This window comes from Cellulosimicrobium sp. Marseille-Q4280, assembly GCF_943181405.1.
GTDB lineage: Bacteria > Actinomycetota > Actinomycetes > Actinomycetales > Cellulomonadaceae > Cellulosimicrobium.
In genome coordinates this window covers 337,959-394,158 of sequence record NZ_CALPBY010000006.1, presented here as the reverse complement: position 1 = coordinate 394,158, position 56,200 = coordinate 337,959, and the positions used below count along the sequence as shown (strand labels likewise).

Genomic DNA, 56,200 nt, shown 5'->3' with positions numbered 1-56,200 from the left:
CGCCGACGGCCTCTCGACCGTGATCGGCGGCGCGTTCAACACGTTCCCGTACACGGCGTTCGCGCAGAACGTCGGCCTCGTGAGCCTGACGAACGTCAAGTCGCGCTACGTCGCGACGATGGCGGGCGGCATCCTCGTCGTGCTCGGTCTCGTCCCGAAGGTCGGCGCGGTCGTCGAGGGCGTGCCGAGCGCGGTGCTCGGCGGCGCGGGCGTCGCGCTGTTCGGCATGGTCGCGGCGTCGGGCATCCGGTCCCTGACCAAGGTGACGTTCACGAACAAGAACATCCTCGTCGTGGCCGTCTCGCTCGGCGTCGCGCTCCTGCCGACCGTGAAGCCCGAGATCTACGCGGAGTTCCCGCAGTGGTTCCGGCTGATCTTCGACTCGGGCATCAGCTCGGGCGCGATCTGCGCGATCCTGCTCAACCTGCTGCTCAACGGCGACCAGCTCCGTGCCTCCCGGGACGGGTCGCGGCAGGACGAGCAGGAGCTCGCGCCGCACGACGCGTTGCGCGGCCCGGCCCCCGCGGTCACGACGTACGAGGAGGCGACCTCCGCGCCGTCGGGCGAGCCGCAGCCGGGTACGCCCGACCGCTGACGTCGTGGGGGAGATGGGCCCGGTTCCGACCGCGGGACCGGGCCCATCTCCCGCCCACAGCGTGTCCCCGGTCAGCGGAGCGCGGCGCGCACGTGCTCGACGATGCCGTCCGCGGCCGCCTCGACCTCCGCAAGGCAGTCCTCGAAGTCCTGCGCCCCGCCGTACCAGGGGTCGGCGATGTCGAGGACCGACTCCGTCCCACCCGGTTCGACGTGCGGCGCGGCCGGGTCGAACGACCGGTACATCCGCAGGCGGTCGGCGAGGTCCTGGATGCCGGGGCGCTGCCCGGGGCCGCGCCGACCCTCGACGAGGCGGCGGAGCGCCCGCGCGTGCTGCGCCGTCATCGCGAGGACGAGGTCGCGCGACGCGAGGTCGTCGGGCCGGACCTGACGTGCGCGGTGCGTGCCGTCGACGGCATACCCGTGCTCGAGGAGGACGGTCCGCGCCCGGCGGTCGATCGGGTTCCCGCGCTCCTCGTCGCTCACCCCCGTCGAGTCCACCACGACCCGGTCGCCGAGCCCAGCCGCCTCGAGGCGGTCGCGGAGCACGATCTCGGCCATCGGTGAGCGGCAGATGTTGCCGGTGCAGACGGTCATGACACGGTATGGCTCGGGCATGCCATCATTCTGCCCGCCGCAGCCGCGTCCGCTGCCGGGAGCGCCCGGTGGCGCCAGCGCGCCGGAGGAAGCAGGTTGGACCTGCGGGGCGAACCCGTCGAGCACCGAGGAGACCTGCATGACCGTCGTGAACCCCCCGAACGACCTGCGCGAGTACATCGAGTTCCTGCGGGACCGCGGCTACACGGTCCGCGACGGGCACTCGCCCGACCCGGACCTCGTCGACCCCGAGGGGAACCCGGTCTACACGTGGCAGGAGGGGTACCCGTACGAGTCGCTCATGGACCGGGACGAGTACGAGCTCGAGAAGTACCGGCTCCAGGTCGAGCTGCTCAAGTTCCAGTACTGGCTCGAGGACAACGACCGGCGCGCGATCATCCTCTTCGAGGGCCGTGACGCGGCGGGCAAGGGCGGGACGATCAAGCGGTTCACGGAGCACCTCAACCCGCGCACCGCGCGCGTGGTCGCCCTCTCCAAGCCGAGCGACCGCGAACGCGGCCAGTGGTACTTCCAGCGCTACGTCCAGCACCTGCCGACGGCGGGCGAGATCGTGATGTTCGACCGCTCCTGGTACAACCGCGCGGGCGTCGAGCGCGTGATGGGCTTCTGCACCGACGAGGAGTACCGGACCTTCATGACGCAGGCGCCCGCGTTCGAGCGGATGCTCGTCGACTCCGGCATCCACGTGACCAAGCTGTGGTTCTCCGTGTCCCGCACCGAGCAGCGCACGCGGTTCGCGATCCGCCAGCTGGACCCCGTGCGGCGGTGGAAGCTGTCCCCGATGGACCTGGCCTCGCTGGACCGCTGGGAGGACTACACGGCGGCCAAGGAGGAGATGTTCCGGAGCACCGACAAGCGGTACGCGCCGTGGACGATCATCCGGTCCAACGACAAGAAGCGGGCGCGGATCAACGCGATGCGCCACTTCCTCACCCGGTTCGACTACGACGGCAAGGACCACGCCGTCGTCGGGACACCCGACCCGCTCCTCGTCATCCGGAGGAAGAACGAGCCGGCCGACGAGTAGCGTCCGGCTCGTCGCGCACCGGCGCGGGGTCGCACCTACCGTGGACGCATGACCATCAGGGCGGGATCCGGGCGCATCGCGGTGACCGGTGCGAGCGGCCTGCTCGGCTCGAAGCTCGCGTTCCGGCTCGCGGCCGAGGGTGCGCCGCAGCGGCTCGTCGTACGAGACCCCGCGCGCGCGCCGAACCTCGGCGACGACCCGCTGCCCGAGTCCGACGTCGCGGTCGTCGAGGACTACACCGACACGCCTGCGATGGTCCGGGCGTTCACGGGCTGCGACACGGTGTTCCTCGTGTCCGCGCGCGAGGACGCGGACCGGGTCGCCACGCACCGGGCCGCCGTCGACGCGGCGATCGTCGCGGGCGTCGGGCGGCTCGTCTACGTCTCGTTCGTCGGTGCCGCCCCGGACGCCGTGTTCACGTTCGCGCGCGACCACTGGCACACCGAGGAGTACGTCCGGGGGACCGGGCTGCGCCACACGTTCCTGCGCGACAACCTGTACCACCGCGGCCTCGCGCTCATGGTCGGGGACGACGGCGTCATCCGCGGTCCGGCGGGGGACGGCCGCGTGGCCTCGGTGTCGCACGACGACATCGCCGACGTGGCGACCGCCGTGCTCCTCGACGAGCGCCCGCACCGGCACGACGACGCCGTCTACGACCTCACCGGCCCCGAGGCCCTGACGCTCACCGAGGTCGCGGCGCTGCTCTCGGCCGCCTCGGGACGGGAGATCACGTACCACCCCGAGACGGTCGAGGAGGCCTACGCGTCGCGTGCGGGGTACGGCGCGCCGCCGTTCGAGGTCGACGGGTGGGTGTCGTCGTACACCGCCATCGCCGCGGGCGACCTCGCGCGGGTCAGCGACACCGTGCGGCGCTTCACCGAGCGCCCGGCACGCTCGTTCGCCGGCTGGCTCGACGACTACCCCGACGAGTGGGCGCACCTGCGCCGCTGAGGACGTGGTCACGGGGGTTCTTCTCCGTGCGCGAAAACCTCTGGCGCGGTCCGCGCGGTCGGACGTACCGTCGTCGTACACGCGAAAGGAGGTGATCCGAGAAGTGAAGACTCTTCGGACTCGTGAGGTGGTTGCGCGCTAGTCGTCGCGCAACCGATTCGACTGACGGACCGGATGCGGTGAGCCCGTGAACCGGGCGGGACCTCCCGAAGGGAGGTTCCCGACGGCGAGCGAGTACCACGCGACCACCGGGGCCCGCGGGCGTCGTGCCCTCGTCCAGCACGACAGGGGAGGTCATCTCTCCGGCCCGCGGGCCTTTCCGTGCCCGCTGTCAGTACGCGCGGCGCGCGACGACGAGGAAGCGCGGCGCCTCGTCGACGAACTCGTGACCCGCCGCGAAGTGCAGGTGCAGGGCGCGCAGCGGCGCCTCGAACCGGGCGACCGCCGCGGGCGACAGGCTCGCGAGGTCGGGGACCTGCCACGCGACGACGCGCAGGTACCGGAGCAGCGACCCGAGGTCCCGGAAACGGCGCAGCCCGCCGTGCTCGCGTGCGACGTCGACCACGAGACCCGCGTCGCGCAGCACCTCGACCGCGCCGTCGAGCGTCACCGAGTCGGGGTCCCACGCGGGCTCGACGCCGAGCGCCGTGCACAGGCGGATCCCGTCGCGCGTGTCGACCTGCTGCGTGAGGAACACGCCGCCGGGCTCCAGGACCCGGCGCACCTCGTCCGGGTCGAACTCCTCGTGGCGGTCCAGCACGACGGCGAACTGGCCGTCGAAGAACGGCAGCACCTGGTCCTCGCCCCCCTCGACGGCGCGGACCTCCACGCCCAGCGGCGCGAGCCGACGTCGCGCCAGCGGCAGGTTCGGCGCCCAGCCCTCGGTCGCGGCCGACCCGGCGGGGAACGGTGCGAGCGACGCGAGCACCTCGCCGCCCCCGGTGCCCAGGTCGAGGACGGGCCCGCGGTCGCTCGCCACGAGCTCGCGCGCGAGCGCGGCGTAGTCCCACGGGAGCGGGTCCTCGACGACCCGTCCGTCCACCGCGGACAGGTCGGACCCGACTACCGGCACGGAACGGGCCCACGCGACGTGGGCCTCGAAGGACGCGTCGCGGGCGGGTGGGGCAGGGCGCTCGGGGACCGCGTCGGACATGCAGCGATTGTGCCCCGCGCGCCTGGGAGGCGCCCGGAGGCGGCGCGAGGCGTGCACCACGCGACTGCCGGTGCGGGCGGGGATGGGGACCTCTCCCCGTCGCCACGGCCCGACGCAGCGCGATAGCCTCCCGGAGCGCGTGCCGTCCCGGCACGGCGGGCGAGAGAGGACGGACGACGTGAGCGGTTTCTGGGGAGCCGACGTCAACCAGCTGCGCAGCCTCGCGCAGTCGCTGCAGTCCGCGTCGGAGCAGCTGAGCTCGACGACGGCCCAGGTGTCGTCGCTGGTCGAGTCCTCCACGCGCTGGCAGGGGGACGACGCGTCGCAGTTCCGCAGCGACTGGTCCGGGACGTCGATGGCGCTCCTGCGCGGGGTGAGCCAGACGCTCGCGGACGCGTCGCAGGCCGTGCTCCGCAACGCGCAGCAGCAGCACGACACGAGCACCGAGGGTGGCTCGATCCCGTCGCCGGGCGTCCCCTCGCCGGGCATCCCGACCGGCCCCGGCGGCGGCCCCCTCGGGGGCGGCGCGCCGGGCCTGCAGGGCTCGATCTGGGACGTCGGGCAGGTCGCGTGGGGTGGCGTGTCGCTCGTGCTCGCCGGCATGAAGGGCTGGAAGGTCGGCACCGCCCTCAACGGGTTCCTCCAGGCGAGCCGCCTCGCGGACGTGTCCGACGCCGCGGCGAGCGCCTCGGTCTTCGCGCGCGGCATGGTGCTCGACGACGCGATGGGCATGCTCGGCGGGCTCGGTACCGCGGGCCGGCTCCTGGGCGGCGTCGGCGGCGCGTTCGGCGTGATCGGCGGCTTCCAGCAGATGTTCGCGTCCGAGTACGACGGCGTGCGCGGCGGCGTGGACCGCGTGATGGGTGGCGTGTCCGTCATCGGTGGCGCGGGGACCATGCTCATGATGGCCGGCCTGCTCACCAACCCCGTGGGCATCGGGATCGTGGTCGGGGCCGGCGTCGTCGCGGGCGCATGGGCCCTCGGCAACCTCGTCGTCGACAACTGGGATGCGATCTCCGGCTTCGCCACCAACCCGGGTCCGTACCTCGCGGACGGGTGGGAGAACGTTCAGGACTTCGCGGGCGACGCGGTCGATACCATCGGGGACGTCGCGTCCGACGTCGGGGACGCGGTCGGCGACGGGCTCTCCGCCGCCGGTGACTTCGTCGGAGGGCTCTTCTCGTGACCGAGCAGACCGAGCAGCACATGCGGTGGTCCGTCAGCGACATCGCCGCGGCCGAGCAGACGCTCGCACGCTCCACCGCGGGCGAGGTGACGCACCTCGTCACGCTCACCGACGAAGAGGTGACGATCCTCGACGGCCTCCACCACGAGCAGCTCGTCGCCCTCCCGTGGCTCGACGCCCAGGAGGGCGCGGACCGCGCGCTCGTCGGGCGGGTCGCGCTGCGCTCGCTCCTCGCGCGCGGTCTCGTCGTCCCGTCGGACGGCGCCGCCGACCCCGGCCCCGACGGCGACCCGCAGGTCGGCATAGAGGCCGCGCCCGAGGTCACGGGGCCGCTCGTGCTCCGGCGCACCGCGAACGCGATCCTCTCCGCGGAGCGCACGACGGCGCTCGGCAAGCACTGGGTGTACGTGTACCTCCACGAGGACGACCGTGTGCTCGAGGAGGAGGTCGCGCCGAGCGGGCACCACGCGTTCAGCGTCTACCCGCTCGCGGACCTCGCCGGGCGTCTCGCGGTCTTCCTCGACCCCGCGACGAAGGCCGTCCTCGACGGACGGTCGCAGACCTTCACCGTGGAGGAGTTCACGGCGCAGGCCCCGACCCTGCCGGAGATCTCCGACGCGGTCGCCGTGACGACGCTCGCGGGCGTCCGGGCCGGATCGGACGTGCTCGTCCAGGTCAGCGTCTACGCGACACCGGACGGTGTGTACGTCGTGCGCGGCGAGGAGCACGGAGCCGACGGCGCACCCGTGACGCTCACGCTGTCCGAGGTGGGTGCCGCGACGGTCCGCCGTCTCCCGCTCGAGCTGCTGGGCCGATGACGGCCGTCCCCGGCGCGCGCCCAGGTGCTCCCCGGCCGACCGGCGACCGCGCGACAGCCAAGGTCCGTCACCTCGCCGCGGCGTCGGGTCTCGGCGAGGTGCGCCACGTGTCCGCCGCGACGCTCAACGGGCCTGCGTGGACGGTCCTCGTGCTGATCGTGCTCGTGTTCTCGGCAGGGCCGTCGCTCGTGGGCAACGCCGCGCCGTCGTCCGTCGCGGTGCTGCTGCCGGCGTTCGCGGCCCTCGCGGCCCTGGCCCTGTGGTTCCTCGCGTCGGAGAAGCTCGTGGTGCTCGACCACGGGATCCTCGTCGGCTCGTTCGCGCCGCTCCTGCGCCCTGCCGTCCTGCCGTTCACGGCGATCGACCCGCGCACGGTGCGGGCGGTCGTCGGCAACCAGCGCACGACGGGGCTGCTGCTCGCCGACCGGGGCGTGTCGGGCGCCTCGCGCACGGTGCTGTGGTCGCGCCGGTGCGTGACGTTCGTCGGGGTCAGCCCCGTCCTGGCACGCCGTGCCGCCGCCCGTCGCGAGCCCGTGTCGCTCGCGACGGCGCAGAGCGCCGACCTGTGGATGTTCTCCGCGCGCGACCCGCGCCGGCAGGAGGCGCTCGTCCGCGCGCTCGGCGAGACCATGCGGGCGGCCGGAGTGCCCGGCGCGCAGGACGTCGAGGCGCTCGCCCTGCCGCCGCGTCCGGTCGAGGTGTCGCCCGACGGCGCGGACCGCCTCGCGATCCCCGAGTGGATGCGCGGCCCGCGCGCGCGGCGCTCGCAGCCAGCCCGGTAGCCGCGGACCGTCGCCCGGCGGTGGCGGCGGTGCGTCGCTCCGCGGTCCCGTCAGGCCGTCGGTGACCCGAGCGCGGCGGCGAGCTGCGCCGTCGGGCCGTCGCCCGTGCCGGCAGCGGTGCGCAGCGCCGCGACCTGCAGGACCATCCACGGGCTGAACGCCCAGGGCGTGGCGTCCACGGCGCGCACGACGTCGCCCGGTTCGGCCCACGCGAGCTCCATGACCTCGTCGGGGTTCGGGTCGACGCCGCCCTGGGCGCGCGCCGTGTAGACGGGGCAGATCTCGTTCTCGACCACGCCGGACGCGTCGACCGCGCGGTACCGGAAGCCGGGGACGGCGACCTCGAGGTCGGTGACCTGCAGCCCGAGCTCGTGCTGCGCGTGGCGGGTGATCGACTCCTCGGTCGTCTCCGTCCAGCGCGGGTGGCCGCAGAACGAGTTGGTCCATACGCCGGGCCACGTGCGCTTCGCGAGCGCACGGCGTGTGAGCAGGAGGCGACCGGCGTCGTCGAGCACGTAGCAGGAGAAGGCCAGGTGGAGGGGCGTCTCCGTCGTGTGGACGGCGGAGCGCTCGAAGGTTCCGGTGCGGCGGCCCTCGTCGTCCACGGTGACGACGTGGTCGGCGGCGACGGGGACGTGACGGGTCATGCCGTCACTCTCGCACACCCGGGCGGGGCGACCCGAGACCGCGGGCCCGCCGTCAGGCGGTTTGCCGAGAGCACTGGTCGGTGAAATAAGGTGAGGCTGACCTTCGCCCTGAGGGTGCGACCGGGCGGGCCAGCCGGCCCGGTTCCGCCGAGCAGATCCTGAGAGCCGCATGTCCCCGTCCGCCGACACCCGTGCGCCGCGCGTCCCCACGCCGCGCGACGCGTCCGGCACGGTCGGCCCGCCCCCTCACGTGACGTCGTACGCACCCGACGACCGCCCCGCGCCGGGCCTCGCCCGCAGCAACGCCGCCCGCGGACTCGGCCTCCTCGTCGCGGTCGTCGTGCTCGTCGGCGCGGTCGTGCTCAGCCTGGTCGTCGGGTCGAAGGCCGTCCCGACCTCGACGGTCTGGGACGCGCTCACCGCGTACGACGGGTCCGCGGACCACGTGATCGTGCGCGACCTGCGCCTGCCGCGCACGGTCGTCGGGCTCCTCGTGGGCGCGGCGCTCGGCGTCGCGGGGGCGCTCATCCAGGCGATGACCCGCAACCCCCTGGCGGACCCCGGGATCCTGGGCGTCAATGCGGGCGCCGCGTTCGTGGTCGTGCTCGCGGTCGCGCTCCTCGGGATCACCGACATGTCGTCGTTCGTCTGGTTCGCGTTCCTCGGCGCGATCCTCGCGACGGTCGCGGTCTACGCGATCGGCTCGCAGGGGCGTGGGGGAGCGACCCCGGTGCGGCTCACGCTCGCCGGCGTCGCGCTCGCCGCCGTGCTCGGCGGGATCTCGCAGGGGATCATGCTCCTCGACCCCACCGTGTTCGACCGCATGCGGTTCTGGACCGCGGGCTCGCTCGCGGGTCGGACCATGGAGATGGCGGGGACGATCGCGCCGTTCGTCGTCGTCGGCCTGGTGCTCGCGCTCCTCGTCGCGCGACCGCTCAACGCCGTCGCCCTCGGCGACGACCTCGCGAGCTCGCTCGGAGCGCACGTCGGGCGCACGCGCGTGCTGGTCGGCATCTCCGTGACGCTCCTGTGCGGCGCGGCGACGGCCGTGGCGGGTCCGATCGCGTTCGTCGGGCTCATGGTGCCGCACGTCGCGCGCTGGACGGTCGGTCCCGACCAGCGGTGGATCATCCCGTACTCCGCGGTGCTCGCACCCGTCCTCCTCCTCGTCTCCGACGTCATCGGCCGTGTCGTCGCGACCCCCGGCGAGGTCCAGGTCGGCGTCGTCACCGCGTTCGTCGGCGCCCCCGTGCTCATCGCGCTCGTGCGCCGCGCGAAGGCGAGCGGGCTGTGAGCGCCCCGGCACCGGTACGAGGTACGCCGTCGGTCCCGCCCGACGACGGCGCCCGCGTCGACTTCGGACGCCCGACCCGCGTCGTGCGCGGGTTCGGCGGCCGCCTGAGCCAGCGGCTCGACCTGCGCACGATCGCCGTGTGCCTGGGCCTGCTGGTCGTCGCGCTCGCCATCGGGGTGGTCGCGCTCATGACGGGCGACTACCCGCTGACCGTCGCTCAGGTGCTCGGTGCGCTCGTCGGCGGCTCGGACGGCCCCGTCCAGATGGTCGTCGTCGAGTGGCGGCTCCCGCGAGCCCTCCTGGCGCTCGTGCTCGGGGCGTGCCTCGGGGCGAGCGGCGCGATCTTCCAGTCGCTCACGCGCAACCCCCTGGGCAGCCCCGACATCATCGGCTTCAACACGGGCGCGTACACGGGCGCGCTCGTCGTCATGACCGTGCTCGGGAGCGGGTACACGTCCGTCGCGGGCGGCGCGCTGCTCGGCGGGATCGCCACCGCCGCGGTGGTCTACGTGCTCGCGTACCGGCGCGGGGTCCAAGGCTTCCGGCTCATCATCGTCGGCATCGCGGTGTCGGCGATGCTCGCGTCGCTCAACACGTGGCTCATCCTCAAGGCGGACCTCGAGACCGCGATGGCCGCCGCCGTCTGGGGCGCGGGGTCGCTCAACGGGACCACCTGGGCGCAGGCGGCGCCCGCGTGCGTGCTCGCCGTGGTCATCGCCCTCCCGCTCGTGTGGCTCGCGCCGCGCATGGCGATGCTCGAGCTCGGCGACGACGCCGCCACGGCGCTCGGCCTGCGCGGCGAACGGGTGCGCCTCGCCCTGGTCCTGCTGGGCGTCGCCCTCACCGCGCTCGCCACCGCGGCCGCCGGGCCCATCGCGTTCGTCGCGCTCGCCGCGCCGCAGCTCGCGCGCCGACTCACGGGCAGCGCGGGCGTCCGCATCCTGCCCGCCGCGGCGATGGGCGCCGTCCTGCTCGCCGCGAGCGACCTCGTCGCACAGCGCGCGTTCGCGCCGACCCAGCTCCCCGTCGGCGTGGTCACCGTGAGCGTCGGCGGCGCGTACCTCGTGTGGCTCCTCGTGCGAGAGGCCCGCCGATGAGCCGCCGACCGCTCGACCGCCAGCTCTCCCGACAGATCCCCCGACGTGGAAGGACACCCGTGAGCGCCACGACCTCCGCCGACCTGGTCGACGGCGACGCCGACCTCGGGACCCGGGACGCGCCGTCGGGCACGACCGCGGACGTCCCGCCGGCCGACCGCCTGCACGCCGACGGCGTGACGCTCGGCTACGACGACCGCGTCATCTCCACGGACCTCGACGTGACGATCCCCGACGGGTCGTTCACGGTGATCGTCGGACCGAACGCGTGCGGCAAGTCGACGCTCCTGCGCGCGCTGTCGCGCCTGCTCAAGCCGTCGCAGGGCCAGGTGGTGCTCGACGGCCGGACCATCTCGTCGATCCCGGCGAAGGAGGTCGCGCGCCGCCTCGGCCTGCTGCCGCAGACGTCGATCGCGCCCGAGGGCATCACCGTCGCGGACCTCGTCGCGCGCGGCCGGTACCCGCACCAGAAGCTCCTGCGGCAGTGGTCGCGCGAGGACGAGGCCGCGGTCGTCGAGGCGATGGCTGCCACGGGCGTCACCGAGCTGTCGGGCCGGCTCGTCGACGAGCTCTCGGGCGGGCAGCGCCAGCGCGTCTGGGTCGCGATGGTCCTCGCGCAGGAGACCCCGATCCTGCTGCTCGACGAGCCGACGACGTTCCTCGACATCGCGCACCAGGTCGAGCTGCTCGAGCTGTGCACCGACCTCAACCGCGACCGCGGCAACACGCTCGTGGCGGTGCTCCACGACCTCAACCACGCGTGCCGGTACGCGACGCACCTCATCGCGATGAAGGACGGTGCGGTCGTCGCCGAGGGCGCGCCGGGAGACGTCGTGACGGCCGCCCTGGTCGAGGAGGTCTTCGGGCTGCCCTGCCGCATCATCGACGACCCGGTCACCGGGACGCCGCTCGTCGTCCCGGAGGCGCGGCCGCGCCGGGCCTGACGACGCCCGCCGTCGGGACCGGCACGCGCTGGCCTGGGGTGGCGTGCCGAACCCCGGGTCATGCGTCGATCGCAGGCTCGATCGGCGCGCAAACCGGGGTTCGGCAGGTGAAGGTCCCCCGCTCAGACGAAGCCGAACACCGGCGGGACCACGATCACGACGGCGGCCGCCCACACCGCGTAGACCGGCAGGAACCGGGTCTGCCAGCGCACGAGCGCGTCGAACGGCCGGTGCCTCAGGAACCGGACCATGAGGACGGCCGACCCGACGAGGTGGACGAGCAGCAGCAGGTTGAGCCCGAGCGCGACGGCCTTGTTGGGGCTGACGCCGAACTCGGCGATGCGCGTGAGCATGGCCGTCAGCGCGATGGCGTCGACCGCGAGCGCCCCGACGACGAGCGCGAGCTGCAGTCCGTCGAAGAGCGTCGGCGGCGCGAGCGGGTCGCGGGCCGAGACCGAGTACAGCAGCAGGCACACGACGAGCACGAGGATCGCGTCCATGAGGATGAGCAGGTCGCGGTCGACGTCGGCGAGGTTCCCCGACGTGGCGAGCACGGCGAACAGCGCGACGAGCATGACGACGGTCAGCGGCGTGAACACGCGCGTGAGAACGGGTGCGATGTTCTCGACGACGTTCTGCTTGGCCTCCACGAGCCATGCCGCGACGACGAGCGCGCCAGGGACGCAGAACGGCAGGATCCAGTCCTCGAGGTACGGCTCGAGATCGACGTCGGCGAGCGAGAACACGCCGGCCGTGAGCCCGACGAGCACTCCCCCGCCGAGCGCGAGGAGCGTGAAGTACACCGCGAGCTCGCCGGTGAACCGCGCGAAGTCCATGCGCCGCGCGTCGGACCGCCATCGTCCGCCGACGTACGCGACGCCGACGAGCGCCCACAGCACGACCGGCGTGTGGATCGCCGCGATGATCTCGGTGGACCCGCCCGGGACGAACGGGTACGCGTTGAGCACGACGGCCAGCACGACGAACGGCACGAGCAGCGTCAGCCCCACCTGCCACGTGAGCCGCCGCTTCCAGGCGAAGTAGCCGGCGAGGAACGGGAAGACCAGCAGGGCGACGTTGCGCAGGAGCACCCACTCGTCCCCGACCAGCGACGTCGCCGTCCTGACCGCGACCCCCGCACCCACGGCCAGCGCGAGGACGACCGCGAGCTCGCGCCACGACCGCGTGCCGTCCGCCGGCTCCTCGCGCACGAGGACGAGCTGCTTCCACAGCCGGTCGGAGTGCTCGCGAGCGAACTCGCGCGAGACGGCGTCGAGGTCGCCCATGCGCTTCACGGCGACGAGGAACGCCTCCTCGTCGTCGAGCCCGGTGGCACGCAGGTCCTCGACGCGCTCGCGCAGGTGGTCCTCCATCTCGTCGACGTCCGCCGACGAGATGGCCTCACGACGGCGCACGTAGCCGCGCCACTGGTCGATCTGCGCCTCCAGCTCGGCGTGCGGCCCGGCCGTCGTGGGTGCCATCAGGCCCACCCGTCCGCGAGGCGCGGCGGTCGTGCGGGGTCCGGCTGCGCCGCCTGCCACACGCGCTGGAGCGCGTCGGCGACGACGACCCACTGGTCCTGCCGCTCCGCGAGCGCCTCGCGGCCCGAGGCCGTGATCGCGTAGTGCTTGCGGCGGCGACCGACGTCGGACACGCCCCACGACGCCTCCACGTGGCCGAGGCGCTCGAGCCGGTGCAGCAGCGGGTAGAGCATGCCGTCGGTCCACTGCATCCGGCCGTCGGACAGCTCGTCGACGCGCTTGAGGATCGCGTACCCGTAGGACTCGCCCTCCGCGAGGATGCCGAGCACGAGCGGGGTGGCCGACGCCGCGACCAGGTCCTTGTCGATGCGCACGGGGCGCCTCCTTCATACCTAGGACTGCTAGGGCTCAATAGCCTAGCAGGTCTAGGGGTAGGAGATCGAGGTGTGACGTCGCCCGCGTGGGCCGCTCTCAGCGACCGTCCCACCACCGGAGGACGAGTGTCGCGTAGAGCGTCAGCCACCTCGACGGCTCGCCGGGCGGGACGTCGATCTCGAACCAGACCTGCCCCGGGTGCCGGTGCTCCTGGAGCCACGTGCCGTCGGGCCGGCGTCGCTCGCGCACGACCTCGACGGCCTCGGCCAGGCGGGGGTCGGGCGGCGTCCCGTCGACGGTCGAGGCGCGGCGGAAGTAGTCGGTCGCGTGGAGCACGCTGTAGTACCAGCGGAACGGGTAGGCGAACCGCGTCGCCCAGTCACCGACGGGCTCGCCCGTGGAGAGGCGGTGGAGCAGGTGCCGCCGCAGCAGGTAGTCCTCGCCCGTGGCGCGCGCGGCGCGGACCTCGTCGTCGCTCCCCGTGAGCTCCTCGTACGCGAGCAGCCCCCGCAGCGTGTTGAGCGTCGAGTGGAACGAGGAGACCGTGGCGCCCGCGACCCACTCGCAGTTCCAGCCGCCGTCGTCCAGGCGCCCGTCGATGATCCGACGCCGCAGGCCCGAGACGTCGACGCCGAGCCACGCGCCGTTCGCGAGCGTGTACCCGTTGATGCACCAGTCGACCTCGCCGTCCCAGTACGGCAGGTCGTCGTACTCCCAGCGGCAGCTCTCGGCCAGGAGCTCTGGAGTACGGCGGGCCTGCAGGACCGCGGGGTCGAGCCCCCACTCCCGCAGCGCGTTGAGCGACCACGTCGTCGCGGTCCACGGCTGGCCCTCCTCGGCCCGGCCCTCCGCGTCGGTCGCGGCCGAGCTCCCCGGGAAGTACGCGCCGCCCGCCCACCGGCCGTCGGGGTCCTGGTGCGCGAGCAGCCGCGCGCCGAGACCCTCGGTCGCCACGCGGGATCTCGTCGCCTCCCACACGTCCGACGGCGCGCGGACCAGGTCGCGCTCGACCTGCCACCGCAGCGCCGGGTCGGCGTCGAGCAGCCAGGAGGTGAGATCGTCGTCACCCATCCTGCGAGCCTACGACCGTCCCGTCGTCAGGCAACGCCCCCGGAGTCGGTCCGAGCGGCTGCCAGGTCCCGTACGGGGGGACGGCGTAGTCCGTCGGCAGCTCCCGGCACCACGTCGGGTCCGTGGGCGGCGCGACGACGCCGTCGGGCCAGGCGGTGGTCTCGTCGAAGTGCGGCGTGCGCGCGTCGTCCTCCTCGGCCCAGCAGGTGTCGGTGAGGTCCGCGCCGTCGAGCCTCGCACCGGTCAGGTCCGATCCGCGGAGATCTGTGCCCCGCAGGTCCGCACCGCGCAGGTCTGCGTCCTGCAAGCTGACGTCGTGCAGGTCGAACGTCTCCGGCGGCGGCGCCTCCGGCGGGGGATCGCTCTCGCCCTCCTCGGGGAGGAACGTCGCCCGGAGGTTCGCGTCCCGCAGGTCCGCGCCCTCGAGCGTCGCACCGGAGAGATCGACGAACATCAGCCGTGCCTCGCGGAGGTCGGCGCCGAACGCGATGGCGTTGGTGAGGTCTGCCCCGGTCAGGTCCGCGCCGCGCAGCACCGCACCGGAGAGGAAGCCTTCCGGAGCATGGACGTCACGCAGCCCCGCGTCGACGAGCGAGGCCCGAGCGAGGCCGACGCCGGCGAGGTCGGAGCCCGAGAGGTTCGCCCCGTCCAGATCGGCGTCCGAGAAGACGGCGCGCGCGAGGTCGAGCTCGACCAGGTCGGCGCCGGAGAGGTCGAGGGTCGCGAACGGCATCGCGCCGTCGGTCGCCGACACGGACTGCTCGCGCACGAAGCGAAGGTTCTCGAGGCGCGTCGCCTGGGTCGCCCGCTCGGTCTCGAGCTGCTCGGCCCGCTCCGCCCGCGCGTCGTCGAGCGCCTGCTCGTGCGTCGACCGACGGTCGTCGAGGAACGCCGCCACGAGGATCGCCAGCACGGCGAGCAGGAGGGCCATGAGGACTTCGCGGACCACCCACGGCGGTTCCCTGTCGTACCAGGGCCGGCGCGCTCGCGCGCCCGCCCCCACCTGCACCGTGTCGACGTCCATGACGACCCTCGATCCGGACGATGTGTCCTCGTCAGGAAGGGAGTCGCGGGGGAGGTCCGCGTGACACGAGCGCCAGGAGCGGTTGCGTGCGGCGCGGCGGCGGTGAGAGTGGACGCGGGCGACACCGCCCGGCGACGACAGGAGCAACGATGAGCGTGCCGACGAGCAACCCCGGGCCGATCGCGGACGTCTACCCCGGGCTGCGGGTGGTGGACAGCGCCGGCGAGGACGTCGGCACCGTGGAGGACGTCCGCACGGGCGACGCCGGCCTCGACGACAACGGCCCGGAGGACCGGGGCGGTCTCGACGACCTCCTCGGCGCGGTGATGGACGCCGTGACGACGGGCGAGGGCATCGCCGACACGGACCGGGAGCGCCTGCAGCGCCTGGGCTACGTGCGGATCGACGGCGCCGGGTTCCTCAGCGGCAACCGGTATGCGGCGGCCGAGGACATCGCCGCCGTCGAGGACGGCGTCGTGCGTCTCTCCGTCCCCGGCTCGCACCTCGTCGGCTGAGCGGTCCGGCGCGCTGCCGCGTACCGTGAGGACCGCGAGACAGCAGCCCTCGACGGCTGCACGCACTCCTGGACGGGGCGCCGATGCCGCACACCTACCTCTTCGCCCTGACCGACGGCGGCGGGACGGTACCGCCCGAGCTGGGGGCCGCGCGTCGGCTCGTGGAGCGCGGGCACCACGTGCGCGTGCTGGGCGAGGACTCGATGGCGCCCGAGGTGCGCGCGACGGGCGCGACGCTCGTCCCGTGGCGCCGCGCGCCGAACCGCCCCGACCGCGACCCGGCGAACGACCCGCTCAAGGACTGGGAGGCGCGCGGTCTCCTCGCGCAGGCCCGGGACATGGGCGAGCTCGTCATCGCCGGGCCCGCGCCCGCCGTCGCCCACGACGTCCTCGAGGAGATCGACCGCGAGCGACCGGACCTCGTCGTCACGTCCGTCTTCACGTTCGGCGCGATGGTCGCGGCGGAGTCGCGCGGCATCCCGTTCGACGTGCTGATCCCCAACGTCTACGCCCTGCCCACGCCGGGGCGCACGCCCTTCGGGGCAGGACTGCGGCCCGCGCGCGGACCTCTCGGGCGCGCCCGCGACCGCGCCGTGACGAGCCTGTCGTCGCGCGTGTTCGACCGGTACACGCTCGACGGGCTGAACGGGCTGCGCGCCCGCCTCGGGCTCGGCCCGCTGACGCACTCGTGGGAGCAGATGAGCGCCGCGCGCCGCCACCTCGTCCTGACGAGCCCCGCGTTCGACCTGCCCGGCCCGCTCCCGGCGAACGCGCGGTACGTCGGGCCCGTGCTCGACGACCCGTCGTGGGCCGACGACGCCCCGTGGGCCCCTCCGCCCGGCGACGACCCGCTCGTCAACGTCGCGCTGTCGTCGACGTTCCAGGACCAGGCCGCGCTGCTCGGTCGCATCGTCGACGCGCTCGCGATGCTGCCCGTTCGCGGCATCGTCACGACCGGGCAGAGCCTGGCGCCCGGGGCGGTGCCGGGTGCGGCGAACGTCGCCGTCGTCGCGTCCGCGCCGCACCACGCGGTGCTGCCCGGCGCCGCGCTCGTCGTCACGCACGGCGGGCACGGCACGCTGGTCAAGGCCCTCGCAGCGGGGCGCCCCGTCGTGGTGCTCCCGCACGGCCGCGACCAGGCCGACAACGCGGTGCGCGTCACGCTGCGCGGCGCGGGCGTCGCGATCTCGCGACGGTCGTCCGCCGACCGCATCGCGCGGTCGGTGCGACGCGTGCTCGATGACCCCGCCTACGCCCGCGCGGCGTCCGTGCTCGGTGCCGCGATCCGCCACGACGCCGAGCACAGCAGGCTCGTCACGGAGCTCGAGGAGCTCGAGGAGCTCGACGCCCCGCAGTGAGGGCCCGTCATCGTCCGGCTCCATCCGGCGAGCGGCCCCCTCCGGCGAGCGGCCTCGTCTGGCAGACCGACGCGACATACCGCACGGTATGCTCGCTGCCGACCTCTCAGCCGCCGGACGAAGGAGTCCCATGACCGACACCCGCGAGACCGCGCTGCTGGCCACCGTGCCCGACGCCCTGTTCGTCGGAGGGCGCTGGCGCCCGGCCGCCGACGGAACGACCCTGGCGGTCCACGACCCCGCGACTGGCGAGCGGATCAAGGACGTCGCGGACGCGACCGTGGCCGACGGCGTCGCGGCGCTCGACGCCGCGTGCGACGCGTTCCCGACGTGGTCGGCGACGCCCCCGCGGCAGCGTGCCGAGATCCTGCGGCGCGCGTTCGACCTGGTCCAGGAGCGTGCGGAGGACCTCGCGCTCCTCATGACGCTGGAGATGGGCAAGCCGCTGGCCGAGGCGCGTGGCGAGGTCGCCTACGGGGCTGAGTTCCTGCGCTGGTTCAGCGAGGAGGCGCCGCGGGTCCAGGGCCGCTACGGTCCGAACCCCGAGGGGACGGGGCGCATGGTCGTCTCTCAGCATCCCGTCGGGCCGTGCTTCCTGATCACGCCGTGGAACTTCCCGCTCGCCATGGCCACGCGCAAGATCGCGCCGGCGCTCGCGGCCGGGTGCACCGTCGTCGTCAAGCCCGCAGGCCTCACGCCTCTGACGACCCTCTTCCTCGCACGGATCCTCGAGGACGCGGGGCTGCCGGCCGGCGTCGTCAACGTCGTCACGACGTCGCGCACCGGCCCGGTCTCGGAGGCGATCCTCCGCGACCCGCGCCTGCGCAAGCTGTCCTTCACTGGCTCCACGCCCGTCGGTCGGAAGCTCCTCGAGCAGGCCGCGGGCGGGGTCCTGCGCACCTCGATGGAGCTCGGCGGGAACGCACCGTTCGTCGTGTTCGACGACGCCGACCTCGACAAGGCCGTCGACGGCGCGATCGCGGCGAAGTTCCGCAACATCGGGCAGGCGTGCACGGCGGCCAACCGGTTCGTCGTGCACCGGTCGGTCGCGGAGGAGTTCGCGCGCCGCGTCACCGAGCGCGTGCAGGCGTTCCGCACCGGGCGGGGCACCGAGGACGGCGTGACGATCGGCCCGCTCATCGACGACCGCGCCGTCGCGTCGGCGACCGCGCTCGTGCGCGACGCCGTCGAGCGCGGCGCGATGCTGCGCACCGGCGGGACGGCGCTCGACCGGCCGGGGTCGTTCTTCGCGGCGACCGTGCTGAGCGACGTCGCACCCGGCAGCGCGATCCTGCGCGAGGAGATCTTCGGACCGGTCCTCGCGATCGTCCCGTTCGACGACGAGGACGAGGCCGTCCGCCTCGCCAACGACACGGAGTACGGTCTCGTGTCCTACGTCTTCACGCAGGACCTCGCCCGCGGGCAGCGCATGATCGAGCGCCTGCAGACCGGGATGATGGGCCTCAACGTCGGCGTCGTGTCGAACGCCGCCGCACCCTTCGGCGGCTGGAAGCAGTCCGGGCTCGGCCGTGAAGGCGGCGCCGAGGGCATCCACGAGTACCTCCAGACGAAGTACACGCTCACGCCCGACCCGTTCGCGGCGTCGTGAGGACGACCTGCGCAGGACGCCCGCCGCGCGCTTATACCCCGCGTCGACCGTCCACGCACGTCAGACCGGACGAACGTGTAGATGTCCACCCGGATTAGACGTAGTGTCTGCGGCGTGAACATCTACCTCGTGCTGTCGCGGAGCCGCACCGTCCTGTCCCGGACGATCGCCCTGGCGACGCGCGACGAGTTCACGCACGCCTCCCTCGCCCTCGACCCAGGGCTCGACCTCATGTTCAGCTTCGCGCGACGGCGCGCGAACAACCCGTTCGTGGGGTGCTTCAAGCGGGAACGGCTCGACGACGGGCTCTACCGCGGCATGGACGTCGTGCCCGGGCTCGTGCTCGAGATCCCGGTGACCCCGGACCAGCACGCGGTGGTCTGCGCCCGGATCAGCGAGTTCCTCCTGGACTCGCACGCCTACTCGTACAAGAAGACCGGGCTCGTCAGCGTGCTGACCGGGCGCGGCTCGGAGGACGACACGCGCTTCGTGTGCTCCGAGTTCGTCTACCACGTGCTCCACGGTGCGGGCGTGTGCGACCTCGGGGTCGCTCGCTGGCAGGTGCGACCGCAGATGCTGCTGGACCTCCCCGGCGAGGTCGTCTTCCGTGGCGACCTCAAGGAGTATGCGGCGCGGCACCGTCCGGGCGGGGTCCCGACGGCACCCGCGCTGACGTTCGCCCCGACCGGGACGCGCGCGCTCGCCTGACCGTCCCGGGCGCCGTCGGGCACCGGACGCCCGAGTCGCGCGTCCGGCACCGCCTCGGTCGCACCGGGCCGGACGTGCGGAGGGGCGGGGCCGGGGGCCGTGACGGCCCGCGACCCCGCCCCTGCGCGGGACGACCTGGCCGGCTACCCGGCGTAGGTCTCGAGCTCGGCGATGCGCGGCGTGCCCGACGCGCTCGTGATCACGAGGTTGATCTTCTTCGTCGACGTCGCCGGGAACGTGACCGTCCCCGCGCCCGAGCCGGTCTTGAGGACCGCACCCGTGTCGTTGTTCACGAGCCGCCAGGCACCGAGCGTGCCGCCGCCCGAGGCCGTGCGGATGACGACCGACGACACGGTCTTCGCCGTTCCCCACTTGACCGAGATCGTGCCCGTGGAGCCGCTCGGCGACCAGTAGGTGCTGGCGTCACCGTCGATCGCGTTCCCGTAGCTCGTCCCGCTGGCCTTGCTCGAGCCGTCCGCGCCCGCTCCGATGCTCAGGTTCGTGCCCGACGGCGGGTCGGTGGGCTCGGTCGGGTCCGTCGGGTCCGTGGGATCCGTCGGGTCGGTCGGGTTCGTCGGCTCGCCGCCGAACGTGACGCGCAGCGTGCCGTCGGCCGCGAACGACCAGCCGAGCGCGCCGTCGTAGGCACCGCACGCGGAGCCGTTCGACCCGCTGTAGAACGAGTTCCCGCCCGCGTCCGTGCCGACGGTCTTGTCGTTCGACCCGGAGTCGCACGACACGTTCCCGCTGTAGCGGTGGGTGCCCGCGTCGAAGCTGAAGTTCCGCTCCTCGTTGCCGACGGCCACGTTCCCGCTCATGGTGATCGAGCCCGGGTTGGAGTTGTAGGTGAAGCCGTGCTTGCCGTTGTCCACGGCGAACGAGTTCCGCACGACGTGGTTGACCTTGATGTCCTCGCCACCGAGCTTGAAGCCGTTGCGGTCGCCGTTGCCGGCCTGGCCGCCGTTGGACAGCGTGCCGTTCTCGTAGGCGAGGGAGCTCTCGATCGTCACGGCGCCGATGGGCCCGGTGTCGGACTTGGTGTACAGGTCCCAGCCGTCGTCGATGTTGTTGTGGGCGACGGTGTTGCGGAACACGTTGCCCGGGCCGGACGTGAGCTTGGCCGCGAAGCCGTCCGCGTCCTCGCCGTCGGAGTCGACGTTGTCGTGCGACTCGCTCGAGACGATGAGGTTGTTCGACGGCCACTCGCTCGACGGCGCACCCGCGACGAGGCGGGACAGCTGCAGGCCGGTGTCGTGGTTGTGGCGCGTCACGACACGCTCGATGACGTTGTTGTTGCCACCGAGGAGGATCCCGTTGTCACCCGCGTGCTCGACGACGATCCCGTACACGTGCCACCAGTCGCCGCCGATCGCTAGACCGCGGTTCGCGGGGTCCTCGGCCTGGGCCGAGAAGTTCAGCACCGGCCGCTCGCCGGGGTAGGCCGACAGGAGCGTGCGGTTGCCCGACGTGCCGTCGTTGCCCGGCTCGATCGTGACGGTCTGCGACAGGTTGTAGGTCCCGCCCCGCAGGAAGATCTCGCCGCCGGAGGCGACGCGGTCGATCGCGGCGACGAGAGTCGTCGGCGCGGCCAGCGTGCCGGCCGCGCTCGCGCTGCCGTTCGGCGCGACGTAGATCGTCTCGGCGCTCGGCTCCGGCGGGTCGGTCGGGTCCGTGGGCTCCGTCGGGTCGGTGGGGTCCGTGGGCTCCGTCGGGTCCGTCGGGTCCGTCGGGTCCGGGTTCTGCGGCGTGCACGAGCCGTCGGAGACCTTGAGGCCCTTGTTCGCGCCGGCCGTCTGGTTCACGAGGGCCGGGACGCAGCTCGCGCCGTCCATCGTGTACGAGTAGGGGATCGAGACGCTCGTCGTCGACGTCACGTTCGGGCCGGCCGGCTGGATGTCGCCGCCGGGGGTCGACCACGTGATGTTGTCGAAGACGTTGCCCGCGACCTGCCACGTGCCCTTCTGGTCCGTGTAGAACGTGCCGAGGACGTCCTTCGAGTCCTCGAAGTAGTTGTTCTCCACCTTGGCCTTCGCCCCGGCGCGCGAGTTGATGCCCGACTCGTTGAGCTGGACGTAGTGGTTGTTGTAGATGTGGGCGATCCCGCCGCGCAGCAGCGGGGTGCGCGAGTCGAGGTTCTCGTACTTGTTGTGGTGGAACGTCACGAAGCCGTTCGAGGTGTCGCTCTCGCTCGAGCCGATGAGGCCACCACGCCCGGAGTTGCGCAGGATGCTGTAGGACAACGTCACGTACTGCACGCCGGCCTTCATGTCGAAGAGGCCGTCGAAGCCCTCGGACTCGCCGCCCGACGCCTCGAGTGTGACGTGGTCGACCCACACGTTGCGGACGCCGCTCTCCATGCCGATCGCGTCGCCGCCGTTGGAGGTCGGGGAGCCCGACTTCTTGACGTTCTTGACCGTCACGTTCTGGATGATGATGTTGCTGGCCTCACGGATGTGGATGCCGAGCTGGTCGAACGTGGCGCCGCTGCCCACGCCGACGATCGTGACGTTGCTGATCTGCTTGAGCTCGATGACGCCTGCTGCGGTGTTGCAGCTGTCGCCCGAGACCTTGGCGGTGTTGCCGTGGTTGATCGTGCCCTCGACCTGGATCGTGATCGGGGTGTCGTCGCTGGCCCGGTTGCACAGGGCCGCGTGGATCTGCGTCCCCGTCGTGGCCCGCACGGTCTGGCCGCCGGCGCCGCCGGTGGTCCCTCCGTTCTGGGTCGCGTAGCCCGTCGGGCTCCCGGTCACGGCTGCGGTGGCCGTCGTCGCCAGGGCGGTCACGCCCATGGCTGCTGCGAGGGACATCGCGGCCCCCGCCGCGACGAGTCGTCGTGCGACTGGTCGTCTCATCGTTGCCTCACCTTTCGTCATCGAAAATCGGGGCAGTTCTGTTGATGCTGTTGGTGCCGTGGTGCTCCGCCGACAGGTCTGGCTGACCCGTGCGCACCGGCGCCGACGTCGTCCGCTCCTGTGCGGACGGTCGTCGAGCTCGCTCTCACGTCCCCTCGACGAGCACGAGTCGTCCTGGGCAGTGCCCGCTCCGCCGTCGGAGCGGGCACACCCATGGAGACCCGGAGGAGGACGGGTAACCGGTTTCTCGATACTAAGAGACCGGTTTCTCAGGCGCAACCCCGAGTTTTTTGACCACATCCGGGACGATCCGAGAACTTTGCCGCTCGCGGCCTCTCGGAGTCCCGGACCGAGCCGGCGGAGCAGCCGTCAGCGGGAGCGGACGGACGACGTCCCGCTGCTTCCGGACAGCCGAGCGGCCTCGTCCAGCAGCGGGAGCAGGGTGTCCCGGAACGCCGTGTTCACCCCGGTGGTCGACGTCACGTCGAGCCCTTCGAGAGCGCGCTCGATGTCCGCCCGGGCCTGTCGCCCGTCGCCCGTCGAGAGGTGCGCGATCGCGCGTGACCGCAGGGACATCCGGACGAGGGTGAGTCCCCGCACCTCCTCCGCGATGGCGATCGCGCGGTCGGCCGCGTCGATCGCCTCGGCAGGCCGGTCGAGCGCCACGAGCGCCTCGGACATCCGGTAGTGCAGGGTGCTGACCAGGAGCGTCATGGCCCGCGTGAAGACCGGCGCCCCGGCATGCACCTGGTCGTACGCGGCACGGTACTCGTCGAGCGCGAGCTGGTGGTGACCCGTCGCCCGCGCGAGGTCGCCGAGGAGGGACGCGGCGCTCGTCGTGCCCTCGCTGTCGCCGGCGAGACCGAACTGCAGCAGTGCGGTGCGACAGGCCTCGAGGCTCCCGTCGAGCCCGTTCTCCTTGAGCATCCAGCTGAGGTAGAAGTTCGCCCAGCCCAGCTGCTGGTGGTCCTCCGACGCCTCGGCGGCGGTGACCGCGCGCCGCGCGAGCCGGAGCCCTTCCACGCGGTCCGACGACTCGACGACGGTGGCCCACACGAGGTAGCCCAGGTGCATGGCCTCGAGGCGCTCGTCCCCGAGGGCGCGCGCCGAGTCCACCGCGAGGCCGAAGAACTCCGTCCAGTGCCCCCACTCCGCCCAGAGCTCCGAGAACCAGTGCATCGCGTCGGCCACGTCGACCACCAGGGTGTGCTCGCCGGCCTTCGCCGCCGCCTGCATCGCCGGCCACCAGTGATGCTCCTCGAGGCGGATCCACGCGTCGGCCGCCTCCGCGTCGGCGAACGTCACGCCGGCGGGCCCGGCTCCCGCCGGCGACCGCTCCGGTTCGAACCAGGCACCGGCACGCTCGAGACTCCCGAGCAGCCAGTGCCGCAACCGGTCGCGCCGCGCCTGCGTCGCCTCGGCGGCACCGTCGGCGTCGGCGGCCTCCGCGTCGGCAGCGACCCGTCGCGAGGCGGCGAACAGGCGGACCAGGTCGTGGAGGTGGTACCGGTTGCCACCACGGGCCTCCAGCAGGCCGAGGTCGGTCAGCTCGTCCAGCCAGTCCTCGACCTCACCGGGGCTCACGGGGGACGCGAGGGTCGCGGCGGCGATCCGGGCGTCGAACGTTCCGGCGTCGAGCACGGAGATCGCGCGGAACAGCGTCGCGACCGCCGGCTCGAGGTCTTCGTAGGACAACGTGAAGGCTGCCTCGACCGCCAGGTCGCCGGCCACCAGCATCCGGAAGCGGTTCTCCGCGGACCTGATCCGCGCCGAGAAGTCGCCCGCGTGGACAGCCGGCGTGCTGGCGATCCGGTTCCCCGCGATCCGCATCGCCAGCGGGACGTGGCTGGAGAGCTCCGCGAGCTCGCGCAGGTCACCGACCTCACGCTGATCCGCGGGGATGATCTTCGCCAGGAGCTCGACGCTCTCCTCCGGCCTGAGGGGACCGAGCGTGATCCGACGCACCCCTTCCAACCCGGCGAGGGCGCGCCGCGACGTGACGACGACCGCGCTGTCGGCGTGGAGCGTGAGAACGGGCCGGACCTGCCGTTCCGAGTCGGCGTTGTCCAGCAGGACGGTCACCGACGTCTCGGCGGTCACGGCACGCCACCTGAGCACGGCGTCGTCGAGGGTTCTGGGCACCGCCTCACCGAGACCGGGGACCTGACGGAGCAGCGCGCCGACGACCTGGATCGGGGTCAGGGGAGACGAGCTCAGGCCGTCGAGGTCGAGGAACAGGACCGGACGCCGGGAAGGCTCGAGGCGGTGGATCGCCTCGAGCGCTGTCGTGGTCTTGCCGATCCCCGCCAGCCCGCAGATCACGACCGGTGCAACGCGGCCCTCTCCGGACGGGGTGAGGAACGACGTGATCTCGGAGATCTCGCGCTCCCGGCCGCTGAAGTCCCAGACCCGGTGCGGCGCGACCGCCGAGGCGCGTGGCCCCTGCGCGGGGACGGCTCGTCGGGCCCGCGACTCGCGCAGCAGCGCCTCGCGGTCCGCGGAGCCGAGCCGGAGACCACGGGCGAGCGCGTCGACGGTCCGACGGTGCGGCGCGACGCTGACGCCGCGCTCGACGTCGCCGATCGTCCGCACGCTCACCCCCGAGCGTTCGGCGAGCGCCTCGAGGGTGAGGTCGGCCGACGTCCGCAGGCGACGGAGCTGCTCGCCGAGCGTGGGGGGGCGGTTCACCGGAGGTGACTTCCCATTTCTGCCTGCTTTCTGCCTGGTCACCCGGCCGCGACGGCGGTGAGGTGGGGACAGGCGTTCGCCCGCGGCCCCGCTCGAGCGGGCGCAGACCCCACGTCCGGCCCATCAGCCGGGACGACATCATCAGCAGCAGAGGATATTTCATGCCCTACATCACGACGTCCGACGGTACCGAGATCTACTTCACGACCCAGGGATCGGGCCAGCCGGTCCTGTTCAGCCACGGCTGGCCGCTGAGCTCGGACGCCTGGCAGGTCGAGCTCAAGCTGCTCGCGGACGCGGGCTACCAGGCCATCGCGCACGACCGGCGCGGTCACGGCCGCTCCTCGAAGACGTCCACGGGCAACGACATGGACACGTACGCGCGCGACCTCGCGGAGCTGGTGGAGGCCCTCGACCTCCGTGACCTCGTCGTGGTCGGTCACTCGACCGGTGGGGGCGAGGTGGTGCGCTACGCCGCGCAGCACGGCGCCGGTCGGGTCTCCCGCGTGGTCACGGTGGGTGCCGTGCCCCCGCTCATGGTCCAGACCGGGGAGAACCCCGGCGGGCTGCCGATCAGTGTGTTCGACGACATCCGTGCCGGCGTGCTGAACGACGCCTCGCAGTTCTACCAGGACCTCGCGGAGCCGTTCTTCGGAGCCAACCGCGAGGGAGCGAACGTCTCCCAGGGCGCGAAGGACGACTTCTGGCGGCAGGGCATGCTGGTGAACCTGTCGGCCGCGTACGACTGCGTGAAGGCCTTCTCCGAGACCGACTTCACCGAGGACCTCAAGGCCCTCGACGTGCCGATCCTCATCGCGCACGGCGACGACGACCAGATCGTGCCGATCGGTGCCGCGGCGCTCCGCTCCGCCGAGCTCGTGAAGCACGGCACCCTGAAGGTCTACCCGGGAGCGCCGCACGGCGTCTACGGCGACTTCCGGAAGGCGCTCGGCGCCGACATCCTCGAGTTCCTGGCCCGCTGATGCCGCACGTGAACGCGCGCCTCGCGGACCTCGGCATCACGATCCCGCACCGGTCGCCGGCGCCCGCCGGCGTCTACGTGCCCGCGGTCGTCAGCGGCAACCTCGTCCTCACGGCCGGCCAGCTGCCTCTCGTCGACGGGAGGCTCCCCGTCACCGGGAAGGTCGGCGCCGAGGTCAGCCCCGAGGTCGCCGCCGACTGCGCACGCACCAGCGCGCTCAACGCCCTCTCGGCCGTCGAGGAGGTGCTGGGCACGCTCGACCGCGTCACGCGCGTCGTGAAGGTGGTCGGGTTCGTGGCGTCCGACCCGGCCTTCACCGGCCAGCCCGGCGTGCTCGACGGGGCGTCCGAGGTGCTCGGCGCCATCTTCGGGGACGCCGGGGTGCACGCGCGGAGCGCGGTCGGCGTCGCCGCCCTGCCGTTGGACTCGCCCGTCGAGGTCGAGCTGATCGTCGAGTTCGCATGACCCCCACCCACGAAGGAGCATCGAGAATGTCTGAAGCGATCACCGTCGTCCTGGTCCACGGCGCGTTCGCCGAGTCGGCCAGCTGGTCCGGTGTGATCCCCCGGCTCACCGACGCCGGGGTGGCCGCCGTCGCCACGCCGAACCCGCTGCGCAGCGTCACCACCGACGCGGAGAACGTGCGACGGGCCGTCGAGGGGATCGGCGGCCCGGTCCTCCTCGTCGGCCACTCCTACGGCGGCGCGGTCATCACCGAGGCGGCCGTGGACAACCCTGCCGTCGTCGGTCTCGTCTATGTCGCGGCGTTCGCCCCCGACCACGGCGAGAACGCGCTCGAGCTGACCGGCCGGTTCCCCGGGAGCACCCTCGGCGAGACGGTGCGCCCGTACCCGCTCGGTGACGGGACCCACGACCTGGTCGTGGACCGGGACCTCTTCCCCGGCCAGTTCGCCGCCGACGTCCCGGCCGCCGACGCCGCGGTCCAGGCCCGCACGCAGCGCCCGATCCGGGACTTCGCCCTCGGGGAGCCGCAGCCAGCGCAGACCCCTGCGTGGAGGTCGCTCCCGTCGTGGTTCATCTTTGGTGACGCCGACAAGAACATCCCCGTCGAGGGCCTGCGGTTCATGGCCGAGCGTGCCGGCGCCGTCTCGATCACGGAGATCCCCGGCGCGTCCCACTCGGTCATGGTGTCGCAGCCCGGTGCGGTGGCCGACCTGATCACCGAGGCGGTCGCCCACCTGTCCAGGTAGTCGTCTCGTCGAACGCAGAAAGTCCCGGTCAGGATCACCTGACCGGGACTTTCCGAAGGTCTTCCGACTCAGAAGTCGAAACCCTCTCCACGTGCGCGAGGGGGGACTTGAACCCCCACGCCCTTTCGGACACTGGCACCTGAAGCCAGCGCGTCTGCCATTCCGCCACTCGCGCGTGCCGCAGAAGACTAGCAGGACCAGGCGTTCCCCCGGAAATCGCGCCGTCGAGCCGGGAGCCACCGCAGCCGCTGCTCGCCGACCACGACCCCACGCGCCGTCGAGCACGACATCACCGTCGTCCCGGGCCGCTCGACGACCTCCAGGTCGTGCTCGGCACCCAGGGGCGACGCGCGCCGCGCGAGCGCGCCTGCCCGACGTTCACATCGTCCGCCACGAACGCGCCACATCCGTCCCGGATTCTCCCGGCGAAACGGGCCGACGCCGCAGACGTGGTCGATACGATCTAGGTAGTCTGCCTGGACGCGGGTCCGCAGGCGGACCAGCAGCCGGACCAGCAGTCGGGCCGCCGAAGAGATCAGCAGGCTCGTCAGCAGCACGGACGTGAGCGAGCGACGAACGGGAGGAGGTGGCATGGGAGTCCTGGACCGCTTCGAGAAGGGCGTGGAGCGCGTCGTGAACAACGCGTTCTCCAAGGTCGGGCGCAGCGAGGTCAAGCCGGTCGAGCTGGCGAGCGCGCTGCGCCGGGAGGTCGACGACCGCGCCGCCGTCGTGGACCGTGACCGCACGGTCGTGCCCAACGAGTTCACCATCGAGCTGTCGGTGGACGACTTCGGCCAGGTCGAGGGGTGGGGCGCGGAGACGCTCGCCGACGAGCTGGCGTCGAACGTCACGCAGTACGCGGCGTCGCAGCACTACGCGTTCGTCGGCCCGGTGAGCGTGAGCTTCGAGCAGAACGACGTGCTCGATGTCGGGCGCTTCCAGCTGCGGTCGGCGAGCGTGCGCGGGAACGTCGCACCCGCGACCTCGGCGTCGCCGAGCACGCGGCACCCTCTCGTCGACATCGACGGCCAGCGCTACCTCCTGACGGGCCCCGTGACGGTGATCGGGCGCGGGTCGGAGGCCGACATCGTGGTCGACGACCCGGGCGTCTCGCGCCGGCACCTCGAGATTCGTGTGACCCCGGAGGGTGTCATCGCGTCCGACATGGGCTCGACGAACGGGCTGTTCGTCGAGGGCCACCAGGTCCCGGCGGCGACCCTGCTCGACGGCAACTCCCTCACCATCGGCCGTACCCGCATCATGTTCTGGACCGGCGCGTCCGACAACGAGGAGTGGTGATCCGGCCCGCATGACCGACCTCACGTTCACCCTGCTCCGGCTGGGCTACCTGGTGCTGCTCTGGGTGTTCGTGCTCTCCGCGATCGGGGTGCTGCGTCGGGACCTGTACGGCACCAAGATCACCCCGCGCCGCGGGAAGAAGTCCGACGCCGGCGCTCGCCCCGCGCCTCCGGCCGCCACCGGCGCACCCGCAGCCCCCGAGCCCGCCCGGCCTTCCGCGCCGGCCGGCCCGTCCCGGCTCGTCGTCACGGCAGGCCCGCTGCGCGGGACGACGGTCCCGCTCACCACGTCGTCGATCCTCATCGGCCGTGCGCCGAGCTGCACGCTCGTCCTCGACGACGACTACTCGTCGTCGCGGCACGCCCGGATCTTCCCCCAGCACGGCTCCTGGTTCGTCGAGGACCTGGGTTCCACGAACGGCACCTACGTCGACGACCAGCGCATCACCCAGGTGATGCCCCTCGGTCCGGGGACGCACGTGCGGATCGGTCAGTCCGTCGTCGAGCTGCAGAGGTAGCCCGCAGTGAACATCGCCCTGCGCTACGCCGCGCGCTCCGACGTCGGGCTCGTGCGCTCGAACAACCAGGACTCGGGGTACGCGGGACCGCACCTCCTCGTCGTCGCCGACGGCATGGGCGGTCACGCGGGGGGCGACGTCGCGTCGTCCATCGCGATCGCCGCGCTCGCGCACCTCGACGGCGAGTCGCACGGGTCCGACGACGCGCTGACCGAGCTCGAGCAGTCGATCGACCACGCGCGCCAGGACCTCGTCGAGCGCAGTGTGTCCGACCCCGAGCTCGCGGGCATGGGGACCACGGTCACCGCGATCCTGCGCGCCGGCAACAAGCTGGCGATGGCCCATCTCGGCGACTCGCGCGCCTATCTCCTGCGCGAGGGCGAGCTCGCGCAGGTCACGACGGACCACACGTTCGTGCAGCACCTCGTCGACACGGGCCGCATCTCGGCGGACGAGGCGGAGACGCACCCGCAGCGCAACGTCGTCATGCGTGTGCTGGGCGACTTCGACATCGACCTCACGCCCGACATGTCGGTGCGCGAGGCGAAGCCGGGGGACCGCTGGCTGCTGTGCTCCGACGGTCTGTCGGGCTTCGTGAGCACCGAGACCCTCGCCCAGACGATGACGGACGCGCCCGACGTCGACGAGTGCGCCGACCGGCTGCTCCAGCTCGCGCTGCGCGCGGGCTCGACGGACAACGTCACGGTGGTCGTCGCGGACGTCGTCGACGTCGACGCGCTGCCCGACGGCGGGGCGCCCTCGACGCACGCGCAGGTCGTCGGCTCGGCCGCGATCGACCGTGACCGCCCGACCTCCGCGGCCGACGGGCCCGCCGCGCGCGCCGCCTCGCTCGTCGCGAGCGCGAAGGCCACCACGGCCGACGGCGAGACCGCTGCCGACGAGGGCGACGACCCCGAGACCGGCGAGGACGACGCCGACGGCACGGACGACGTCCGGCCCGGCCGTGCGCCGCGCCGGTGGGTCACGGTCGTCGCGATCGCGCTCGTCGTCGTGGGGCTCGGCGTCGCCGGCTGGGCGGGCTACCGCTGGACGCAGACGCAGTACTACGTGGGCGTCGCCGACGGTCAGGTCGCCGTCTTCCGAGGGATCCCGGAGAGCGCGGGCCCGGTGACCCTCTCGACCCCGGTCGAGCTCACCGGCGCGCGTGTCGACGACCTGCCGGGCTACGTCGTCGACCGTCTCGAGACCACCATCCCGGCGTCGTCGCTCGACGACGCCCGCGCCCGCGCGGACCGGCTCGTCGCGGAGGCGACGGCCGACCAGGAGGAGGACGCGACGTCGGGCGACGAGCCCGGGAGCAGCACGGACCAGCCGAGCGACGCGCCCACGGACGAGCCGACGAGCACCCCGAGCGTCACCAGCAGCAGCGACGCGGGGGACTGATGGCCACGGTGGAGACCACCGACGTGCGCCCCGGGCGGGGTGCGGAGCTCGGTCTGCTGTTCCTGGCGCTCGCGCTGGGCATCGGCGCGTACGCGATCGTGGGCCTGCAGCTCACGGGCGAGCTCCCGGGCCGGTTCTACGTGTACAGCGGGGGCATGATCGTCCTCGCCGGGGCCGCTCACGTGCTGCTGCGGATCAAGGCGCCGTACGCGGACCCGGTGATCCTCCCCGTCGCGGTCGCGCTCAACGGCATCGGCCTCGCGATGATCTTCCGGCTCGACCTCGGCTCGCAGGTCACCGGGGGCAGCCAGGACCTCGCTCCGCGCCAGCTCCAGTGGACGGCGCTGGGGATCCTCTGCGCGTTCCTCGTCATCTGGTTCCTGCGCGACCACCGCACGCTGCGCCGGTACACGTACACCGCGATGATCGCGGGCATCGTGCTCGTCGCGCTGCCGCTCGTCCCCGGGCTCGGCACGCGCATCAACGGCGCGCAGATCTGGATCCAGGTCGGCGGCTTCTCGCTCCAGCCCGCCGAGTTCGCGAAGATCGCGTTCGCCATCTTCTTCGCGGGCTACCTCGTGACCAGCCGCGACACGCTCGCCCTCGCCGGGCCGAAGCTGCTCGGTCTCCAGCTCCCGCGCCTGCGCGACCTCGGGCCGATCATCATCGTCTGGCTCGTCTCGCTCGCGATCCTGGTGTTCGAGCGCGACCTCGGCACCTCGCTGCTGTTCTTCGGCCTGTTCGTCGCGATGCTGTACATCGCGACCGAGCGCGTGAGCTGGGTCGTGATCGGCCTCCTGCTCTTCGCCGTGGGCGCGGTCCTCGCCGCGTCGACGTTCGGGCATGTGCAGGCCCGCGTCGACGTGTGGCTCGACCCCCTGGCCCCCGAGATCTACAACCGCACCCCGGGCGGCTCCGGCCAGCTCGTCGGCGGGCTCTTCGGCATGGCGAACGGCGGGCTCTTCGGCACCGGCTGGGGCGAGGGATACCCGCGCCTCGTCCCGTACGCGTTCTCCGACTTCATCTACGCGTCGCTCGGCGAGGAGCTCGGCCTCACGGGTCTGCTGGCGATCCTGCTCGCCTACCTGGTGCTCGTCGAGCGCGGCCTGCGCACCGCGATCGGCGTGCGCGACGGCTTCGGAAAGCTCCTCGCCGGCGGCCTCGCGTTCGTCATGGCGTGGCAGCTGTTCGTCGTCGTCGGCGGCATCACGCGCATCATCCCGCTCACCGGCCTGACCATGCCGTTCGTCGCGCAGGGTGGCTCGTCCCTGCTCGCGAACTGGATCGTGGTCGGCCTGCTGCTGCGCATCTCCGACGACGCGCGACGCCCGTCGTCGCTGCCCGTGCGCGGTCTCGTCGCGCCCGGTGGGGCGCGTCAGCGCACCGACAGCGACCCGGTGGAGGTCGTCGGCGGCACCGGCGCGGTCCCGGTCGGCGCGATGCCCGACGACGCCCCCACCACGGTCGGGAGCGCGCACCCGGGCACGGGGCCGGTCCGGGCGGCGACCGGCGTGCAGGCGGCCGTCCCGCCCGCGGGCGACCCCTCGCCGTCGGGCACGGGACCGCAACCCGACCAGCACGCCGACGACCAGCGCACCGAGGTGGTGCGGAGACCGACCGACGCCGACCCGTGGGGAGGAGCCCGATGAACGTCCCCCTGCGCCGCGTCGCGAGCGTCGTCCTCGTGATGTTCCTCGCGCTCATGGTGTCGACGACGTACATCCAGGTGTTCCAGGCCGACAGCCTGAACAGCGACTCGCGCAACGTCCGCACGATCTACAGCGAGTACGGCAACTTCCGTGGGCCGATCGTCGTCGCGGGCGAGGCGATCGCGTCGTCGACCCCCGTGGACGACCCCTTCGGCTTCCAGCGCGCCTACGCGAACGGTCCGCTCTACGCGCCCGTGTCCGGGTACTTCTCGGTCGTCAACGGCACCTCGGAGATCGAGCGCGCCGAGAACGAGTACCTCAACGGCGAGGCGAGCTCGCTGTGGCTCGACCGCCTCACCGCGCTCTTCACGGGCGAGCAGCCGCAGGGCGCGTCCGTCGAGCTGACCATCGACCCGGCCGCCCAGCAGGCCGCGTGGGACGCGCTGGGCGACCAGCGCGGTGCGGTCGCCGCGATCGAGCCGAAGACCGGCCGGGTGCTGGCCCTCGTCTCGAAGCCGAGCTTCGACCCGAACGAGCTCGCGACGCACGACACCGGGGCCGCCAACGCGGCGTTCCAGGAGCTCGCGAACGCCGACGGGGACCCGATGAGCAACCGGGCGATCCGCGGCAACACGTACCCTCCCGGGTCCACGTTCAAGCTCGTCACGTCGGCCGCCGCGATCGAGAGCGGGCAGTACACGTCGGAGTCCGTCGTCCCCGCACCGGACGTGTACCAGCTGCCCCAGTCCGGCCAGCCGATGAACAACTTCGGCGGCATCCGGTGCTCGCCGACGGGGGAGATGACCCTCGCCGACGCCCTGCGCATCTCGTGCAACTCCGCGTTCGCCGACCTCGCCGTGACGCTCGGCGACGACGCGATGCGTGACCAGGCGGAGGCCTTCGGGTTCGACGACGACTCGCTGACCATCCCCATGGACGTCACCGCCAGCCGCTACCCGACCGAGGAGCAGTCGGCGCCCGACGACCTCGCCCGTGCGGGGATCGGCCAGGGCGAGGTGAAGGCCACCCCGCTGCAGATGGCGATGGTCTCGGCCGCGATCGCCAACGACGGCGTGCTGATGGCGCCGTACACCGTGGAGACGATCCGCAACCCGGACCTCGAGGTCGTCCAGCAGACCGAGCCGCGCCGCCTGCGCACCTCCGTCTCGCCGTCGACGGCCGACCAGCTCACGCAGATGATGCTCGGCGTCGTCCAGAACGGCTCGGGCACCGCCGCGCAGATCCCCGGCGTGCAGGTGGCGGGCAAGACGGGCACCGCCGAGAACGACCCGGCCCTGCCGCCCCACGCGTGGTTCACGGCCTTCGCGCCGGCGGACGACCCGCAGGTGGCCGTCGCCGTCATCGTCGAGAACGGCGGGTCCTCGGGCAGCGAGGCGACGGGCGGCGCGGTCGCCGCACCGATCGCCCGCGCCGTCATGGAGGCGGTGTTGAACGGATGAAGCCCGTTCGAGGGCTCCACCTCGGCAACCGGTACCGCCTGGTCCGGCGCATCGCCGTCGGTGGCATGGGCGAGGTCTGGGTCGCCGCCGACGACGCGCTCGGTCGCGAGGTCGCGGTCAAGGTGCTGCGCTCCGAGTACGCGGGCAACGAGGACTTCCTGAACCGCCTGCGCACCGAGGCCCGCAACAGCGCCGCCCTGTCGCACCCCAACATCGCGCAGATGTACGACTACGGCGAGCAGGACCGGTCCGGCTACCTCGTCATGGAGCTCGTCGTCGGCGAGCCCATGGCCGACCTCCTGGAGCGCGAGCCCGTGCTGCCACCGTCGCGGCTCCTGCCGATCCTGTCGCAGACGGCGCGCGCGCTGCACGCCGCGCACGTGGCCGGCGTCGTGCACCGCGACGTGAAGCCCGGCAACATCCTCATCGACCGCTCCGGGACGGTGAAGATCACCGACTTCGGGGTGTCGCTCGCGGCCAACCAGGTCCCCATGACGGCCACGGGCATGGTCATGGGCACGGCGCAGTACCTGTCGCCCGAGCAGGCGGTCGGTCAGGCCGCGACCGGCGCCTCCGACGTCTACGCGCTGGGCATCGTCGCGTACGAGTCGGTCGTCGGGAACCGGCCGTTCACCGGCTCGACCCCTGTCGACATCGCCGTCGCGCACGTCAACGAGGCCGTCCCGCCGCTGCCGTCGTCGGTGGACCCGGAGCTGTCGGCCCTCATCATGGCGATGCTCGCCAAGGACCCGCTGGCACGCCCGCGGACCGCGGCGAAGCTCGCCCAGGTGCTCGACGAGATCGGCGCCCGGCTCGCCGCCGACCCCTGGTCGGCGCGCGTGAGCGGGCCGCCGACGCGGCGGTCCCGGCGCGGGCGGCACGAGCCCGACGACGCCGCGCCGTCGCACACCGCGTCCCCCGGCCCCGCGGCCGCGGAGGCCGCACGCGGAGGCGCCTCCCGCGAGGACCTCGCCCCCGTCATCACGCCGATCGTCATCCCGGCGACGGTGCGCGAGCCCCACCCGGACGACGAGCGCGCGGCGGCCCCGCCCGCACCACCCACACCCGTGAAGGCCGGGCCCCCGGCGGCCGGGCCCGCGCTGCCGTGGGAGCGGCCCTCGTCGCCCACGCCCGGCACGCCGGACGAGGACGACGACCCGACGACCCCGCGCTCCTACCCGCCCCGCCGGGAGATGCACGGCACGTCCCGCACACGGCGCCCGGCACCCGCGGCCGCACGGCCCGGCTCGCCGCGCGCCGCGACGCGGAGCACCGGTCCCGCGGGTCGCCCCGACGGGTCCGGCGACCGCCCGGGTGCGGGCGACCGGTCGCCGTCGGGCCCCCCGTCGACCCGTGCGGAGATGCGCCGCCAGACCCAGGACCCGCCCGGGCGCACGACCACGGCGCGCCGGACCTCGACCACGACCGGCCAGCGGATCGGTGGCATCCCGAAGGGCATGACGTGGCCGCTCGTCGCGCTGCTCGGGCTGCTCCTCGTCGTCCTCGTGGCGACGATCGTGACGGGCGGCGACGGCTCTACGGACGACGCCGCACGGTCCGGCGTGCCGACGACGACCCTGTTCGCCCTGGTCCAGGGCCCGGGGGACCACGGGGTGACATCGTGACGACATCGTTGTGTTCCCGTCCCTCCTGGACGCCCTCGGGTGGGATGATTGCGCCAGATGTGCCGTGCGCGGACGCGCCCGCGGCTCCGACGACTCCGAAGGACGAATGAGTGGTGGACAACGCTCCCCGAGTGCTTGCCGGTCGCTACGAGGTCGGTGAGCTCATCGGCCGCGGCGGCATGGCCGAGGTGCACATCGGCCACGACGCCCGGCTCGGACGCACCGTCGCGATCAAGATCCTGCGCTCCGACCTCGCGCGCGACCCGTCGTTCCTGGCCCGCTTCCGCCGCGAGGCGCAGGCGGCCGCGTCGCTGAACCACCCCGCGATCGTGGCCGTGTACGACACGGGCGAGGACGTGCACACCGACACGCAGGGCGCGTCGGTGCACGTCCCGTTCATCGTCATGGAGTACGTCGAGGGCCACACCGTGCGGGACATCCTGCGCGACGGCCAGGCCGTGCCGATCGACGAGGCCGTCGAGATCACGGCGGGCGTGCTCGCGGCGCTCGAGTACTCGCACCACGCCGGCATCGTGCACCGCGACATCAAGCCGGCCAACGTCATGATCACGCCCACGGGTGCCGTGAAGGTCATGGACTTCGGCATCGCGCGCGCCGTCGCGGACTCCGCGGCCACCATGACACAGACCCACGCCGTCATCGGGACCGCGCAGTACCTGTCGCCCGAGCAGGCGCGCGGCGAGACCGTCGACGCACGCAGCGACCTCTACTCGACCGGCTGCCTGCTCTACGAGCTCCTCACGGGCCGCCCGCCGTTCATCGGCGACTCGCCCGTCGCCGTCGCCTACCAGCACGTGCGCGAGGCCCCGGCCACGCCGAGCGCCGTCGCGCCCGACGTGCCCGAGGTGCTCGACCGCATCACGCTCAAGGCGCTCGCCAAGGAGCGCACGGCGCGCTACTCGAGTGCGGCCGAGTTCCGGGCCGACCTCGAGAACGCCGTGCGCGGCGGGGCGATCACCGCTCCGTCCCTCGGCGTCGCCGCAGCGGCCGCCGGTCTGGGAGCCGTCGCCGCGGCGGACATGCAGCCGACGATGGTCGAGTCGGCCACCCAGGTCATGAGCCCCGCCGCGCCGCCGTCCCCGTGGGCGACGGCGGCCGCGCCCGCCGTCCCGCCCGGCGAGGTCCCCGGCGAGGACGAGGAGGAGAAGAAGAGCCGCAAGGGCCTCATGTGGACCCTCATCGCGGTCGGTGTCCTCGCGATCGCTGCGATCGTCACGTTGTGGCTGCTCAACCGGCCGCCGGCCGAGCCCGACACCGTCACCGTCCCCACGGTCCAGGCCGGGATGACGGAGGACGAGGCGCGTGCGCTGTTCGAGGACCTCGACCTCGAGTTCACGCCGGTGCTCGAGCAGAGCGCCGAGATCCCCGAGGGCGAGTTCGTCCGCCAGGACCCGGCGGGCGGCGAGGACGTCGATCCCGGCACCGAGGTGAGCGTCTGGTTCTCCACCGGCCCGGACAGCGTGCAGGTGCCCGACGTCGCGGGCAGGAGCCAGGACGAGGCGCGCCAGCTCCTCACGGACGCCGGTCTCACGGTCGGCACCGTGAACACGGAGAACTCCGCGAGCGTGCCGGAGGGCAGCGTGACGCGCAGCGAGCCGGCCGCGAACGAGACGGTCGCGGCGAACTCCGCCGTCACGCTCTACACGTCCGACGGGCGCGTCGAGCTCGGAGAGCTCGTGGGGATGAACCGGCAGGACGCCGAGGCGGCGATCACCGACCTGGGCCTCAACCCCGTCGTCGAGGAGACCGAGTCCGACGAGGCCGAGGGCACCGTCCTGTCGCAGCAGCCGAACGCCGGTCAGGTCCCGCAGGGCTCCGACGTGACGATCGCGGTCGCGATCCCGCGGGCGGTCGAGACCACGACCGTGCCCACGAGCCTCCCGGGCATGACGGAGGAGCAGGCGATCGAAGCCCTGGGCGGCGCCGGGCTGAATCCCGGACCGCGTATCACGCAGGAGTCGGACCAGTGGCCCGCCGGCACCGTCATCGGCTCCGACCCGCGCGGCGGCTCCGAGGTCGACGAGGGGACGAACGTCTCCCTCATCGTCTCGACGGGCCCAGGTCCGCAGGATGGCGAAGAGAACGGCGGCGGCGGCAACGGCGGTGGTGGCGGTGGAAACGGTGGCGGCGACGGGGGCGAGGGCTGACGCCCGAGCCTGACGGCGCACACCTGGACCCCTCGCAGCAGCACGCCGGCCCTCACCTCGGAAGGTGAGGGCCGGCGTCGTGCACGGTCCTCCTACGGAGGACTGCTGTCAGCGAGGTAGCGGCGTTGCCGGCCCGGGAAGCACCACCCGGAGGTCACTGCCGCACGAGGGGCGCCATGCCCGCGGACCGCTCGACGGCGCCGTCGAGCCCGCACGCCTCGAGCCAGTTGGCGAGCAGGCGGTGACCGCCCTCGGTGAGCACGGACTCCGGGTGGAACTGGACGCCGTGCAGCGGCAGGTCGCGGTGCTGCAGACCCATGACGACCCCGCCCGCCGTCTCCGCCGTGACCTCGAGCACGCCCGGGACGGTGTCCCGCACGACGGCGAGCGAGTGGTACCGCGTCGCCGTGAAGGGCTCGGGGAGCCCGCCCAGGACCCCTGCGCCGTCGTGCTCGACGAGGCTCGTCTTGCCGTGCATGAGCTCCGGGGCGTGCGTGACGGTGGCGCCGTACACCTCGGCGAGGGCCTGGTGGCCGAGGCACACGCCGAGCATCGGCGTGCGCGACGTGGCGCACGCACGGATGACCTGCTCGCTCTGCCCGGCCTCCTTCGGGGTGCCGGGCCCGGGGGAGACCAGCACGCCGTCGAAGGGCGTGCCGTCGGCGTCGCGGAAGACGCCGTCGGCGTCCGGCTCGGGGACGGCGTCGTTGCGCACGACGACCGTCTGCGCCCCGAGCTGGTCGAGGTAGCCGACGATCGTGTAGACGAACGAGTCGTAGTTGTCGACGACGAGGATGCGGGTCATCTCGGGGTCACTCCTGCCTCCGTCAGGCTGCCGGAGGCGCCCGTCTGGACGTTGGGGTCGTTGAACGGCATGCGCTCGGCGACGATCGGGAACAGCCACTCGAAGCACGCCAGCACGACGGCGGCCGCGAGGACCAGCAGCAGGAGCACCCGGACCCACGCGGGCCCCGGCAGGATGCGCCACAACGCCCCGTACATCATGCGCTCCCGTCGGTCGGTGCGGTCTGGCCCACGAGGTCCGGCGGCGTACCGTCCGCGACGGGCAGCCAGTAGTCGAGCTTCGCGTTGACGATGAAGCGCGCCTGGAGCGAGTTGAGACCGATGGGGTGGCACGTCGTGAGCGTCAGGTACCGCTCGGTGGGCTCCACGCCCGGCTCCCACGGGACCGGCGCCACGGCCTCCACCTGGTCCGGCTGCACCGCCTGCAGGTGCGTCACGCGGTACACGTACCAGGTGTCGTTCGCCTCGACGACGATCGGGTCGCCGACCTGCAGCTCCTCGGCACGGTGGAAGATCGCGCCGTACGTCATCCGGTGACCGGCGAGCGCGAAGTTGCCGATGTCGCCGGGCATGACGGACTCGGGGTAGTGGCCGGCCATGGCCTTGTCGAGGATCGCGCGCTTGTCGGTGCCCTCCGCCATCGGCATGACCGCGTCGTCCCAGCGAGGGACGTGCAGCGTGCCGAAGACCTCGCCGGCGGCAGGTGGTTCCATGACGGGGGGAGCGTCCCGGCGGACCTGGACCGCCACGTCGTCCGCGTCGGGGACCGGGGCGTCGAGCTCGGCGAGGATCTGCGCCTGCTCGCGGTCGGCCTGGACGTCGGTCCACCAGAGCTGCCACACGACGTACAGGCCGAGCAGGACCCCGAGGGTGATGAGGACCTCGCCCAGCACGCCGACGACGGCGGAGACCGGCCCGCCGCGTCGAGACCGTCCGCCGGAACGGTGCCGGATCGGCGGTGCGGTGAACGTGCTCACGGGGCGACCTCGCCGGGCCGGTCGTCGTCCGTCTCCGGGGTGTCGTCCGGTGCGGACGTGCCCGAGGAGGAGCGCGCGAACTTCAGCTCGAGGGCACCCTCGTAACGCGGCATGTCGATCCGGTCGTGCTCGTCGACCGCCCAGCCGAGGTTCACGGCCTCGACGTACTCCTGGTAGATGTCGATCCGGTCCGAGCGGTCGAGCGCGTCGCGGAGCTGCTGCGGGTCGCCGACGGCCTCCACGACGTACGGCGGCGAGTACACGCGTCCGTGCAGGAGCAGGATGTTGCCCGCGCAGCGGAAGGCCGAGGTCGCCGTGACGCGCTGACCCTGGAGTGTCATCGCCTCGGCGCCGCCCGCCCACAGGGCGTTCACGACGGCCTGGATGTCCTGCTGGTGCACCACGAGGTCGTCCGGACGGATCGACGCGGGATAGCTCCCCTCGGGCGGGGCGTCGTCGAGCATGACCGAGACACCCGGTCCGCTGACGGCCACGGTTCCTGCGGCGACGCCCGACCGGCTCGCGAGCCCGGGGTCCACCGCGCCGGACGCGGGGTCCGCGGCCGAGAGCGTCGCGATCTCGTCGTCGAGCGCGTCCACCTGGGCCGCGAGGTCCGCGACCCGACCGGACTCGCGGTCGACGAGCTGGGCCAGGTTCTCGGGGTGCCGGCTCTCCTCGCCGCGGGCGAGCCGTGCGTTCGCGGTGAACATCAGGCCGGCGAGGGCCAGCACGAAGGCGACGGTCAGCGCGGACCGCCAGCGCCGGGCGCGCGAGGGTGCGGACGCGGGTGCCTGCTCGGTGCTCATGCGCCCATCCTTCCTGCGCTCGGTGCGGTGCTCGACAGGTGCTCGACGGTGGTCGACGGTGTGCGGACCGCGGTCGGACGGCGATCGTCCGGCACCCGGTGGCGTGGTCTATTGTGTGCGCCCACTACGCTAGACGACGAACGCCGTCCACGGACGGGACGACTGCCGCGACCCGGGCAAGAGGCCCGGACCGCGACCGCCCGTCGACGACGTCCACCCGAGCCACGCACGGTTCCTGCACGACGGCGGCAGGAACCACCAGGACAGGAGCCATCCCTCGTGCCCGAGTCGAAGTCCCGCAAGAAGCCGGCGCGCCCGGCCCGCGAGCCACGCCAGCCCAAGCCCGACACCGGGAACCCGCGCTGGCTCGTCCCGACCATGCTCGGGCTGATGCTCCTGGGCCTCGCCTGGATCGTGCTGTTCTACCTCAGCGGCTCGGCGCAGCTGCCGATCCCGGCGCTCGGTGCCTGGAACCTCGGGGTCGGGTTCGCATTCATCATCGCCGGCTTCGCGCTCACCACACGCTGGAAGTAGCGAGCCCAGGACGCTGGTCCGCCGGCGGAATGACACACACGTAGTTCGTTCCACACCTGTGAACAAACCTGTGGACAACTCCGCGACGGTCAGCCGACGAACCCGGCGGGGAGAGCGACGGACCGGTACGTCAGCCATGCCGTGAGGATCAGGGCCAGGGTGACGACCGCCGTGGCACCGACCGACACCAGGGTGCGCTGTGCCCTCGGCGCGTACGCGTACGCGAGCCCGAGGAGCACGCCCACGACCAGTCCGCCGAGGTGCGCCTGCCACGCGATACCGGGGAAGAACAGGCCGATCGCGAAGTTGATGCCGATGAGGACGACGATCTGCATCGCGTTGCGACCCGTGCGGCGCAGCACGAGCAGGATCGCGCCGAAGAGCCCGAAGACGGCACCGGAGGCACCGACGACGGCCGTGTACCAGGCCTGCTCGGTGGGCCCGCCGGCGAGCACGAGGTAGCCGACCGAACCACCGAGCGCCGACAGCAGGTACAGCGCGGTGAACCGCCAGCGGCCCAGCATCTGTTCCAGGAACGGCCCGGTGATCCACAGGGCGTACATGTTGAACAGGATGTGGACCGGGCTGGTCGAGTGCAGGAACGCGGCCGTGAGGAAGCGGTACGGGTCCTGCTCGCCGACCACGGGGGCGAACGCCAGCATGCGGGTCCACTCGCCACCGGTGACGAGCTGCAGGATCCAGCTGACGACGCACAGCCCGATGATCGTGAAGGTCACGACCGGTGGGCCACCGCGCACCTTCCCGCCGAGCACCGTGCGCTGCTCCGGCGCGTTGCGGGACGCCTCGCGCACGCAGTCGACGCACTGGATCCCCACTGCCGCGGGGCGCTGGCACTCCGGGCACGTCGGCCTGCCGCACCGCTGGCAGCGGACGTAGGAGACGCGGTCGGGGTGGCGCGGGCACACGGGCGGGACGGCGGGGCCGTCGTGCGGCCCGGCCGTCCCGTACGCGGGAGGTCCCGGGGGACCCGGGGGTACCGGTGGCTGCGAGATGATCAGTCCTCGATGGTGACGGAGCTGATGACGATGTCCTCCTGCGGGCGGTCGCCCGGACGCGTCGGCGTGTTGTTGATCCCGTCGACGACCGCGCGCGAGGCGTCGTCCGCCACGGTGCCGAAGATCGTGTGCTTGCCGTTGAGCCACGGCGTGGCGACCGTCGAGATGAAGAACTGGGATCCGTTGGTGCCCTCGACCTCGCCCGTCACCGGGTTGCGGCGGAGCCCTGCGTTGGCCATGGCCAGCAGGTACGGCTTGTCGAACTGCAGCTCGGGGTGGATCTCGTCGTTGAACGTGTAGCCCGGGCCGCCGGTACCCGTCCCGAGCGGGCACCCGCCCTGGATCATGAAGTCGGAGATCACGCGGTGGAAGATCAGGCCGTCGTAGAACGGCTCGGTGCGCTCGGCGCCGGTGCGGGGATCCGACCAGGACTTCGTGCCCTGGGCGAGCCCGACGAAGTTCGCCACCGTCTTCGGGGCGTGGTTCGGCAGGAGCTCGATCCGGATGTCACCAGCGGTCGTGTGAAGGGTTGCGAACATGCCCACCATCTTCCCACGACACCCGCGCGGTACCCGTCCGACGACGATGCGCTGGACATCTCGCGGGCGCGCCCCGCTGGTGGCAGAGTGGGCGGAATCGTGACCTTCCACCACTCGTCCACCCGGACGACGACACCCGAGGAGCGCGCATGACTCGTTCTCGCTCAGGGTCCAGCCCGATCAAGGAGACGATCGACTCGCTGGACACCGAGAAGATCAAGGACCAGGCGGCCGTCGCCGCCGCATCGGCACAGAGCGCGGCGGTCCAGCTCGCGGACCAGGCGAAGGACGCGGCGGTCCACGCGAAGGAGTGGAGCACCCCGAAGGTCGAGGCGTTCCTCGAATGGCTGCAGCCGCGCGTCGAGAAGGCGTGGCAGGACAGCATCCAGGCCGCGGCACCGCGCGTCGAGAAGGCGGCGGACAAGGCCGCACCGGTGATCGACACGGCGCACGACAAGATCGTCGACGACGTGCTGCCGAAGATCGTCGCGAGCTTCAACGCCGCGGCGGCCAGCGCCTCCGAGGCCGCGCAGCGCGCCGCCGACGATGCCGCAGCAGCGACCGCTGCGGCGACCGCTGCCGCGGCGGCCGCCAGCGGCCGGAAGGGCCGCAAGCTCGCGAAGAAGGCGAAGAAGGCCGCCGAGGACGCTGCCAAGCAGGCGAAGAAGTCGTCGGGCAAGGCGGGCAAGAAGGCGGCGAAGGCCGCCGACAAGGCTGCCGACAAGGCGAGCAGGAAGTTCGCCGAGGTCGCGGACGCGGCGAGCAAGAAGGCCGCGGAGAGCGACGCGTCGGGCAGCAAGGGCAAGACGCTGTGGTGGATCGCCGGCGGCGTCACCGCCGCCGGCGTCGGCTACGTGCTGTACCGCCGGTCGCAGCCCACCACCGACCCCTGGGCCGAGCCCTGGGAGCAGGAGGAGCAGGTCCGCTTCGACGACGTGGTGGGCGACGCGCGCCACGCCGTCGGGGACGCCGCCGAGACGCTCGGGGAGGCGGCAGGTGCCGCCGTCGCCAAGGGACGCGAGGCGACCGACAAGATCGCCGAGCGTGCCGCGGAGGTCCGCGACGACGTCAGCGACCGCGTCACGGACGCCGTCGGCGACGCCAAGGACGCCGCGAAGAAGGCGACGAGCCGGACGCGAGGCACCGCGAAGAACGCCGCAGGCACCGCCTCGGCCGTCCCCGCCGACACGACGGAGACGACCGCCGGGGGTGACGCCGACAAGGCGGCGGAGCACGTCGAGCAGGCGGCGAAGAAGGCCCGTGAGGCCGCCGAGACCAAGGCCGCGGACGCCGCGGACAAGGCCGACGACGCCTGAGGCCGGTTTCCGGGACGGCGGCTCGCCCGCCGTCCCGGGAGGGACGACGAAGGCCCCGCACCGTGAGGTGCGGGGCCTTCGTGCTGTTCGGGACGTGGAGCCAGGGGGACTCGAACCCCCAACCCCCTGCTTGCAAAGCAGGTGCGCTACCAATTGCGCCATGGCCCCGGGATCTCCGGCCGAGGGCCGGAGGTGTCGAGCCGTAGAGATCACTCGAACGTGTCGGTGACCTCTGCCCACAGGTCGCGCTCGGCGTTGTCCTCCGAGTACTTGCGCCACAGGAGGTAGCCGGCGCCGGCAGCGAGCAGAAGGACCAGGAGCTTCTTCATCACGTTCCCCCTCGAGTGGGTTCGGCAGTGGGCCTAAGAGGACTTGAACCTCTGACCTCTTCCTTATCAGGGAAGCGCTCTAACCGTCTGAGCTATAGGCCCGTTCGCCGGCAGCGAGACAGGCTCCGACACCAGGTCAGGAGCTGTTCCGCACGCAGGCAGCGATTGAGATTACCCCACGGGAGGCCGGACGCCCAAACCGAGACCGGGCTCCGACACTCTCCCGGAGCGCTCGGGCGTCAGTCGTCGGTCAGCGTCAGGTGCACGCCACCGACGAGAGCAGCGACGATGTTGTACAGGAACGCCATGATCGTCGACAGAGCCGTGATGATCACCACGTTGACCACGCCGAGCAGGGTGGCGACGGAGATGACGCGCCCGAACTCGACGAACTGCAGCATGTCGACGTTGCTCTCCTCGCCCGCGATCTGCGTGACGAAGTCCTGCACCTTCTGGAAGACCATCATCCCGTCGAGGACGTACCAGACGACCGCGGTCGCCACGACGGTCATGATGCCGATCGCGACCGCCAGCAGGAACCCGAGCTTCATGGCCGACCACGGGTCGACGCGGGAGACCGACAGCCGCACGCGACGCGGTCCGTCGTGACGGACCGTCGGGGTTGCGCCCGTCGCGGTCGACGCCGTCGGGGTCGCCCCCGTCACCGGGTTCGCGGTGCCGGTGACCCCGGCCGCGGAGTAGTGCATCGACGAGGAGCCCGTGGAGGAGCCGTTCGTCGCCGTGGACGGCGCAGCGGCGCCCACCGACGCGGGAGCTGACGTCGTGGTCACGCGCTTCACCGTCCGATCGTCGATCTCGTCGTCGTGCGTGGTCTCCGCCGGGGCGGCCGGGACGGACGCGGACACCTTCTTGGCCGCCGACTTCGCAGCCGCGATCGCCGCGGCCGCAGCCTTCACCGCACCGGCTCGGGCGACCGCGACGCGGCTCTCGCCGGACGCGACCTCCATGCCGTCGGACGGGCCTGCGACCTGGGCAGAGCCGTTGCCCGCAGACCCGTTGTCGGCCGTCCGGTGACCGGACGTGCCGTTGCCGGACGTCCCGTTGCCGGAGCTGCCGTTGCTCTCCGTCGAGGACGGCGGAGGGGGCGGAGGAGGCGGAGTGCTCGTGTCAGGGCGCGGCACTGTCAGCCTCGGCGTGATCGCCGGCGGTGCGTTGTTCTCGGTGCTCATCTGGCTTCCTCGGTGGTTCCGTGCGCCGTGTCGGTCCCACCGGCCTCCTCGGCCGTGGCGCTCTGGTCGGTCTCCGGGGCGGAGTCGTTCGACGTGCTCTCCTCGCCCACGGTATCCCGATCCTCTCCGAGACGACGCTCGACGTTCCGGGCGACGGCGATGATGCGGTCCCCCTTGTCCGGCTTCGCGAAGGTCACGCCCTGGGTGTTGCGACCCGTGAGGTTGACCTCGTCGACTGCCGACCGGACGATCTTCCCCCGCTCCATGATGACGAGGACCTCGTCGTCGGAGTCCGTGACCAGTGCCCCCACAAGATCTCCACGAGCCTCGACGAGGTTGGCGACCTTGATGCCCAGACCGCCACGTCCCTGGACCCGGTACTCGCCGAGCCGTGTGCGCTTGGCGAAGCCGCCCTCGGTCACGACGAACAGGTCCGCACCCTCCTCGACGACGTCCGCCGAGAGCAGCTCGTCGTCCTCGCGGAACTTCATGCCCGTCACGCCCGACGTCGCGCGTCCCATCGGGCGCAGCGCGTCGTCGTCGGCAGTGAAGCGGATCGACTGGCCCTTGCGCGAGACGAGGATGAGGTCGTCCGTCGAGTCCACGAGCCGGGCCGAGACGAGCTCGTCGGGCGTGCCCGCGTCGTCCTCTCGCAGGTTGATCGCGATGAGGCCGCCCGAGCGGGGCGAGTCGTACTCGGTGAGCCGCGTCTTCTTCACCAGCCCGCGCCGTGTGGCGAGCACGAGGTACTCCGCCGCCGCGTAGTCCCGCAGGTCGAGGACCTGCGCGATCTTCTCTCCTGGCTGGAAGGCGAGGAGGTTCGCGACGTGCTGACCCTTCGCGTCCCGGCTGCCCTCGGGCAGCTCGTACGCCTTGGCCCGGTAGACGCGGCCGAGGTTGGTGAAGAACAGCAGCCAGTGGTGCGTCGTCGTCACGAAGAAGTGGTCGACGATGTCGTCCTCGCGCAGCTGCGTCCCCCGTACGCCCTTGCCGCCCCGTCGCTGCGACCGGTAGTTGTCGCTGCGCGTCCGCTTGGCGTACCCGCCGCGCGTGATCGTGACGACCATCTCCTCCTCGGCGATGAGGTCCTCGATCGAGACCTCCCCGTCGAAGGGCAGGATCGTCGTCCTGCGCTCGTCGCCGTACCGGTCCACGATCTCGCGCAGCTCGTCGCCGACGATCGCCCGCTGCCGCTCCGGCGACGCGAGGATCGCCTCGTACTCGAGGATCTCGCGCTGCAGCTTGTCGTGCTGGTCGACGATCTCCTGGCGCTGCAGCGCGGCGAGACGCCGCAGCTGCATGTTGAGGATCGCCGTCGCCTGGATCTCGTCCACGTCGAGGAGCGCCATGAGGCCCTCGCGGGCCTGGTCGGCGTCCGGCGAGCGACGGATGAGCGCGATGACCTCGTCGAGCGCGTCGAGCGCCTTGAGGTAACCGCGGTAGATGTGGATCTGCTTCTCGGCCTCGCGGAGCATGTACTGCGTGCGCCGCACGACGACGTCGAGCTGGTGCGCCGTCCAGTGGCGGATGAACGCGTCGAGGCTCAGCGTGCGCGGCACGCCGTCGACCAGCGCCAGCATGTTCGCGCCGAACGTGTCCTGGAGCTGGGTGTGCTTGTACAGGTTGTTGAGGACGACCTTGGCGACGGCGTCGCGCTTGAGCACGACGACGAGGCGCTGCCCGGTGCGGCCCGACGTCTCGTCGCGGATGTCCGCGATGCCCTGCACGCGGCCCTCCTTGACGAGGTCCGCGATCTTCGCGGCGAGGTTGTCGGGGTTGACCTGGTACGGAAGCTCCGTGACGACCAGGCAGATCCGTCCCTGGATCTCCTCCACGTTGACGACGGCGCGCATCGTGACGGAGCCACGGCCCGTGCGGTACGCCTCCTCGATGCCCTTGTGCCCGAGGATCGTGGCGCCCGTCGGGAAGTCCGGCCCCTTGATCCGCAGGAGGAGCGCGGCGAGCAGCTCCTCGCGGCTCGCGTCCGGGTGGTCGAGGTGCCACTGCACGCCCTCCGCGACCTCGCGCAGGTTGTGCGGCGGGATGTTCGTCGCCATGCCGACGGCGATGCCCGCCGAGCCGTTGACCAGCAGGTTCGGGAACCGGGCGGGCAGGACCGCCGGCTCCTGCGTGCGGCCGTCGTAGTTGTCCTGGAAGTCGACCGTGTCCTTGTCGATGTCCCGGACCATCTCCATGGCCAGCGGAGCCATGCGGCACTCGGTGTATCGCGGGGCGGCCGCCGGGTCGTTGCCCGGTGACCCGAAGTTCCCCTGGCCGGCGACGAGCGGGTAGCGCAGCGACCAGTCCTGCACGAGCCGCACGAGGGCGTCATAGATCGCGGTGTCGCCGTGCGGGTGGAACTTGCCCATCACGTCGCCGACGACGCGCGAGCACTTCGAGAACGACCTGTCCGGCCTGTACCCGCCGTCGTACATCGCGTACAGCACGCGCCGGTGCACCGGCTTGAGGCCGTCGCGCACGTCGGGCAGCGCGCGCCCGACGATGACGCTCATCGCGTAGTCGAGGTACGACCGCTGCATCTCGAGCTGCAGGTCCACCTGCTCGATGCGCCCGTGGTGCACCGCGACGGCCGTCCCGTCGGCGTGCACGATCTCCTCGGCCCCGTCGCCGGGAACCGCAGGCTCGGTCTCGGGGTTCTGCTCGTCGGTCACGATCTACCTCGTTCGTCGTCTTCTCGTCGTGCTGCTGTCGCCGTGCGCCGCGTCATGGACGGCCCCGTGCAGGGTGCGCCGCCTGCGCGACCGTGCCGGACCGGGGCCGGAGGGGCGGCCGTGCCGGGTCGTGGCGGGTCTGGCGGGAGCGGCCGAGGAACGAGGACGCGGATGGTAGACCCGGCACGGCCGCCCCGGAGAGCCCCGGCCCGGCACACACTCGCACCCTCGACCAGCGGCTCAGATGTCAAGGAAACGCACGTCCTTGGCGTTGCGCTGGATGAAGTTCCGTCGCGACTCGACGTCCTCGCCCATGAGGACGGAGAAGATCTCGTCCGCGGCAGCGGCGTCGTCCAGCGTCACCTGGTTGAGCGTGCGGTGCTCCGGGTCCATGGTCGTGTCCCACAGCTCGGAGTAGTCCATCTCGCCGAGACCCTTGTAGCGCTGGATCCCGTTCTCCTTGGGGATCCGCTTGCCGGCGGCCTGGCCCTGCGCGAGGAACGCGTCGCGCTCCCGGTCGGAGTACACGTAGTCGTGCGGCGCGTTGGACCACTTGAGCCGGTACAGCGGCGGCTGCGCGAGGTACACGTGGCCGTTCTCGATGAGGGGCCGCATGTAGCGGAACAGCAGCGTGAGCAGGAGCGTCGCGATGTGCTGGCCGTCGACGTCGGCGTCGGCCATGAGCACGATCTTGTGGTACCGGAGCTTGGCGAGGTCGAAGTCCTCGCCGATCCCGGTGCCGAACGCCGTGATGATCGACTGGACCTCCTGGTTGGACAGGGCCCGGTCGAGGCGCGCGCGCTCGACGTTGAGGATCTTGCCGCGGATGGGGAGGATCGCCTGCTTGTCGGGGTTGCGCCCGCGCACGGCGGAGCCACCCGCGGAGTCGCCCTCGACGATGAAGATCTCGCACTCCTCGGCGCGGTTCGACTGGCAGTCGCGCAGCTTGCCCGGCATGCCGCCGGACTCGAGCAGGCCCTTGCGGCGCGTCGCCTCGCGCGCCTTGCGGGCGGCGAGACGGGCCTGCGACGCCTGGATCGCCTTGCGGATGACGTCGCGGCCCTCGGTGGGGTGCGAGTCGAACCAGTCGACCAGCCGTTCGTTGACGACGCGCTGGACGAACGTCTTCGCCTCGGTGTTGCCGAGCTTCGTCTTGGTCTGGCCCTCGAACTGCGGTTCGCCGAGCTTCACGGAGACGACGGCGGTCAGCCCCTCGCGGATGTCGTCACCGGTGAGGTTGTCGTCCTTCTCCTTGAGTATGCCCTTGTCCCGCGCGTAGCGGTTGACGAGGGACGTCATGGCCGCACGGAAGCCCTCCTCGTGCGTGCCGCCCTCGGTCGTCGAGATGGTGTTCGCGTAGGTGTGCACGGACTCCGAGTAGGAGCCGGTCCACTGCATGGCGATCTCGACGGAGATGCGCCGCTCCGTGTCCTCGGACTCGAAGTCGATGACGTCGGGGTGGACGAGCTCGACCTTCTTCGCGGAGTTGAGGTGCTTCACGTAGTCCACGAGGCCGCCGTCGTACTTGTACGACACGGTCCGCGCCTTCGGTGCAGGAGCCTCGGACGAGGCCTCGTCACCCTCCTCCGGGTCCGCACCCGTGACCTCGTCGCCCGTGTCGAGGTGCGCGGGACGCTCGTCGGTCAGGTTGATGCGCAGACCCTTGTTGAGGAAGGCCATCTGCTGGAACCGGGCGCGCAGCGTCTCGAAGTCGAACTCTGTGGTCTCGAAGATCTCCGGGTCGGCCCAGAAGGTCTGGGTCGTGCCCGTGGCGGTCGTCGCCTCGCCCCGCTCGAGCCCGGTGAGGGGCTTGCCGCCGTCCCCGAACTCCTGGCGCCACGAGTAGCCGTCGCGCCGCACCTCGGTCACGACGTGGCGGGACAGCGCGTTGACCACGGAGATGCCGACGCCGTGGAGGCCGCCGGACACGGCGTAGCCGCCCCCGCCGAACTTTCCACCGGCGTGGAGGATGGTCATGACGACCTCCACGGTCGGCTTGCCCTCGGTCGGGTGCATCGCGACGGGGATCCCTCGACCGTTGTCGACGACTCGTACACCTCCGTCCGCGAGAAGTGTCACGTCGATGGTGTCCGCATGCCCCGCGAGGGCTTCGTCCACAGAGTTGTCCACAACCTCGTACACCAGGTGGTGGAGCCCTCGTTCGCCCGTCGAGCCGATGTACATCCCGGGACGCTTGCGGACCGCCTCGAGACCTTCGAGGACGGTGATGTTGCTCGCGTCGTAGCCACCGCCTGCGGGAGGTGCTCCGTCGGCGGGTGCCGCGGAGACGGGCTGGGCGGTGTCGGTGTGATCTGCCACGGGCAGGACTGCTCCTCGTCGTCGCGCGCGACGACGGCTGCCGCGGCGGGAAGGGGCGCGGATCCGGCCAGGATCCGGCCGTATCCCGCTGCAGGACGGTCGTCGACGGCTCATAGGTTCCGGGCCCTCGACCGGCCGTCGACGCCGCTGTCCCCTCGCGTGAGAGCCGTGCCGGTGGTGGCCGGCGCCGACCTCGGCGAAGGGTTGCGTGGACGGTCGGTGAGACGACCCGGAATGACCCTCCCAGTCTACCTGGAACGAGCCGAAAACCGCGGATCTTCGGCGTCCCGGGGACAGCTCGTGCGTATCTCCACGGCCCGTTCCGCATCCTGTGCCCGGAGTTTCTCCACATCGTTGTCCACAGCCTTGCCCACAGGGCTCTGTGCACCGTGCGCGCCGTTCGGCGGGAGGTCCCGCAGGGCCGTGGCCCGAGAAGCTGTGGGGCTGCGCGTCTGCCCGTTTCGCTACCGCTCATCAGGTATCTGCGGGAATCGGCTTTTTGCGAGGAAGATGGTTGAATACCACACACGATCCTCTTGTGCACGTCGGCCGCGGCGAAGCGGTCGGCCCCACCCCGAAGGGACACCTCCCCCAGTGAAGAGACTCCTCGCGGGCGCCCTGACCACGGCGCTCGCCCTCGGCGGGCTGCTCGTCGCCACCGCCGCCCCCGCCTCGGCCCACACCCCTGACGTCAGGGCAGACTGCGAGTCGCTCGACGTCCGCCTGTGGGCGTATGCGAAGAAGGGCAACGAGGTCACCGTCGTCGTCGACGGCACGACCGTCGCCGAGGAGCGCTTCGGCCGCTCCTACGAGGCGTCGTTCGAGCTCGACCCGACGGTCGACCACTCCTGGAGCATCTCCGTCGACGCGTCCGACGACAGCCGGTTCGACTGGTCCGACGAGGGCACGACGACTGCCTGCGCCCCCGTCGAGGGCGACGAGGTGCAGGTGGGCATCTACCTGTACCCCAAGCTGGACGCGGCGAAGCCGGCGGCCTGGGAGAACTCTGGCGAGCAGGAGCTCCTCGGGACCAAGACGCTCACGCTGTCCGAGGACGAGCTCCGCAACGACCAGCACTGGTTCACCGAGCTGCCCGAGACGACGCTGCTCGACGATGTCGACCTCTGCCTCGGTTGGGGCGTCCAGCAGGACCTCCTGCGCGGCGGACCGGACGAGTACACGATGCCGCAGAACATCACCTACCCCGACGGGTCGTCGATGGACGGCCGCCTCGTCGACTGGACCCACCAGGAGCTGTCCGACCTCGGCGTCGAGCTCCCGGCCGCAGAGGACTGCGCGACGCCTCCCGTCCCGCCCGCCGAGGACCTCGACGAGCCGGTCGTCGTCGTCCCCGAGGCGCCCGCCCCCGTCACGGTGTGCGGTGCGGACTCGACGAGCCTCGTCGCCCCGGCGAACACCGCGGACGTGACGTACCTCGTCACGGACGCCGGGATCCTCGCGACCCCGACCGAGGGGCGCATCTTCGGCGACGACCTCGCCGGGTACACCGCCACGGACGACGGCCTGCTGTACCCGGTCGACCAGCTCCTGCCCACCGCCGAGGAGTGCGCCCTGGTCCCCGGCGCGATCGAGGCCGTCTGCGAGGCCGACGTCCCGTACCTGGGCTACGCGGTCGCCCTGCCCGAGGGCGTCGAGGCCGAGGGTGACACCCCGCTGACGATCACGTTCCTGCACCCCAGCGGCGGCGAGGACTACGTCGTGACGGAGCAGCCGCTGTCGGGCAGCATCCTGTGGCCCGGCGCGTCGGCGACCGAGCCGAAGCAGTGGCCCGGGTACGTCCGCAACGAGGACGGCTCGTACACGCAGACCGAGGGCAACTTCGCGTGGACGCGCGAAGGTGTCCAGGTGCTGTTCGAGGTGAACCCCTCGTACCAGACGGTGGTCGACTACCCGCCGGCGTCGAGCGAGTGCGCGAACCCGCCGGTCGCTCCCGTCGCGGCCGAGGACGTCACTCTGGTGAGCGCCGGGGACGACGACCAGCTCGCCTCCACGGGTGCGACCGTCGCGGGTGCCGCGACGTTCGCCGTGCTGCTCGTCGCGGGCGGCGCGCTCGTGTTCTGGCTGCGACGCCGCGTGCAGGCCTGATCACCGGCCCACGCACACCGGTCGAACCCGGAGGCCCGTCGCGACGTGTGTCGCGGCGGGCCTCCGCCGTGCCCCGGCCGTCAGCCCCAGGTGTCGCGAGGCCCTGGGCCGCGGACGGCGCGTTTCCCCCGGCGGAAGCTGGGCCCCGCCGGGCCCAGCACCGTGACGCTCTCGACGACCCCCTCGCCGACCTCCTGCGCCAGACGTTCGAGCAGGCGGGGGACGAGCAGCCGCACCTGGGTCGCCCACGCCGTCGAGTCCGCGCGCACCACGAGGACCTTGTCCTCGAAGGTCTCCGGCTCGCAGTGGTCGGCGACCTGGTCGCCGACCACCTGGCGCCAGCGGCCGATCACGCCGCCGACCGACACGTCCGCGACCCAGTCGCGCTCTCGCAGCAGGTGCGCCAGGACGTCCGAGAGCAGCTGCGGGTCACGACCGCTCGGACGCGCTCCCGACGTGGGAGAGTCCGCCAGGATCCGACGACGGGGCTCCTGACCGGGCCGCAGACCCTTGGCGCGCGCGGCCGCCTTCGCCCGGTTGAGCGCCTGGCGCGCGACCTCCGCGGGCGGTGTCAGGTCCACCACGTGCCCGACGGGGATGCCCGTCGCTCGCGGAGCGCGGGTGTCGTCGTCGTCGCGTCCGCCACGGTCGTCCGGCTCCGCGCGGCCCTGGGCCGACGAGCTCTCGTCGTCAGGCGTCGACACGGGTCACCGTCCCGTCCTGGACGGCGAAGCGTGCGCCGTCGAGGATCGCCGGGACGTCCTCGGCGACCGCCGCGGTGATGATGACCTGTCCCGCGCCCGCGACGAGCTCGGCGAGGCGGTCGCGACGTCGCGTGTCGAGCTCGGCGAACACGTCGTCGAGCACGAGGACGGGCTCGCCGTCGGGGCCCCACTGGTCCGCCCACAGGAGCGAGTCGAGCCCTGCGGGAGCACCGTCCTTGAGCAGCCGGTAGGACGCGAGGCGCAGCGCGAGAGCGAACGACCACGACTCCCCGTGGCTCGCATAGCCCTTGGCGGGCAGACCGCCCAGCGTCAGGACGAGGTCGTCCCGGTGCGGGCCCACCAGGTTCACCCCGCGCTCGATCTCCTTCGTCCGTACCTCGCGCATGGCATCCAGCATGCGCTTCTCGAGCGTCGCCACCTCGGGGATGCCCGACGTCGGACCGTCACCCGCCACGACGCCCACCGGTGCCTCGGTCCCGCCCGCGTACGCTGTCGCCTCCCCGAGCGCCTCGTCGACCGACGACCGGTAGGCGACGAGCGCCTCTCCCTGCCCTGCGCTCACCTGCTCGTAGGCGTGCGCGACGTAGGGCGTCAGCGCGGCGACGAGCTGGAGCCGCAGGGCGGTGATCTCGGCGCCGAGGCTCGCGAGGCGCGTGTCCCACACGTCGAGGGTGGCGAGGGCGGCCTCCGTGCCGCCCGCCTGCGCGAGGCCCGCACCGTCGTCGGGCACGGGCGGCTCCGACGCGCGCGACGGGCGTCCCCTGCCCTTGCCGCGCAGCGCCGACGCGGACTTCAGCAGCGCGCCACGCTGCCGCAGGACCCTGTCGTAGTCGGCGAGGAGCGCGGACACGCGCGGCACCAGGAGGACGGCGAGCTGGTCGAGGAAGCGACGACGACCGTCGGGGTCGCCCTTCACGAGGGCCAGGTCCTCCGGGGCGAACAGGACCGTGCGGAGCACCCCCAGGACGTCGCGGGGGCGGGCGGCCGGTGAGCGGTTGATGCGCGCGCGGTTCGCCTTCCCCGGGTTGAGCTCGATCTCGACCGTGCTCGCTCGCTCGCCGCGCACCACGCGGGTCCGCACGACGGCGCGTGGCGCGCCCGCGCGGACGAGGGCGACGTCCCCCGCGACCCGGTGGCTCGCCAGCGTCGCGACGTAGCCGATCGCCTCGACGAGGTTCGTCTTCCCCTGCCCGTTGGGCCCGACCAGGGCGTTCACGCCCGGCTCGAGCTCGACGTCGACCGTCTCGTAGGAGCGGAAGTCGACGAGGGACAGGTGGGAGACGTACATGGTCTTCGGTGGTGGAGCTCGTCGGGGTCGGGCCGGCGTCGCGTGACCGCGCGGGTCAGGCGGGCGGCTCGAGCGGGCCCGCGCCGGGTGAGGCCGGTCCGGCCGCCTTGACGGCGTGCCCGCCGAACTGCTGCCGCAGCGCGGCGACCGCCTTGAGCGCGGGGGACTGCTCCTGGCGCGACGCGAACCGCGCGAAGAGTGCGGACGAGATGACCGGGAGCGGGACCGCGTTGTCGATCGCCTCGTCGACGGTCCAGCGCCCCTCGCCCGAGTCGTCGACCCAGTCGTCGATCGCGGTGAGCTGCGGGTCCTCCTCGAGCGCCTTCACGAAGAGGTCGAGCAGCCACGAGCGGACGACCGTGCCGCGCGTCCACGCCTTCATCGTGCCGTGCACGTCGGTGACGAGGTCCTTCGCGGCGAGCAGCTCGTAGCCCTCCGCGTACGCCTGCATCAGGCCGTACTCGATGCCGTTGTGGACCATCTTCGCGAAGTGGCCCGCGCCCACCCCGCCCGAGTGGACGAAGCCCTCCTCGCGCGGTCCCTCGGGTCGCAGGGCGTCGAACACCGGCATCGCGGCGTCGACGAGATCCTTCTCCCCGCCGACCATGAGCCCGTAGCCGTTCTCGAGGCCCCAGACGCCGCCGGACACGCCGACGTCGAGATAGCCGACGCCCTTGTGCGCCAGCTCAGCGGCCCTCGCCTGGTCCTCCTGGTAGTACGAGTTGCCGCCCTCGATCACGACGTCGCCCGCACCGAGCAGCTCGCCGAGCTCCGTGACGACGCCACGCGTGGGGTCGCCCGCCGGGACCATGACCCACACGATCCGCGGACCGTCCGTCGGCAGGGCGGCCACCAGGTCGGCGAGCGACGCGACGTCGGACACCTCGGGCCGAGGGTCGTACCCCGTGACCTCGATACCCGCGGCGCGGACGCGCTCGCGCATGTTGTTGCCCATCTTGCCCAGGCCGACGAGTCCGATGCGGGTGACCATGCGAGTCCTCCGGGTCCGTGTGGTGCGCTGTCGGGCGGGTGCCTCAGCCGGCGAAGCGGATGGGGACGAGCAGGTAGCGGTAGGCGGACGAGTCCTCGCCGTCCAGGGACTCCTGCCCGGTGAACTCGACCGGCTTGTTCGGGTGCGTGAAGCTCAGTCGGACGAAGTCCGTGCCGAGCGCGCCCAGGCCGTCGAGCAGGAACTGGGGGTTGAAGGCCACCGAGATCTCCTCGCCGACGAGCACGGCCTCGAGAGCCTCGGACGCCTGTGCGTCGTCGCCCTGCCCGGCGTCGAGGACGACCTGGCCGTCCGTGAACGACAGGCGGATCGGGGTGTTGCGCTCCGCGACGAGCGAGACGCGCTTCGCCGCGTCGATGAGGGGCGCGGTGGGGACGACGGCGTGGATCGGCGTCTCGTCGGGGAAGAGACGGCGCACCGCAGGGTAGTCGCCGTCGACGAGCTGCGAGGTCGTGTGGCGGCCGCCCGCCTCGAAGCCGATGAGGTCGACGCCGGCACCCGTGTTCAGGCCGACGTTCACGAGGCCCGAGCCGCCGAGCGACTTCGCGACGTCGTTGAGCGTGCGCGCCCGCACCAGCGCGACCGCCGAGTAGCTGGGCGTGACGGGCGTCCAGGTGAGCTCACGCAGCGCGAGGCGGTACCGGTCGGTCGCGAGCAGCGTGATGCGCTCACCCTCGATCTCCACCCGGACCCCTGTGAGGAGGGGCAGCGTGTCGTCGCGGCTCGCCGCGACGGTGACCTGGGCGACCGCGTGGGTGAGCTCGTCACCGGAGACCGTGCCGGTCAGCTCGGGCATCGCCGGGAGGGCGGGGTACTCCTCGACCGGCATCGTCAGGAGCGTGAACCGGCTCGCACCGCACGTCACGATGACCTTGGTGCCCTCGAGGACGACGTCGACCGGCTTCGCCGGCAGCGCGCGGGAGATCTCGGCCAGCAGACGTCCGGAGACGAGGACCGTGCCCGGTTCGCTCACCTCGGCGGGGATCTCCGAACGTGCGGACACCTCGTAGTCGAAGCTCGAGAGACCGATCGTGCCCGAGGCGTCGGCCTCGAGGCGGACCCCGGCGAGGACGGGGGCAGGGGGACGGGTCGGCAGGGTTCGCGCCGTCCAGGTCACCGCGTCGGCCAGGACATCACGCTCAACCCGGAACTTCATCCCACACCCTCTCGTCCCCACGTCCAGGATCGGACTGATCTTCACACGTGCCGGACGTCCCTGCTCGCCCGTGCCAGCCGGTGCCGCCCTGTGCGTCAGGACCGGGGTACCGGCGCCCGCTCGACGGCGGCGTGCGCGGTGCGTCCGGATGGTGCGGTCGGGATGTCGGCGGGGGTGGGGAAGAACGTCCTGTCCAGCATGAACAGTACGCGAGGACGACGTTGGGGAGGAACCGGGAGCGTCGGGGATGTGGACGGTGATGGCGGTGGCCGTGAGATCTCGGCAGGGTGCGGCACGGTCGCTC

At 72.4% G+C, this 56,200-nt stretch carries 50 protein-coding genes and 3 tRNA genes (1 of these 53 running past the window's edge); 26 read left to right on the top strand and 27 right to left on the bottom strand.

The window, feature by feature from the left end; genetic code table 11:
• Positions 1-595: the end of a nucleobase:cation symporter-2 family protein gene (locus tag NFS20_RS17155; RefSeq protein ID WP_251153002.1), read on the top strand. It extends 854 nt beyond the left edge of the window; the window shows 595 of its 1,449 coding nt (coding positions 855-1,449); its start codon lies beyond the left edge, outside the window; the stop codon is at positions 593-595.
• 71 nt (positions 596-666) lie between these two features.
• On the opposite strand, the gene NFS20_RS17150 is transcribed toward NFS20_RS17155, so the two are convergent.
• Positions 667-1,212: a low molecular weight protein-tyrosine-phosphatase gene (locus NFS20_RS17150; protein WP_251153001.1), complete on the bottom strand. Its 546-nt coding sequence runs from the start codon at positions 1,210-1,212 to the stop codon at positions 667-669.
• Positions 1,213-1,330: 118 nt separating this feature from the next.
• On the opposite strand from NFS20_RS17150, the gene ppk2 reads away from it, so the two are divergent.
• Both ppk2 and NFS20_RS17140 read left to right on the top strand, forming a co-directional pair.
• Entirely contained in the window at positions 1,331-2,239 is a 909-nt protein-coding gene (ppk2, locus tag NFS20_RS17145; protein ID WP_251153000.1) for a polyphosphate kinase 2, read from the top strand.
• Positions 2,240-2,287: 48 nt separating this feature from the next.
• Positions 2,288-3,193, top strand: coding sequence for an SDR family oxidoreductase (locus tag NFS20_RS17140; protein WP_251152999.1), 906 nt, complete (start codon positions 2,288-2,290; stop codon positions 3,191-3,193).
• Positions 3,194-3,524: 331 nt separating this feature from the next.
• On the opposite strand, the gene NFS20_RS17135 is transcribed toward NFS20_RS17140, so the two are convergent.
• Complete coding sequence (locus NFS20_RS17135) at positions 3,525-4,346, bottom strand: class I SAM-dependent methyltransferase (RefSeq protein WP_251152998.1); 822 nt, start codon at positions 4,344-4,346, stop codon at positions 3,525-3,527.
• Positions 4,347-4,524: 178 nt separating this feature from the next.
• Here NFS20_RS17135 and NFS20_RS17130 point away from each other — a divergent pair, with 178 nt between their 5' ends.
• From NFS20_RS17130 to NFS20_RS17120, 3 genes are read left to right on the top strand one after another with little or no spacing between them, the layout of a single operon-like run.
• Positions 4,525-5,532, top strand: coding sequence for a WXG100 family type VII secretion target (locus tag NFS20_RS17130; RefSeq protein WP_251152997.1), 1,008 nt, complete (start codon positions 4,525-4,527; stop codon positions 5,530-5,532).
• Positions 5,529-6,350, top strand: coding sequence for a hypothetical protein (locus tag NFS20_RS17125; RefSeq protein WP_251152996.1), 822 nt, complete (start codon positions 5,529-5,531; stop codon positions 6,348-6,350). Before NFS20_RS17130 ends, NFS20_RS17125 begins: the two co-directional genes overlap by 4 nt.
• A complete protein-coding gene (locus tag NFS20_RS17120; protein WP_251152995.1) occupies positions 6,347-7,132 on the top strand; it encodes a hypothetical protein in 786 nt (261 codons plus the stop codon). Before NFS20_RS17125 ends, NFS20_RS17120 begins: the two co-directional genes overlap by 4 nt.
• Positions 7,133-7,182: 50 nt before the next feature.
• Here the strand turns inward: NFS20_RS17120 and idi are convergent, their stop codons facing one another.
• On the bottom strand, positions 7,183-7,779 hold the full coding sequence (gene idi, locus NFS20_RS17115; protein ID WP_251152994.1) for an isopentenyl-diphosphate Delta-isomerase: 597 nt from the start codon (positions 7,777-7,779) through the stop codon (positions 7,183-7,185).
• Between the two features lie 169 nt (positions 7,780-7,948).
• On the opposite strand from idi, the gene NFS20_RS17110 reads away from it, so the two are divergent.
• From NFS20_RS17110 to NFS20_RS17100, 3 genes are read left to right on the top strand one after another with little or no spacing between them, the layout of a single operon-like run.
• Positions 7,949-9,073, top strand: coding sequence for an iron chelate uptake ABC transporter family permease subunit (locus NFS20_RS17110; RefSeq protein WP_251152993.1), 1,125 nt, complete (start codon positions 7,949-7,951; stop codon positions 9,071-9,073).
• The gene (gene fepG / locus NFS20_RS17105) at positions 9,070-10,170 is read left to right on the top strand and encodes an iron-enterobactin ABC transporter permease (protein ID WP_251152992.1); all 1,101 of its coding nucleotides are present in this window, start codon (positions 9,070-9,072) and stop codon (positions 10,168-10,170) included. Before NFS20_RS17110 ends, fepG begins: the two co-directional genes overlap by 4 nt.
• A 59-nt stretch (positions 10,171-10,229) precedes the next feature.
• Positions 10,230-11,114, top strand: coding sequence for an ABC transporter ATP-binding protein (locus NFS20_RS17100; RefSeq protein ID WP_502800830.1), 885 nt, complete (start codon positions 10,230-10,232; stop codon positions 11,112-11,114).
• A gap of 122 nt (positions 11,115-11,236) precedes the next feature.
• Here NFS20_RS17100 and NFS20_RS17095 read toward each other — a convergent pair whose 3' ends face one another.
• The 4 genes from NFS20_RS17095 to NFS20_RS17080 all read right to left on the bottom strand — a co-directional run bounded on the left by NFS20_RS17095 (position 11,237) and on the right by NFS20_RS17080 (position 15,065).
• A complete protein-coding gene (locus NFS20_RS17095; RefSeq protein WP_251152991.1) occupies positions 11,237-12,595 on the bottom strand; it encodes a permease prefix domain 1-containing protein in 1,359 nt (452 codons plus the stop codon).
• Positions 12,595-12,969: a PadR family transcriptional regulator gene (locus tag NFS20_RS17090; RefSeq protein WP_251152990.1), complete on the bottom strand. Its 375-nt coding sequence runs from the start codon at positions 12,967-12,969 to the stop codon at positions 12,595-12,597. The genes NFS20_RS17095 and NFS20_RS17090 overlap by 1 nt, the downstream gene beginning before the upstream one ends.
• Before the next feature lie 97 nt (positions 12,970-13,066).
• Positions 13,067-14,041, bottom strand: a complete 975-nt coding sequence (locus NFS20_RS17085; protein WP_251152989.1) for a squalene cyclase — start codon at positions 14,039-14,041, stop codon at positions 13,067-13,069.
• Positions 14,034-15,065 (bottom strand): pentapeptide repeat-containing protein, encoded by a 1,032-nt coding sequence (locus NFS20_RS17080; protein ID WP_251152988.1) that lies wholly within the window; start codon positions 15,063-15,065, stop codon positions 14,034-14,036. Before NFS20_RS17080 ends, NFS20_RS17085 begins: the two co-directional genes overlap by 8 nt.
• Positions 15,066-15,214: 149 nt before the next feature.
• On the opposite strand from NFS20_RS17080, the gene NFS20_RS17075 reads away from it, so the two are divergent.
• From NFS20_RS17075 to NFS20_RS17060, 4 genes are all read left to right on the top strand, one after another.
• Entirely contained in the window at positions 15,215-15,580 is a 366-nt protein-coding gene (locus tag NFS20_RS17075; RefSeq protein ID WP_251152987.1) for a hypothetical protein, read from the top strand.
• Between the two features lie 83 nt (positions 15,581-15,663).
• On the top strand, positions 15,664-16,938 hold the full coding sequence (locus NFS20_RS17070; RefSeq protein WP_251152986.1) for a glycosyltransferase: 1,275 nt from the start codon (positions 15,664-15,666) through the stop codon (positions 16,936-16,938).
• Positions 16,939-17,068: 130 nt separating this feature from the next.
• The gene (locus NFS20_RS17065; protein WP_251152985.1) at positions 17,069-18,547 is read left to right on the top strand and encodes an NAD-dependent succinate-semialdehyde dehydrogenase; all 1,479 of its coding nucleotides are present in this window, start codon (positions 17,069-17,071) and stop codon (positions 18,545-18,547) included.
• A gap of 114 nt (positions 18,548-18,661) precedes the next feature.
• Complete coding sequence (locus tag NFS20_RS17060) at positions 18,662-19,255, top strand: hypothetical protein (protein WP_251152984.1); 594 nt, start codon at positions 18,662-18,664, stop codon at positions 19,253-19,255.
• A 143-nt stretch (positions 19,256-19,398) separates the two neighbouring features.
• On the opposite strand, the gene NFS20_RS17055 is transcribed toward NFS20_RS17060, so the two are convergent.
• Both NFS20_RS17055 and NFS20_RS17050 read right to left on the bottom strand, forming a co-directional pair.
• Complete coding sequence (locus NFS20_RS17055; RefSeq protein WP_251152983.1) at positions 19,399-22,107, bottom strand: right-handed parallel beta-helix repeat-containing protein; 2,709 nt, start codon at positions 22,105-22,107, stop codon at positions 19,399-19,401.
• A 369-nt stretch (positions 22,108-22,476) separates the two neighbouring features.
• Complete coding sequence (locus tag NFS20_RS17050; protein ID WP_251152982.1) at positions 22,477-24,795, bottom strand: helix-turn-helix domain-containing protein; 2,319 nt, start codon at positions 24,793-24,795, stop codon at positions 22,477-22,479.
• Positions 24,796-24,956: 161 nt separating this feature from the next.
• Between NFS20_RS17050 and NFS20_RS17045 the strand changes: the two genes are divergently transcribed.
• The 3 genes from NFS20_RS17045 to NFS20_RS17035 are packed head-to-tail and all read left to right on the top strand — an operon-like array spanning position 24,957 to position 26,988.
• Complete coding sequence (locus NFS20_RS17045; RefSeq protein WP_251152981.1) at positions 24,957-25,778, top strand: alpha/beta fold hydrolase; 822 nt, start codon at positions 24,957-24,959, stop codon at positions 25,776-25,778.
• Positions 25,778-26,242 (top strand): RidA family protein, encoded by a 465-nt coding sequence (locus NFS20_RS17040; protein ID WP_251152980.1) that lies wholly within the window; start codon positions 25,778-25,780, stop codon positions 26,240-26,242. The genes NFS20_RS17045 and NFS20_RS17040 overlap by 1 nt, the downstream gene beginning before the upstream one ends.
• 26 nt (positions 26,243-26,268) lie before the next feature.
• Positions 26,269-26,988, top strand: a complete 720-nt coding sequence (locus NFS20_RS17035) for an alpha/beta fold hydrolase (RefSeq protein ID WP_251152979.1) — start codon at positions 26,269-26,271, stop codon at positions 26,986-26,988.
• A gap of 92 nt (positions 26,989-27,080) precedes the next feature.
• Here the strand turns inward: NFS20_RS17035 and NFS20_RS17030 are convergent.
• Positions 27,081-27,163 (bottom strand) — tRNA-Leu (locus NFS20_RS17030).
• Between the two features lie 13 nt (positions 27,164-27,176).
• Complete coding sequence (locus tag NFS20_RS17025) at positions 27,177-27,545, bottom strand: hypothetical protein (RefSeq protein WP_251152978.1); 369 nt, start codon at positions 27,543-27,545, stop codon at positions 27,177-27,179.
• A gap of 34 nt (positions 27,546-27,579) precedes the next feature.
• Here NFS20_RS17025 and NFS20_RS17020 point away from each other — a divergent pair, with 34 nt between their 5' ends.
• From NFS20_RS17020 to pknB, 7 genes are all read left to right on the top strand, one after another.
• The gene (locus NFS20_RS17020) at positions 27,580-28,287 is read left to right on the top strand and encodes an FHA domain-containing protein (protein WP_251152977.1); all 708 of its coding nucleotides are present in this window, start codon (positions 27,580-27,582) and stop codon (positions 28,285-28,287) included.
• Between the two features lie 10 nt (positions 28,288-28,297).
• Positions 28,298-28,804 carry an FHA domain-containing protein FhaB/FipA gene (locus NFS20_RS17015; RefSeq protein ID WP_251152976.1) on the top strand — a complete coding sequence of 169 codons (507 nt, stop codon included), beginning with the start codon at positions 28,298-28,300 and terminating at the stop codon, positions 28,802-28,804.
• A 6-nt stretch (positions 28,805-28,810) separates the two neighbouring features.
• On the top strand, positions 28,811-30,208 hold the full coding sequence (locus tag NFS20_RS17010) for a Stp1/IreP family PP2C-type Ser/Thr phosphatase (protein ID WP_251152975.1): 1,398 nt from the start codon (positions 28,811-28,813) through the stop codon (positions 30,206-30,208).
• Entirely contained in the window at positions 30,208-31,857 is a 1,650-nt protein-coding gene (locus NFS20_RS17005; protein WP_251152974.1) for an FtsW/RodA/SpoVE family cell cycle protein, read from the top strand. The genes NFS20_RS17010 and NFS20_RS17005 overlap by 1 nt, the downstream gene beginning before the upstream one ends.
• On the top strand, positions 31,854-33,317 hold the full coding sequence (locus NFS20_RS17000) for a peptidoglycan D,D-transpeptidase FtsI family protein (RefSeq protein WP_251152973.1): 1,464 nt from the start codon (positions 31,854-31,856) through the stop codon (positions 33,315-33,317). The genes NFS20_RS17005 and NFS20_RS17000 overlap by 4 nt, the downstream gene beginning before the upstream one ends.
• On the top strand, positions 33,314-34,942 hold the full coding sequence (locus NFS20_RS16995; RefSeq protein ID WP_251152972.1) for a serine/threonine-protein kinase: 1,629 nt from the start codon (positions 33,314-33,316) through the stop codon (positions 34,940-34,942). Before NFS20_RS17000 ends, NFS20_RS16995 begins: the two co-directional genes overlap by 4 nt.
• A 110-nt stretch (positions 34,943-35,052) precedes the next feature.
• Positions 35,053-37,110: a Stk1 family PASTA domain-containing Ser/Thr kinase gene (pknB, locus tag NFS20_RS16990; RefSeq protein WP_251152971.1), complete on the top strand. Its 2,058-nt coding sequence runs from the start codon at positions 35,053-35,055 to the stop codon at positions 37,108-37,110.
• 154 nt (positions 37,111-37,264) lie between these two features.
• Here pknB and NFS20_RS16985 read toward each other — a convergent pair whose 3' ends face one another.
• From NFS20_RS16985 to NFS20_RS16970, 4 genes are read right to left on the bottom strand one after another with little or no spacing between them, the layout of a single operon-like run.
• A complete protein-coding gene (locus tag NFS20_RS16985; RefSeq protein ID WP_251152970.1) occupies positions 37,265-37,915 on the bottom strand; it encodes an aminodeoxychorismate/anthranilate synthase component II in 651 nt (216 codons plus the stop codon).
• On the bottom strand, positions 37,912-38,115 hold the full coding sequence (locus tag NFS20_RS16980) for a hypothetical protein (RefSeq protein WP_353050478.1): 204 nt from the start codon (positions 38,113-38,115) through the stop codon (positions 37,912-37,914). Before NFS20_RS16980 ends, NFS20_RS16985 begins: the two co-directional genes overlap by 4 nt.
• A complete protein-coding gene (locus NFS20_RS16975; RefSeq protein ID WP_251152969.1) occupies positions 38,112-38,891 on the bottom strand; it encodes a class E sortase in 780 nt (259 codons plus the stop codon). The genes NFS20_RS16980 and NFS20_RS16975 overlap by 4 nt, the downstream gene beginning before the upstream one ends.
• Entirely contained in the window at positions 38,888-39,697 is an 810-nt protein-coding gene (locus NFS20_RS16970; protein ID WP_251152968.1) for a DUF881 domain-containing protein, read from the bottom strand. Before NFS20_RS16970 ends, NFS20_RS16975 begins: the two co-directional genes overlap by 4 nt.
• A gap of 279 nt (positions 39,698-39,976) precedes the next feature.
• On the opposite strand from NFS20_RS16970, the gene NFS20_RS16965 reads away from it, so the two are divergent.
• On the top strand, positions 39,977-40,231 hold the full coding sequence (locus NFS20_RS16965; RefSeq protein WP_251152967.1) for a cell division protein CrgA: 255 nt from the start codon (positions 39,977-39,979) through the stop codon (positions 40,229-40,231).
• 89 nt (positions 40,232-40,320) lie between these two features.
• Here NFS20_RS16965 and NFS20_RS16960 read toward each other — a convergent pair whose 3' ends face one another.
• Both NFS20_RS16960 and NFS20_RS16955 read right to left on the bottom strand, forming a co-directional pair.
• Entirely contained in the window at positions 40,321-41,043 is a 723-nt protein-coding gene (locus NFS20_RS16960) for a rhomboid family intramembrane serine protease (protein ID WP_463104023.1), read from the bottom strand.
• Between the two features lie 203 nt (positions 41,044-41,246).
• Positions 41,247-41,786 (bottom strand): peptidylprolyl isomerase, encoded by a 540-nt coding sequence (locus tag NFS20_RS16955; RefSeq protein WP_251152965.1) that lies wholly within the window; start codon positions 41,784-41,786, stop codon positions 41,247-41,249.
• A gap of 149 nt (positions 41,787-41,935) precedes the next feature.
• Here NFS20_RS16955 and NFS20_RS16950 point away from each other — a divergent pair, with 149 nt between their 5' ends.
• On the top strand, positions 41,936-43,102 hold the full coding sequence (locus tag NFS20_RS16950) for a hypothetical protein (protein WP_251152964.1): 1,167 nt from the start codon (positions 41,936-41,938) through the stop codon (positions 43,100-43,102).
• 95 nt (positions 43,103-43,197) lie between these two features.
• Here the strand turns inward: NFS20_RS16950 and NFS20_RS16945 are convergent.
• The 6 genes from NFS20_RS16945 to gyrB all read right to left on the bottom strand — a co-directional run bounded on the left by NFS20_RS16945 (position 43,198) and on the right by gyrB (position 49,612).
• Positions 43,198-43,270 (bottom strand) — tRNA-Ala (locus tag NFS20_RS16945).
• 41 nt (positions 43,271-43,311) lie between these two features.
• Positions 43,312-43,431 carry a DLW-39 family protein gene (locus NFS20_RS16940; protein ID WP_251152963.1) on the bottom strand — a complete coding sequence of 40 codons (120 nt, stop codon included), beginning with the start codon at positions 43,429-43,431 and terminating at the stop codon, positions 43,312-43,314.
• A 28-nt stretch (positions 43,432-43,459) separates the two neighbouring features.
• Positions 43,460-43,533 (bottom strand) — tRNA-Ile (locus NFS20_RS16935).
• Between the two features lie 137 nt (positions 43,534-43,670).
• Entirely contained in the window at positions 43,671-44,621 is a 951-nt protein-coding gene (locus NFS20_RS16930; protein ID WP_251152962.1) for a DUF3566 domain-containing protein, read from the bottom strand.
• Positions 44,618-47,233 carry a DNA gyrase subunit A gene (gene gyrA, locus NFS20_RS16925; RefSeq protein ID WP_251153053.1) on the bottom strand — a complete coding sequence of 872 codons (2,616 nt, stop codon included), beginning with the start codon at positions 47,231-47,233 and terminating at the stop codon, positions 44,618-44,620. Before gyrA ends, NFS20_RS16930 begins: the two co-directional genes overlap by 4 nt.
• A gap of 300 nt (positions 47,234-47,533) precedes the next feature.
• Positions 47,534-49,612, bottom strand: a complete 2,079-nt coding sequence (gyrB, locus tag NFS20_RS16920) for a DNA topoisomerase (ATP-hydrolyzing) subunit B (protein ID WP_285821147.1) — start codon at positions 49,610-49,612, stop codon at positions 47,534-47,536.
• Positions 49,613-50,206: 594 nt separating this feature from the next.
• Here gyrB and NFS20_RS16915 point away from each other — a divergent pair.
• Positions 50,207-51,718, top strand: a complete 1,512-nt coding sequence (locus NFS20_RS16915) for a hypothetical protein (protein ID WP_251152961.1) — start codon at positions 50,207-50,209, stop codon at positions 51,716-51,718.
• Between the two features lie 80 nt (positions 51,719-51,798).
• Here the strand turns inward: NFS20_RS16915 and NFS20_RS16910 are convergent, their stop codons facing one another.
• The 4 genes from NFS20_RS16910 to dnaN form a co-directional block, all read right to left on the bottom strand.
• Positions 51,799-52,299: a DciA family protein gene (locus tag NFS20_RS16910; protein WP_463106409.1), complete on the bottom strand. Its 501-nt coding sequence runs from the start codon at positions 52,297-52,299 to the stop codon at positions 51,799-51,801.
• Between the two features lie 109 nt (positions 52,300-52,408).
• On the bottom strand, positions 52,409-53,731 hold the full coding sequence (locus NFS20_RS16905) for a DNA replication/repair protein RecF (RefSeq protein ID WP_251152959.1): 1,323 nt from the start codon (positions 53,729-53,731) through the stop codon (positions 52,409-52,411).
• Positions 53,732-53,786: 55 nt separating this feature from the next.
• Positions 53,787-54,722, bottom strand: a complete 936-nt coding sequence (gene gnd, locus NFS20_RS16900) for a phosphogluconate dehydrogenase (NAD(+)-dependent, decarboxylating) (RefSeq protein WP_251152958.1) — start codon at positions 54,720-54,722, stop codon at positions 53,787-53,789.
• A 43-nt stretch (positions 54,723-54,765) separates the two neighbouring features.
• Positions 54,766-55,896 carry a DNA polymerase III subunit beta gene (dnaN, locus tag NFS20_RS16895; protein ID WP_251152957.1) on the bottom strand — a complete coding sequence of 377 codons (1,131 nt, stop codon included), beginning with the start codon at positions 55,894-55,896 and terminating at the stop codon, positions 54,766-54,768.
• Between the last annotated feature and the right edge of the window lie 304 nt (positions 55,897-56,200).

What these genes read in the sequence shown, in the direction of transcription:
- NFS20_RS17095 (WP_251152991.1), bottom strand. Translation starts at nt 12,595, where the DNA reads ATGGCACCCACGACGGCCGGGCCGCACGCCGAGCTGGAGGCGCAGATC.
- NFS20_RS17065 (WP_251152985.1), top strand. Translation starts at nt 17,069, where the DNA reads ATGACCGACACCCGCGAGACCGCGCTGCTGGCCACCGTGCCCGACGCC.
- NFS20_RS16930 (WP_251152962.1), bottom strand. Translation starts at nt 44,621, where the DNA reads ATGAGCACCGAGAACAACGCACCGCCGGCGATCACGCCGAGGCTGACA.
- NFS20_RS16970 (WP_251152968.1), bottom strand. Translation starts at nt 39,697, where the DNA reads ATGAGCACCGAGCAGGCACCCGCGTCCGCACCCTCGCGCGCCCGGCGC.
- NFS20_RS16905 (WP_251152959.1), bottom strand. Translation starts at nt 53,731, where the DNA reads ATGTACGTCTCCCACCTGTCCCTCGTCGACTTCCGCTCCTACGAGACG.
- NFS20_RS17140 (WP_251152999.1), top strand. Translation starts at nt 2,288, where the DNA reads ATGACCATCAGGGCGGGATCCGGGCGCATCGCGGTGACCGGTGCGAGC.
- ppk2 (WP_251153000.1), top strand. Translation starts at nt 1,331, where the DNA reads ATGACCGTCGTGAACCCCCCGAACGACCTGCGCGAGTACATCGAGTTC.
- NFS20_RS17135 (WP_251152998.1), bottom strand. Translation starts at nt 4,346, where the DNA reads ATGTCCGACGCGGTCCCCGAGCGCCCTGCCCCACCCGCCCGCGACGCG.
- NFS20_RS17055 (WP_251152983.1), bottom strand. Translation starts at nt 22,107, where the DNA reads ATGAGACGACCAGTCGCACGACGACTCGTCGCGGCGGGGGCCGCGATG.
- NFS20_RS17120 (WP_251152995.1), top strand. Translation starts at nt 6,347, where the DNA reads ATGACGGCCGTCCCCGGCGCGCGCCCAGGTGCTCCCCGGCCGACCGGC.
- NFS20_RS17035 (WP_251152979.1), top strand. Translation starts at nt 26,269, where the DNA reads ATGTCTGAAGCGATCACCGTCGTCCTGGTCCACGGCGCGTTCGCCGAG.
- NFS20_RS16955 (WP_251152965.1), bottom strand. Translation starts at nt 41,786, where the DNA reads ATGTTCGCAACCCTTCACACGACCGCTGGTGACATCCGGATCGAGCTC.
- NFS20_RS17015 (WP_251152976.1), top strand. Translation starts at nt 28,298, where the DNA reads ATGACCGACCTCACGTTCACCCTGCTCCGGCTGGGCTACCTGGTGCTG.
- NFS20_RS17150 (WP_251153001.1), bottom strand. Translation starts at nt 1,212, where the DNA reads ATGCCCGAGCCATACCGTGTCATGACCGTCTGCACCGGCAACATCTGC.
- NFS20_RS16980 (WP_353050478.1), bottom strand. Translation starts at nt 38,115, where the DNA reads ATGATGTACGGGGCGTTGTGGCGCATCCTGCCGGGGCCCGCGTGGGTC.
- NFS20_RS17045 (WP_251152981.1), top strand. Translation starts at nt 24,957, where the DNA reads ATGCCCTACATCACGACGTCCGACGGTACCGAGATCTACTTCACGACC.
- NFS20_RS17005 (WP_251152974.1), top strand. Translation starts at nt 30,208, where the DNA reads ATGGCCACGGTGGAGACCACCGACGTGCGCCCCGGGCGGGGTGCGGAG.
- NFS20_RS17040 (WP_251152980.1), top strand. Translation starts at nt 25,778, where the DNA reads ATGCCGCACGTGAACGCGCGCCTCGCGGACCTCGGCATCACGATCCCG.
- NFS20_RS17020 (WP_251152977.1), top strand. Translation starts at nt 27,580, where the DNA reads ATGGGAGTCCTGGACCGCTTCGAGAAGGGCGTGGAGCGCGTCGTGAAC.
- NFS20_RS16940 (WP_251152963.1), bottom strand. Translation starts at nt 43,431, where the DNA reads ATGAAGAAGCTCCTGGTCCTTCTGCTCGCTGCCGGCGCCGGCTACCTC.
- dnaN (WP_251152957.1), bottom strand. Translation starts at nt 55,896, where the DNA reads ATGAAGTTCCGGGTTGAGCGTGATGTCCTGGCCGACGCGGTGACCTGG.
- NFS20_RS17080 (WP_251152988.1), bottom strand. Translation starts at nt 15,065, where the DNA reads ATGGACGTCGACACGGTGCAGGTGGGGGCGGGCGCGCGAGCGCGCCGG.
- NFS20_RS17110 (WP_251152993.1), top strand. Translation starts at nt 7,949, where the DNA reads ATGTCCCCGTCCGCCGACACCCGTGCGCCGCGCGTCCCCACGCCGCGC.
- NFS20_RS17075 (WP_251152987.1), top strand. Translation starts at nt 15,215, where the DNA reads ATGAGCGTGCCGACGAGCAACCCCGGGCCGATCGCGGACGTCTACCCC.
- NFS20_RS17085 (WP_251152989.1), bottom strand. Translation starts at nt 14,041, where the DNA reads ATGGGTGACGACGATCTCACCTCCTGGCTGCTCGACGCCGACCCGGCG.
- NFS20_RS16950 (WP_251152964.1), top strand. Translation starts at nt 41,936, where the DNA reads ATGACTCGTTCTCGCTCAGGGTCCAGCCCGATCAAGGAGACGATCGAC.
- NFS20_RS17000 (WP_251152973.1), top strand. Translation starts at nt 31,854, where the DNA reads ATGAACGTCCCCCTGCGCCGCGTCGCGAGCGTCGTCCTCGTGATGTTC.
- gnd (WP_251152958.1), bottom strand. Translation starts at nt 54,722, where the DNA reads ATGGTCACCCGCATCGGACTCGTCGGCCTGGGCAAGATGGGCAACAAC.
- NFS20_RS16985 (WP_251152970.1), bottom strand. Translation starts at nt 37,915, where the DNA reads ATGACCCGCATCCTCGTCGTCGACAACTACGACTCGTTCGTCTACACG.
- NFS20_RS17070 (WP_251152986.1), top strand. Translation starts at nt 15,664, where the DNA reads ATGCCGCACACCTACCTCTTCGCCCTGACCGACGGCGGCGGGACGGTA.
- idi (WP_251152994.1), bottom strand. Translation starts at nt 7,779, where the DNA reads ATGACCCGTCACGTCCCCGTCGCCGCCGACCACGTCGTCACCGTGGAC.
- NFS20_RS16995 (WP_251152972.1), top strand. Translation starts at nt 33,314, where the DNA reads ATGAAGCCCGTTCGAGGGCTCCACCTCGGCAACCGGTACCGCCTGGTC.